At 52.3% G+C, this 57,671-nt stretch carries 54 protein-coding genes (2 of these 54 only partly in view); 7 read left to right on the top strand and 47 right to left on the bottom strand.

The genetic code is table 11. From position 1 onward, the window contains the following. The 5 genes from pucD to AC0YOB_RS26555 form a co-directional block, all read right to left on the bottom strand. On the bottom strand, positions 1–584 hold the 5' portion of the coding sequence (pucD, locus tag AC0YOB_RS26575; RefSeq protein WP_475795346.1) for a xanthine dehydrogenase subunit D. 1,792 nt of this gene lie to the left of the window's left edge; only the first 584 of its 2,376 coding nucleotides appear in the window; its start codon is at positions 582–584; the stop codon falls past the left edge of the window. A 56-nt stretch (positions 585–640) separates the two neighbouring features. Then, a complete protein-coding gene (locus AC0YOB_RS26570; RefSeq protein ID WP_475795316.1) occupies positions 641–1,594 on the bottom strand; it encodes an FAD binding domain-containing protein in 954 nt (317 codons plus the stop codon). Positions 1,595–1,774: 180 nt separating this feature from the next. Beyond that, entirely contained in the window at positions 1,775–2,371 is a 597-nt protein-coding gene (locus AC0YOB_RS26565) for a nucleotidyltransferase family protein (protein ID WP_475795315.1), read from the bottom strand. Then, on the bottom strand, positions 2,319–3,389 hold the full coding sequence (locus AC0YOB_RS26560) for an XdhC family protein (protein ID WP_475795314.1): 1,071 nt from the start codon (positions 3,387–3,389) through the stop codon (positions 2,319–2,321). The genes AC0YOB_RS26565 and AC0YOB_RS26560 overlap by 53 nt, the downstream gene beginning before the upstream one ends. Positions 3,390–3,673: 284 nt before the next feature. Then, a complete protein-coding gene (locus AC0YOB_RS26555; protein WP_475795313.1) occupies positions 3,674–5,629 on the bottom strand; it encodes an ATP-dependent DNA helicase in 1,956 nt (651 codons plus the stop codon). 192 nt (positions 5,630–5,821) lie between these two features. Here AC0YOB_RS26555 and AC0YOB_RS26550 point away from each other — a divergent pair, with 192 nt between their 5' ends. Beyond that, on the top strand, positions 5,822–6,466 hold the full coding sequence (locus AC0YOB_RS26550; RefSeq protein WP_210040660.1) for a metal-dependent hydrolase: 645 nt from the start codon (positions 5,822–5,824) through the stop codon (positions 6,464–6,466). A gap of 51 nt (positions 6,467–6,517) precedes the next feature. Here the strand turns inward: AC0YOB_RS26550 and AC0YOB_RS26545 are convergent, their stop codons facing one another. From AC0YOB_RS26545 to fabF, 11 genes are all read right to left on the bottom strand, one after another. Next, a complete protein-coding gene (locus tag AC0YOB_RS26545) occupies positions 6,518–7,435 on the bottom strand; it encodes an aminoglycoside phosphotransferase family protein (RefSeq protein WP_475795312.1) in 918 nt (305 codons plus the stop codon). Between the two features lie 68 nt (positions 7,436–7,503). Continuing rightward, a complete protein-coding gene (locus AC0YOB_RS26540; protein WP_475795311.1) occupies positions 7,504–8,157 on the bottom strand; it encodes an ABC-2 transporter permease in 654 nt (217 codons plus the stop codon). 2 nt (positions 8,158–8,159) lie between these two features. After that, the gene (locus AC0YOB_RS26535; protein WP_475795310.1) at positions 8,160–9,014 is read right to left on the bottom strand and encodes an ABC transporter ATP-binding protein; all 855 of its coding nucleotides are present in this window, start codon (positions 9,012–9,014) and stop codon (positions 8,160–8,162) included. Continuing rightward, positions 9,011–9,394: a GntR family transcriptional regulator gene (locus tag AC0YOB_RS26530; RefSeq protein ID WP_210040656.1), complete on the bottom strand. Its 384-nt coding sequence runs from the start codon at positions 9,392–9,394 to the stop codon at positions 9,011–9,013. Before AC0YOB_RS26530 ends, AC0YOB_RS26535 begins: the two co-directional genes overlap by 4 nt. Positions 9,395–9,574: 180 nt before the next feature. Beyond that, complete coding sequence (locus AC0YOB_RS26525) at positions 9,575–9,967, bottom strand: hypothetical protein (protein WP_475787128.1); 393 nt, start codon at positions 9,965–9,967, stop codon at positions 9,575–9,577. A gap of 78 nt (positions 9,968–10,045) precedes the next feature. Then, positions 10,046–11,329: a DUF4129 domain-containing protein gene (locus AC0YOB_RS26520; RefSeq protein ID WP_475795309.1), complete on the bottom strand. Its 1,284-nt coding sequence runs from the start codon at positions 11,327–11,329 to the stop codon at positions 10,046–10,048. After that, positions 11,326–12,420 carry a DUF58 domain-containing protein gene (locus tag AC0YOB_RS26515; protein ID WP_475795308.1) on the bottom strand — a complete coding sequence of 365 codons (1,095 nt, stop codon included), beginning with the start codon at positions 12,418–12,420 and terminating at the stop codon, positions 11,326–11,328. Before AC0YOB_RS26515 ends, AC0YOB_RS26520 begins: the two co-directional genes overlap by 4 nt. Positions 12,421–12,447: 27 nt before the next feature. Further along, on the bottom strand, positions 12,448–13,413 hold the full coding sequence (locus AC0YOB_RS26510) for an AAA family ATPase (RefSeq protein WP_475795307.1): 966 nt from the start codon (positions 13,411–13,413) through the stop codon (positions 12,448–12,450). 66 nt (positions 13,414–13,479) lie between these two features. Beyond that, positions 13,480–14,133, bottom strand: coding sequence for a TVP38/TMEM64 family protein (locus AC0YOB_RS26505; protein ID WP_475795306.1), 654 nt, complete (start codon positions 14,131–14,133; stop codon positions 13,480–13,482). Between the two features lie 312 nt (positions 14,134–14,445). Further along, positions 14,446–15,729, bottom strand: coding sequence for a serine--tRNA ligase (gene serS, locus AC0YOB_RS26500; RefSeq protein WP_475795305.1), 1,284 nt, complete (start codon positions 15,727–15,729; stop codon positions 14,446–14,448). A 340-nt stretch (positions 15,730–16,069) separates the two neighbouring features. Then, a complete protein-coding gene (gene fabF / locus AC0YOB_RS26495) occupies positions 16,070–17,305 on the bottom strand; it encodes a beta-ketoacyl-ACP synthase II (RefSeq protein WP_475795345.1) in 1,236 nt (411 codons plus the stop codon). A gap of 138 nt (positions 17,306–17,443) precedes the next feature. Between fabF and AC0YOB_RS26490 the strand changes: the two genes are divergently transcribed. Beyond that, complete coding sequence (locus AC0YOB_RS26490; protein ID WP_475795304.1) at positions 17,444–18,295, top strand: helix-turn-helix transcriptional regulator; 852 nt, start codon at positions 17,444–17,446, stop codon at positions 18,293–18,295. A 208-nt stretch (positions 18,296–18,503) separates the two neighbouring features. Here AC0YOB_RS26490 and AC0YOB_RS26485 read toward each other — a convergent pair whose 3' ends face one another. From AC0YOB_RS26485 to AC0YOB_RS26475, 3 genes are all read right to left on the bottom strand, one after another. After that, entirely contained in the window at positions 18,504–20,309 is a 1,806-nt protein-coding gene (locus AC0YOB_RS26485) for an ABC transporter ATP-binding protein (RefSeq protein WP_475795303.1), read from the bottom strand. 96 nt (positions 20,310–20,405) lie between these two features. Then, positions 20,406–22,157 (bottom strand): ABC transporter ATP-binding protein, encoded by a 1,752-nt coding sequence (locus AC0YOB_RS26480; RefSeq protein WP_475795302.1) that lies wholly within the window; start codon positions 22,155–22,157, stop codon positions 20,406–20,408. A 366-nt stretch (positions 22,158–22,523) separates the two neighbouring features. Then, a complete protein-coding gene (locus AC0YOB_RS26475) occupies positions 22,524–23,057 on the bottom strand; it encodes an ADP-heptose synthase (RefSeq protein WP_475770545.1) in 534 nt (177 codons plus the stop codon). A 235-nt stretch (positions 23,058–23,292) separates the two neighbouring features. Here AC0YOB_RS26475 and AC0YOB_RS26470 point away from each other — a divergent pair, with 235 nt between their 5' ends. Continuing rightward, complete coding sequence (locus tag AC0YOB_RS26470; protein ID WP_475795301.1) at positions 23,293–24,282, top strand: YpdA family putative bacillithiol disulfide reductase; 990 nt, start codon at positions 23,293–23,295, stop codon at positions 24,280–24,282. 130 nt (positions 24,283–24,412) lie between these two features. Here the strand turns inward: AC0YOB_RS26470 and AC0YOB_RS26465 are convergent, their stop codons facing one another. The 11 genes from AC0YOB_RS26465 to AC0YOB_RS26415 all read right to left on the bottom strand — a co-directional run bounded on the left by AC0YOB_RS26465 (position 24,413) and on the right by AC0YOB_RS26415 (position 35,478). Next, positions 24,413–24,928 carry a hypothetical protein gene (locus AC0YOB_RS26465; protein WP_475795300.1) on the bottom strand — a complete coding sequence of 172 codons (516 nt, stop codon included), beginning with the start codon at positions 24,926–24,928 and terminating at the stop codon, positions 24,413–24,415. 14 nt (positions 24,929–24,942) lie between these two features. Continuing rightward, complete coding sequence (locus AC0YOB_RS26460) at positions 24,943–25,236, bottom strand: hypothetical protein (RefSeq protein WP_475795299.1); 294 nt, start codon at positions 25,234–25,236, stop codon at positions 24,943–24,945. Between the two features lie 168 nt (positions 25,237–25,404). Continuing rightward, positions 25,405–27,711, bottom strand: a complete 2,307-nt coding sequence (locus tag AC0YOB_RS26455) for a thiamine pyrophosphate-dependent enzyme (protein ID WP_475795298.1) — start codon at positions 27,709–27,711, stop codon at positions 25,405–25,407. 36 nt (positions 27,712–27,747) lie between these two features. After that, positions 27,748–28,752, bottom strand: coding sequence for a 2-oxoacid:acceptor oxidoreductase family protein (locus AC0YOB_RS26450; RefSeq protein WP_475770657.1), 1,005 nt, complete (start codon positions 28,750–28,752; stop codon positions 27,748–27,750). A 283-nt stretch (positions 28,753–29,035) separates the two neighbouring features. Continuing rightward, positions 29,036–30,058 carry a phosphotransferase gene (locus AC0YOB_RS26445; RefSeq protein ID WP_475795297.1) on the bottom strand — a complete coding sequence of 341 codons (1,023 nt, stop codon included), beginning with the start codon at positions 30,056–30,058 and terminating at the stop codon, positions 29,036–29,038. 18 nt (positions 30,059–30,076) lie between these two features. Beyond that, positions 30,077–30,742: an MOSC domain-containing protein gene (locus AC0YOB_RS26440; protein ID WP_475795296.1), complete on the bottom strand. Its 666-nt coding sequence runs from the start codon at positions 30,740–30,742 to the stop codon at positions 30,077–30,079. Positions 30,743–30,963: 221 nt separating this feature from the next. Further along, positions 30,964–32,640 carry an amino acid permease gene (locus AC0YOB_RS26435; protein WP_475795344.1) on the bottom strand — a complete coding sequence of 559 codons (1,677 nt, stop codon included), beginning with the start codon at positions 32,638–32,640 and terminating at the stop codon, positions 30,964–30,966. 222 nt (positions 32,641–32,862) lie between these two features. Further along, entirely contained in the window at positions 32,863–33,471 is a 609-nt protein-coding gene (locus AC0YOB_RS26430) for a response regulator (RefSeq protein WP_475795295.1), read from the bottom strand. A gap of 72 nt (positions 33,472–33,543) precedes the next feature. Continuing rightward, positions 33,544–34,155, bottom strand: coding sequence for a DUF3298 and DUF4163 domain-containing protein (locus AC0YOB_RS26425; protein ID WP_210040625.1), 612 nt, complete (start codon positions 34,153–34,155; stop codon positions 33,544–33,546). 91 nt (positions 34,156–34,246) lie between these two features. Then, entirely contained in the window at positions 34,247–34,756 is a 510-nt protein-coding gene (locus tag AC0YOB_RS26420) for a GNAT family N-acetyltransferase (protein WP_475795294.1), read from the bottom strand. Further along, on the bottom strand, positions 34,753–35,478 hold the full coding sequence (locus AC0YOB_RS26415) for a phosphonate ABC transporter ATP-binding protein (protein WP_210040621.1): 726 nt from the start codon (positions 35,476–35,478) through the stop codon (positions 34,753–34,755). The genes AC0YOB_RS26420 and AC0YOB_RS26415 overlap by 4 nt, the downstream gene beginning before the upstream one ends. 151 nt (positions 35,479–35,629) lie before the next feature. On the opposite strand from AC0YOB_RS26415, the gene AC0YOB_RS26410 reads away from it, so the two are divergent. Beyond that, on the top strand, positions 35,630–35,851 hold the full coding sequence (locus AC0YOB_RS26410) for a hypothetical protein (RefSeq protein ID WP_210040619.1): 222 nt from the start codon (positions 35,630–35,632) through the stop codon (positions 35,849–35,851). A gap of 153 nt (positions 35,852–36,004) precedes the next feature. Continuing rightward, entirely contained in the window at positions 36,005–36,757 is a 753-nt protein-coding gene (locus AC0YOB_RS26405; RefSeq protein ID WP_210040617.1) for an HAD family hydrolase, read from the top strand. A gap of 115 nt (positions 36,758–36,872) precedes the next feature. Here the strand turns inward: AC0YOB_RS26405 and AC0YOB_RS26400 are convergent, their stop codons facing one another. From AC0YOB_RS26400 to pdhA, 11 genes are all read right to left on the bottom strand, one after another. Next, a complete protein-coding gene (locus tag AC0YOB_RS26400; protein ID WP_475795293.1) occupies positions 36,873–39,203 on the bottom strand; it encodes a DNA topoisomerase 3 in 2,331 nt (776 codons plus the stop codon). A 19-nt stretch (positions 39,204–39,222) separates the two neighbouring features. After that, positions 39,223–40,347 (bottom strand): hypothetical protein, encoded by a 1,125-nt coding sequence (locus tag AC0YOB_RS26395; RefSeq protein ID WP_475795292.1) that lies wholly within the window; start codon positions 40,345–40,347, stop codon positions 39,223–39,225. 54 nt (positions 40,348–40,401) lie between these two features. Next, positions 40,402–40,722 (bottom strand): hypothetical protein, encoded by a 321-nt coding sequence (locus AC0YOB_RS26390; RefSeq protein ID WP_475795291.1) that lies wholly within the window; start codon positions 40,720–40,722, stop codon positions 40,402–40,404. Positions 40,723–40,927: 205 nt separating this feature from the next. Beyond that, positions 40,928–42,415, bottom strand: coding sequence for a glutamate synthase subunit beta (locus AC0YOB_RS26385; RefSeq protein WP_475787153.1), 1,488 nt, complete (start codon positions 42,413–42,415; stop codon positions 40,928–40,930). A gap of 371 nt (positions 42,416–42,786) precedes the next feature. After that, positions 42,787–43,293 carry a dihydrofolate reductase gene (locus AC0YOB_RS26380; protein WP_475795290.1) on the bottom strand — a complete coding sequence of 169 codons (507 nt, stop codon included), beginning with the start codon at positions 43,291–43,293 and terminating at the stop codon, positions 42,787–42,789. Positions 43,294–43,314: 21 nt separating this feature from the next. Next, the gene (thyA, locus tag AC0YOB_RS26375) at positions 43,315–44,109 is read right to left on the bottom strand and encodes a thymidylate synthase (protein ID WP_475795289.1); all 795 of its coding nucleotides are present in this window, start codon (positions 44,107–44,109) and stop codon (positions 43,315–43,317) included. Between the two features lie 49 nt (positions 44,110–44,158). After that, on the bottom strand, positions 44,159–44,647 hold the full coding sequence (locus AC0YOB_RS26370; RefSeq protein ID WP_210040603.1) for an acyl-CoA thioesterase: 489 nt from the start codon (positions 44,645–44,647) through the stop codon (positions 44,159–44,161). A gap of 284 nt (positions 44,648–44,931) precedes the next feature. Beyond that, positions 44,932–46,353, bottom strand: coding sequence for a dihydrolipoyl dehydrogenase (gene lpdA / locus AC0YOB_RS26365; RefSeq protein ID WP_475770564.1), 1,422 nt, complete (start codon positions 46,351–46,353; stop codon positions 44,932–44,934). A 3-nt stretch (positions 46,354–46,356) separates the two neighbouring features. Beyond that, positions 46,357–47,709, bottom strand: coding sequence for a dihydrolipoamide acetyltransferase family protein (locus tag AC0YOB_RS26360; protein ID WP_475795288.1), 1,353 nt, complete (start codon positions 47,707–47,709; stop codon positions 46,357–46,359). 70 nt (positions 47,710–47,779) lie between these two features. Beyond that, positions 47,780–48,757, bottom strand: coding sequence for an alpha-ketoacid dehydrogenase subunit beta (locus tag AC0YOB_RS26355; protein WP_475770566.1), 978 nt, complete (start codon positions 48,755–48,757; stop codon positions 47,780–47,782). 209 nt (positions 48,758–48,966) lie between these two features. Next, on the bottom strand, positions 48,967–50,031 hold the full coding sequence (gene pdhA / locus AC0YOB_RS26350; protein ID WP_210040595.1) for a pyruvate dehydrogenase (acetyl-transferring) E1 component subunit alpha: 1,065 nt from the start codon (positions 50,029–50,031) through the stop codon (positions 48,967–48,969). Positions 50,032–50,350: 319 nt separating this feature from the next. On the opposite strand from pdhA, the gene AC0YOB_RS26345 reads away from it, so the two are divergent. Next, a complete protein-coding gene (locus AC0YOB_RS26345) occupies positions 50,351–51,088 on the top strand; it encodes an alpha/beta hydrolase (protein ID WP_475795287.1) in 738 nt (245 codons plus the stop codon). Between the two features lie 66 nt (positions 51,089–51,154). Here the strand turns inward: AC0YOB_RS26345 and AC0YOB_RS26340 are convergent, their stop codons facing one another. Further along, positions 51,155–51,637: a low molecular weight protein-tyrosine-phosphatase gene (locus AC0YOB_RS26340; RefSeq protein WP_210040591.1), complete on the bottom strand. Its 483-nt coding sequence runs from the start codon at positions 51,635–51,637 to the stop codon at positions 51,155–51,157. Continuing rightward, the gene (locus tag AC0YOB_RS26335; protein WP_210041007.1) at positions 51,634–52,323 is read right to left on the bottom strand and encodes a trimeric intracellular cation channel family protein; all 690 of its coding nucleotides are present in this window, start codon (positions 52,321–52,323) and stop codon (positions 51,634–51,636) included. Before AC0YOB_RS26335 ends, AC0YOB_RS26340 begins: the two co-directional genes overlap by 4 nt. Before the next feature lie 230 nt (positions 52,324–52,553). Between AC0YOB_RS26335 and AC0YOB_RS26330 the strand changes: the two genes are divergently transcribed. After that, positions 52,554–53,195 carry a thiamine diphosphokinase gene (locus AC0YOB_RS26330; protein ID WP_475795286.1) on the top strand — a complete coding sequence of 214 codons (642 nt, stop codon included), beginning with the start codon at positions 52,554–52,556 and terminating at the stop codon, positions 53,193–53,195. A 17-nt stretch (positions 53,196–53,212) separates the two neighbouring features. Here AC0YOB_RS26330 and AC0YOB_RS26325 read toward each other — a convergent pair whose 3' ends face one another. The 4 genes from AC0YOB_RS26325 to AC0YOB_RS26310 all read right to left on the bottom strand — a co-directional run. Further along, on the bottom strand, positions 53,213–55,180 hold the full coding sequence (locus tag AC0YOB_RS26325) for an endonuclease MutS2 (RefSeq protein ID WP_475795285.1): 1,968 nt from the start codon (positions 55,178–55,180) through the stop codon (positions 53,213–53,215). 586 nt (positions 55,181–55,766) lie between these two features. Further along, a complete protein-coding gene (locus AC0YOB_RS26320) occupies positions 55,767–56,555 on the bottom strand; it encodes an MBL fold metallo-hydrolase (RefSeq protein WP_475795284.1) in 789 nt (262 codons plus the stop codon). Between the two features lie 66 nt (positions 56,556–56,621). Next, positions 56,622–57,290 (bottom strand): GNAT family N-acetyltransferase, encoded by a 669-nt coding sequence (locus AC0YOB_RS26315; RefSeq protein WP_475795283.1) that lies wholly within the window; start codon positions 57,288–57,290, stop codon positions 56,622–56,624. An 18-nt stretch (positions 57,291–57,308) separates the two neighbouring features. Continuing rightward, positions 57,309–57,671 carry the 3' portion of a GNAT family N-acetyltransferase gene (locus tag AC0YOB_RS26310; protein ID WP_475795282.1) on the bottom strand. The gene runs 309 nt beyond the window's last position, so 363 of the gene's 672 nt are visible here — the last part of the coding sequence; its start codon lies off the right edge, out of view — the gene reads right to left on this strand; it ends in the stop codon at positions 57,309–57,311.

The following is a 57,671-nucleotide window of genomic DNA, read 5'->3' as shown; positions in this document are numbered from 1 at the left end:
ACAAACAGACCGCCTTCCGTTTCCATATAGGTGTGCATCTGTCTTGGCGTTGTATAAGTTTCCTCCACGATATGGCGGCATGCGGCAATTCCGGATGCAATATCGCCATGACTGTAACCGGTGCGATGAAGCACATTGCCATGGGCATGGAGCAGCGGCGTTTCCTCCTGGAGCGCCTGAACGGGATCCCCGATAACCGGCAGCACCTCGTAATCGACCTCAATCAATTGCAGCGCCAGCTCTGCCAGCTCTGCCGTTTCCGCTGCGACCGCTGCGACGGCATCCCCAATGTACCGGACCCGGTCCGTACAGAAGACGGGCTGGTCCTGAACAGCAATGCCGAAAGCGTTCAGCCCCGGGACATCCCCGCTTGCAAGCACGGCATGAACGCCGCGCAGCTGTTTGGCTTTATCCATGCATATTTCAATGATCCTTGCATGGGGATGGGGGCTCCGTAATATACGGCCAACCAGCATTCCCTCTGCGGTCATATCCGTCAGGTAGGCGAGCTTGCCTGTGACCTTGCCCGGACCATCCGGTCTTACCCGCCAGCGCTTGCCGCTGGCCTTGCGGTTTAACAGCATATTCTCCACCGCCTCTGTTTTGGAATCGGTTGTCAGGCAGATCACAACGGAGTACATCACCTATATCGGGTATCGCCGTTACTATTCCAGCTGCGCCAGATCCTTGCCGCAATGAGATTGGCAGCCGTTTGCTTGCAGTATGCTGCGGATGCAAAGGCATCGCCAATCGGCTGATATTCAATAAGAATCTGCTCATAAAGGCCGCCAAGAAGCTCCTCATCGACAGATCTGCCCTCCAGCAGCGTTTCAGCCGCATGCAGACGGACAGGGACCATCTGTCCCCCGCCCGCGGCAATGCGGACATCTGACAGCCGGCAGCTTCCATCCATGGCTCCGGTTAACGCCGTTGTTACCAAAGATGGCGTGAAGCTCTCCCTCCGCCCCACTTTCTCATAGGCATAAAAGTAATTTGGCAGCACACCGGAGCTTTCCGTTTCCATGACGGATGGAAATGCTATCTCCCGGATATAGGGCAGCTTGATTTGAAGCAGCAAACTGCCCATTCTGCCGCTTCCGGTTGTTAACCGCTGATTCAGCCACTCTGCAAGCGGCTCCGTAATCAGCCTGCAGCCGTCATGCCAGATCAGCTCGGCTCCATATACAAGCAGGGCAGGAAGAGTATCGCCAATCGCTGACACGATATTTCCGCCGATTGTGGCCAGGTTGCGGATCGAAGGCGCCGCAATGACGCAAGCCGCATCCTGCAGCAGGGGAAAGGTTTCAGCCAGAATCGGATTTCGACGAACAGCAGACAAGGTGGTGCATGCGCCAATTACAATGGAATCGGAGTGAATGGAGATACCTCTTATGCCGCTTACAGCGCCCAAATCAATCAAATGCTTCGGAGCCTTGGCCTGCCCCGATTCCCACTGGGTGCGAAGCAGCGTTGTGCCTGCCGCATAGACGGCCTCACCTCCGTATTTCAGCTTGAGCCTGCAGGCCTCGGCGGCATCCGCCGGCTGCCAGACCAAGGGCGGCTCCATCGCATATTGTTCATCTGCCGCCATCATCGCCTCTCCTCCTTCCTTATCTTTGCTGCAGCGTCCTTTGGCTTGAAACGGATCTGATCCAGTCTTTGCCTGCTCAAGCTGGCTTGCCGTTCATGCAGGGTAGAATAAACCGATAAATCCCTCATGCAAGGGATTTATCGGGAGCTTAATATGATTGCAGCAGCTTTATATAACATCAGATTATTTCACTTTTATTTGCAGCTCCGACCAGATATTTCTCGCTCTTGCCAGCTCCTCCGGCGTATCCACATCCATAAATGCCCATCCCGCCGTATGCGGGACGATGATCCCGCGGTATTCCGGCGATTGAAAAATATGCCTGGCTCCGGCATCGCCGGTCAGCTTCTCCAGAACCGGAAACAATGACCGCCCCAGCACCGCAGGCGGGGCTGCCGCCGATACTCCCATTCCCCCCGCCACATAATCGGCATCCGGATTTTTCGCAAATACGGAAATCAGTCTTTTCAATAATGCGGCGGTAATGAACGGCTGATCCGCCAGCGCGACAACAATAGCATCCGGCTCATCGGACAGCAGCGCAGCAAGCCCTTCGCGGATGGAATGCGACATGCCCAAATGAGCCTCCTTGCATGCGACAATCCGGTATTTGGCAAGCGGACTCCTGTAATCCTTCCGGTCATATAACCAAAGCAGCGGATCCTCCGGACGGACAACCACCGTCAATGAATCGAGCCCGCACTGACGCATTTCACGAAGCGCCCGGCTACCGAGTGTTATTCCGGGAGACAGCTCCAGCGACAGCTTCGTCTCTCCCATTCTTTTGCTGGAACCAGCTGCCAAATACAACCCTGCGACTCTGATTGCGAGCAGCCCCTTTCTTGACTGTTATGTCGTATCCTGCCTTGACCGCGATAATTTCGGCGGCAATGCTGACCGCGATTTCCTCCGGCCCTTCGGCGCCGATAGCCAAACCTACAGGCGAATGCACATTGGATGTGATGGCCAATCCTTCACTTAATTGATGTATCCTGGCCCGGGAACCGAGTATTCCCACATATCGCAGCCGGTGCGGCAGCAGCAGCTCCAGCATTTCCCGGTCGCGCTGAAGCTGGTGACTGCATATCACGGCATAATCTCCGCTGCCCGGATGCAGCTTTTCTATAATGGACTCCGGATTTCCCGAAGCAAATTGTACGTCCTGAAATCGTTCCTCCGTGCACAAGCCGGTCCGCCAATCCGCAACAACAACGCGGAAGCCGATTTTCCGGATCAAATGAACCATAGGAATGGAATCATCGCCAGCACCGAATATGATGACTCGCGGAGGCCGCTTGAACACGGCATCGAAGAATGGTTCAGCGCTCTCCGGAATATCGGACCTGAATGGAATTGCTGCGCCGTCTTCGGGTATTCCAGGCAAACGATACATCAGCGCGTCCCCGCTGAATCTCCGCCTCAGGCAGACATTGCCTCCGCTCTGCACTCTGGCATAGATCGCCGCCATTATGCCTCGCAGCTTGGCAAGAACCGGTTCGAGCAGAACCCGGACGGATCCCCCGCAGCCGACGCTCCCGCCCCATACCGCATCCTCACCGGCATTCAAGTTATAGTCGATGATTTCACAGCTGCCGGCTGCAAGCAGGTCATGAACCCTTTCTTTAAGATCGGATTCCAGACAGCCGGGACTGAGGCTGCCTGTCGTACGTCCATCCTGCCACAGAATCATGGACGCGCCTGACTTTCGGTAGGCATGACCCTTCACCCCAATCAACGTAGCCATCACGGCAGGTTCATCGCGATGAACAATTGTCTCAAGGACGGAATAGTTATCCATGCAGCAAACCTCCTCCAAAAATCTTTTCGGACTGCGGAAGTCTTACTGTAATTAACGAAAGCGGAAGGAAAAACGGTGTAATCCGGATGTTAGGACAAGGTAAACGGAGATTGGTTTGAAAAGGGAGGTGCAGCTTTTTTATTAATGTTATATTATTTAACATGATAATCCCATTTCGATAATTTTTCAATAGTTATGTTAACTTATATAACACAAAAACAGCCCTAAATCCCTGAATGATCAGGAACTGGGCTGTCAGAAGATCAAGCACGCAACGGCATGTTTTAAAGGGTCAGCTCTTCCAGGCGAATGCCTTCGGGCATGACGGACTCGATATAGGGTCTAAGCTGGTGAGAGCCGGATGCTTCTTCATACAAAATGGAGATGATGCCGGTATCCGAGCTGGTTCGGATCAAGCGTCCGATCCCCTGTCTCAGTCGAAGCAGCATATAGGGCAGATCCACCTCGTGAAAGGGGTCCTTCGCGCTGCCGCGCTTGGCCATGAAGACCGGATCCTGAGGAGGAAAAGGCAGCGCCCAAATAATCACATTGGACAAGGATGGGCCCGGCACATCAAGCCCCTCCCATAAGCTGACCGCGCACAAAATGCTTGCTTCATCATTCTGGAAGAGGTCAATCAGCCGGCTGATTTCGCCATCCCCTTCAAACAGAAAGGTCATGCCGAACACTTCCGGATAAGCGGCGATCTCCTCTTTGAACTGCTTCAGCTCTTCTCTGGACGGGAATAAAATCAAGGCTCTGCCTTCGGTCCGCTTCAACAGATGAACAGCCGCAGCCATCTTCTCTCCGAATCGGCCGCCAAAGGTCCATGAAGGCGCGAATGCCTTCATATGGGATGCATAATCATAGGGCGATGCCGCCGAGAAGGACAGATACTGCTGAATGCCCAGGCTGTCCGCCACGTAATCGAAGGAACCGTCAACCGACAAGGTAGCCGAGGAGAAGATGATCGGCATATGCGAGTCGAACACATGCTCCTTGAGCACTTCCTTTACCGTTCTGGGCATGATGGACAGCGTCGGGCCGTCTTTGCCCTCGGTGAGCCAGCAGATCAGGGAATCCGAGATGAAAAAGAGCGCCAACGCCTTCTGCATCATCTCCAGATGCTCCTCCACAATGCGCAGCTGATAATGGTTCAATACGAACAGCTCGCCTTCGAAAACCAGTTCATCCTCAATTGAGGCGAGCAGCCCCCTGAATTGATTCACTTCGTGCAGCAAAGCGTCATCCAGCAGAATCTGCTTGCGGTCCGAGCCGGGGATGACCAGACTTTTGCGCTGCAGCGCGGCGAACATTCTCTCGCTCTGAAGAATCGCATCGTCGATCAGCAGTGCAAGCGATTCCCGGATTTCATTCTGCAGCAGCCGGATAATCAATTCTTCGAATACATCATGCTTGATCTTGTAGCTGAGCGCCTTCTGGCTGGCTGACTCCAGCAGATGCCCCTCGTCAAAAACAACCGCGCAATGATCGGGCAGCAGCGGCAGCTGTCCTTCGCGTTTGCGGCCTTCGTAAGTCCACACATGCTCCATATAATAATCATGGGAGCAAATAATCAGATCCTGCGAACGGCGGTAATGATCGCGGGAAAGCGTCTGGCCGCAGCGGTGCCTTTTCTCGCAAATAAAGCAATCCTGGAAGGAATCCCAATTGATCTTGTTCCACTGCTCATCACTGAGTGTCGGATAATCCTTGCGGTCTCCATAGGAATGAAAGGTCTGCATGGCCGCAGGCGATTGGACAAATGTCGGGAGCTCCTTGGTGATGTCCTCGAACAAGCCCGCTTCGTCATCTCCTACTCTGGCATGCTCAAGCTTGATCAGGCACAGGTACTGATCCGGAGACTTGCCGAGTCTCGCATCGATCGCAAGCCCCAGATGCTCTACCAGCTTGGCAATATCGCCTTCCGGCTTCACCAGCTGCTCGATAAGCGACTCATCGGCGCAGGCGATCACGGCCGGCTTGCGCATGTAACGCGCGTAGCACACCGTATAAAGGAGATAAACAAGCGTCTTCCCCGTACCGACTCCCGCTTCCGCAAAAATCGTCTTCTTGTCGGCAAAGGCGCGCTCTAATTGAAAGGCCATATAAATCTGTTCATCTCTGACTTCAAAGCCGTGCTCCGGCAATATATCATAAAACACATCCGCGATCCATTCGCCTGCCTGCTGAGCGAAGGAAGAGCGGGACGGGTCATATTCAAAAGGGTATCGTTCCACAGTCTGTTATCCTCCATAAGCAAAATATCATAATGCCGCGCAATAGATAATTATCACATGGCTTGCCCATAAAAACAACCTTGAATGAAATGGCAGCGCGGGGTTTGACGTAATGGAAAAAGCATGTATAATAAACAGGCAAACATACGTTTGCCTTCTATCTTATCCTACACATTAGACACAGGAGGTATTATGAAAGGAACCACCCATCTTACCATCGGCGTCGCCATTGGCGCAGCCGCAGCCGCTTATTATCCTTTTACATTCAAGAATGCCGCGATTTATCTGGCTGTCGCCGCCTTCTCCGCCCTCAGTGCGGATCTCGACGGGACAAGCATGCTAAGCAGTAAGCTCGGGAAGGCGTCCAAGCTGCTTCGGAGCTTTGTATTATGGGGCAGCATCCTGCTGGCGGGAGGGCTCGCCTATATGTATTTCATGTATGACCAGATGCATCCGGAATTAGCCGTGGCATCCATAATTTTGTTCCTGCTTGGCTTCATGACCAAGGAAGGCGTGATCCGAAATGCCATGGTAAGCATAATCGGCGGCGGACTGCTCTATGCGGGCATCCGCTATGAGATGAACTGGCTCATGGGCTTCGGTTTGTTCGTGGCCTGGGTTCCATGGCTGAAGCATAGGGGGATGACCCACACGTTATGGGCGGTGTTGATCTGGGGAGCGATCAGCCGCGGGCTGGAAGCGCAGCTGCAGCTGGAAGGCATTACGATGGTCGCAACTGCCGGCTACCTCTCCCATCTGCTTGCGGACACCTTGACCCCGAGCGGGGTCAAATGGTTTTATCCGCTTTATAAGAAATCCGTCAAGCTACCGGGCTAATTGGGTGAATGCCGGTCGGGGATGCGGCTCGACCGGCGTTAGCTCCTGATTTCATCTCAATAAACCGTTGAACAGCTCTCCGCATGCCATGACTTCATGCCAATCGTCCTGGCCATCCTCTACAGACCACCAGGCAGAAAGCACACAATGGCATACTCCCCACGAGATCACCCGCTCACGGTCCAGTTTCAGATGACTGGCAAGCTGATCAATGCGCCTCTCCAGCACCTGCCCTGGATTGTCATGCTTCATCAGATGATTGCGCAAGTAAGCAATCACTTCGAATTCGGCCTCCCCGATCAATCCCTTTGGATCGATGGCGAGCCACGGCTCCCGCTCTGCGGAGAGAATGTTCCCATGATGCAAATCTCCGTGCAGCACTCTTGTTTCCTTCATGCTGGACAGCAGCTGCGGATAGAGCGCTTCCGCCCTTGCGACAGACCGGACCGGAAGCGGCCCGGTGCCCCCGTCATATTGGCTGCGCAGGCGCTCAAGTCCCTTGGCCCAATCTGCCAGAGCGGGAAACGGGAACGGATCGCTTGCCGGCTCCGCCGTCCACAGCTTCCGCATCACCTCAGCCGCAATCTCCGTCGCCTTCTCCTCTGACAATACACTGGTCAGAACGTGACCCGGCCGCAGATCCTCCAGCAGAAGCACACCTTCGGAAGCGCTGGAATCGATCAGGTTTACCATACCTCTTCCGTTATAATACCGAAGCGCCTCAATCTCGTATAAACCTTCAGCATGAGGCACACCCAGCTTGACAACCAGCTTCATTCCATCCTTCGCCGTAGCAGGAGCAACATAGTTATAAGATAAATCCGCAAAAGGCTGATGGATCGTAATCTCCCACCGCTTCTCACAGTCTCGTATAAGCGATTCAAGCTGCCCGAGCCAGTTAATCCCTGCATCCCGGTGCACGCCGATTATGGTTTGCCGCCATTTTTCCAGTTGATCCGGCTTTGTCATGAATTGAATCATCTCCATCCACAGATATTGTGATTAGCACTTTTACAGGAGCCTTCTTAAATTTACCGTCAAATATTTCTGCGGTCATAAATAAACAGGGATACCAGCCAGGAGAGCAGCAGCACGGCCATGCATCCGGCGGCAAGCCAGATCACGGATGCCAGTGTGTCACCGGTGAGCAGTCCGGATATCCGGGATCCCAGGTTGATTCCGGACCACTCCAGCACCCGCAGTGTAATGAGCACAAGCCCGCCTGCTGTGAATAGGACAATCAGATCAAGCGTCTGCACGATGCGTGAGCCAAAAGCAAAGAAAAGCGGAAAATAGATTGAATAAAAGATCAAAAGCGCGGCAATGGTCAAAATCGTGGACTGCAGGCTGAACCAGGGCAATTCCCCTTCCGGCAGCAGGAGCGAAGCGGTTATCCGCCAGAAGCAGGTCAGCAGGAAAGCAAAAGCCATAAACATGAATACGCCCGCATACTTGGAAGTCACAATGTCAAATCTCCGCAGAGGGAATGAAGCCAGCATTCTTCCGTTATGATTCCGCTCGTCCATTTTGCTGGACACCACGATCAGAAAATGGCTGAAGATAGCTGCAGGCACAGACAGCGGCAGCCCTTCAAAAGCCCCTAGAGCAAAAAAGAATATGCCGATAAAAATAAAACCAAGGAGCAAAAACGGCTTCTGGATTCTCAGATCCTTTACAAGAAGCTGCACCATGACTACCGCACCTCCCGCGTATAAACCATAATATCATCCAGAGAAGGCTGCTCTGCCATACAGTGATTTTGGAGCATGAAATCGGTAGAATAACGTCCCTTGGCCAATAAGCCTTCAAAACCTAGAGCGTTTTTCTGTAAACCGATAACGTCCAGCTTCTCAGACTGCAGCAGCTCAAGCGGCCCTTTGACCAGCACATAGGAATCGAGCAAATCCTCTTTCGCGCCGCTGAACTGCAGCTTCCCTCCCTGAACGTAAACAATATAGTCGGCAATCCGTTCCAGATCCGAGCTGATATGGGTCGAGAACAGTACCGAGCGTTTGCCGTCCCCGATATACTCACTCAACAGACCGAGCACCTCTCTGCGAAAAACCGGATCCAGGCCTGAAGTGGGCTCATCCATAATGAGCAGCTCCGGTTCATGGGACAAGGCAACCGCCAGGGCGAATTTGGTCCGCATTCCCTTGGACAGCTCGCGCACTTTTTTGCCCTCGGGAACGCCGAACTGCTGCATATAGCGGTGGAAAAGGGCATCGTTCCAGGTCGGGTAAAAGGCCGCCGCGATTTTCTTCATTTCATGTACCTTCAAGTGATTATAGAAAAAGTCCTCCTCATACACAAAACCGATTTTGCGTTTTATTTCCCTTTCATGCTCCTTGTACATTAAACCAAACATCCTTACCTCGCCTTGATCCGGACGGACAAGGTTCATCATCGAGCGGATCAGAGTGGTCTTCCCCGCCCCGTTAGGTCCAATAAGTCCCGTAATATAACCGGTCTCCACATGAAAGCTTAATTCGCTTATGCCAAAATCCCCGTTTCTTTTGGAGAACTGCCTGAATTCGACCGCCGTCATGCTTCACTCTCCTCCCCATAAAAAATTTCGAATAATTGCAGGATTTCCGCTTGTTTCAAGCCCAGGCTCCGGCCTTCCGCAATCACTGCTTTTACTTTCTCCTCCAGCTGCCGGTATTTCACTTCCCTGATGGACTGCTTATTCTTCTCCGATACAAAGGTGCCCTTGCCCGATACGGATGTGACCAGACCCTCCTGCTCAAGCTCGTCATAGGCGCGTTTTGTGGTGATGACGCTGATCTTCAGCGTTTGGGCAAGACTGCGGATGGACGGCAGCAGCTCTCCCTCCTTCAATAGTCCGGTTATTATTTGTTTCTTGATTTGCTCCTTGATTTGCAGGTATATGGGATCTCCGGACGTTAAGGATACGGAGAGGTTCATGTATTCACCTCGCATCTTCTGTATATATCGTATATAAACAGTATATATTAACTGCTGCTCTTGTCAATAATTCCGCAAAAAAAAACCCTCTATACAACATGCTGCGGAATGCTCTTTCGAGTCGCTCCGCAACATATGCATAAAGGGTTTTCTGTCCTTAAAGCTTCGTCTTAATATTTTCTATTGAAATTGCTGCGTTCCTGATTGTTGGGAAGAAGCATTTAGATTGGACATCGTGCGCTGCACCAGCTGCTCAGCCTGCTGCAGCTGCTGGTGAATATTTTGGATTTGGCGCTTTTGGGCGTCCATTTGCATTTGCAGCTGATTCTCGGCAAGCTGCAGCTCACGGCCAATGCTTTGCAGCTCGAGCACAACCTGATTGACCTGTTGCGAGCGCCCGTCCAATCCTACGTTGCGGAGTGCCTGCTGGGCCAGGATTCTCTCCTGCTCCTGCTGACGCTGAACCTGCTCCTGAAACTGCTGATAGCTAAGCTGCTGACTATTGTTCAGCTGCCCTGGTTGACCCTGCTGGTTGTACATTCCCTGTTGGCCTTGCTGACCTTGATTATCCATAGATGCGAACCCTCCTGTTGGTCTTAACGTCCACATTTAAGGTGTCCCGCCCTATGGATATTTATGTATGAGGTCAGCTTACCGGCCGCCTTTATCCTCACGCTCCAGGATACGCTGCAGCTCCTGATCCGTAATCTTTTTGCCGCCGTAACGGACTTCGCTGTATGGCTGCGCCAAAGGTTCGGAAGGTGTCTTGCCTGCCCGCTGCTCCTGCAGTTCATTGTCCGTTTCCAGCGGCGTCAGGAAGGGCTTGAAGGAATAGCCGGCCTTTACCTGCCTTCCAAGCCTTTGCCGGTACAAATAGCGCAGCCGGGACTCATTATCCTGAAGATCCCTGTAGCGAATGCGCGGTTCCTTCGATTTGCTGCGGAAAAGTCCGCCAAGGCGGCCTGTCTTGGGAATACTTGCCACCTCATCGACGTAGCCTTGCGCCATATTAATCTTTTCCCGGCCGAAGAGCTTCAGCATCTGCTCCCGAAGCTTCTTCAACCATTCCGGCAAATGACGGAGCTTACGCAGAAGCAGATACAAGACAAAGAGTCCGACCAGCGCAACAATGCCGTACATTATATAATCAACCCAGGGAGGCAGAGTTTTCGCGTCACCCTGCGGCAGTGCCGGCGGCGCGGCTGGAGGCTCCGCCTGTGGCGGAGGTGCATTCTCTGTCCCGCCTCCGGCAAACAGCTGCTGAAGCCAATTCCTGAAAGCATTCCACAACGCGGTAAGTGCCGCCTGGATCTGATACGTAAATACAATCAGCACTGCGATGGCCGCTATGATGCCAACAAGCATACGGTTTTGTTTGCGTACCGTCGGCTCAACGGATGGACGATCGCTTCCGGATAATGACTCGTCATTGACATAGCTGCTGTTGGAAGCAAACAGCGTCAGCATCAAGACAGCAAGACCGAAGACGATCAGCGGGATTTTATAAGGCTGGAACGCCTCCGCCCGGCCAAAAAACAACGAGACAAAAAAATAAACAAAGATCCCGATGATATAATGACGGGCCTGCAGCCTGAAGAGCCGCATGGAGACTGCCATCAGCCCGCCCCTTGAAAGACTGGCCGACAAGACGACCGCGCTGACCGCCCCTGTCTTTGTGACACCAAACAAGAGCGCGCTGCAGGCGCAGCCAATCACAATGCCGACCAACGTGATCATGAAAGGATGCTTGAAGGTAAAGAGACGATTAATGAGAAGTCCTGCCGGATAACCGAGCAAAGCCAGAATAAGCCATAGCCAGCCCGCTTCATTGCCCAGCAGGAAGGCCTGAATGAGAAAAGCCACCGGCAGGAAAAGCAGAAGCTCCACCGCGCCCTGCAGCAGCACTCTGGAGCTGTCGCGAATGTTCCCCGTCACGCTGCATCACCTGCCTGTAATGCGAGCGGCAGCCACTCGACACCATGCCCGCGGCTGCGAAGCCGCTCGACCGCAAGCTCGATCTTGTCGCTCATGAAAGACGACACGATCACCACATCGCACCGCTCGTCCATTTGCTCCTCAAGCTTGTCGATAAGCAGATAGAAGGGCGTAACACTGGCAATAGCAAGCTTCGCCATCCGCTCAAGCATATACAGCAGATGCTCGCTGCCGCTGCTCATCTCCGTTATCACGGGCAGCCCGGGTATGTCGATATCATGGCCGTTAGTGGCAAAACCCGTCTCAAGTCCCTGCTCGGTGGCGTATTGGACAAGCGCGGCTGCCAGCCTGATTCCCTGCTCGATAAGCGCCGTATTATTCACGATCTCCCACATATCCGCATGGTCTTCCACATTGAGCAGCACCATAAGCCTGTAATCGGCGGTGAAATCCCTTCTGTGGACCTGCATCTTGCTTGACCGTGCAGTTGCATTCCAGTTAATGGACTTCAGCGAATCGCCGGCCTGGTAATCGCGGACGCCTGTCACATAGAACGGATCCTCGACAATCCAGCGGCGTACCGAAATATCGCCCTGCCAGCTGCGCGAGGGCAGCTGGATCAGCGAGCGGTCCGCCGGCATGGGATAGACGATCAGCTCCTCCTGCAGCGTTACGGACTTCCACGACCTGAATAATCCGAACAGATCCCCGAAGGTGATGGATGCGCTTGTCAGCCGGTAGCAGCCTCTCTGCACGCACTGCACAGGATGGCGGCGGGTCAGCTGCTTATTCCCCATCAAGCTGAACAAGCTCTTGTGGTTCTGATAGAATTGTCCATTGCTTACATCAAAATTAAAAATATTTTCAAACTTCAACCCCGTATGTAGAATCGATTCCACCCGCATCCACGGGACGGGGAGCCATTTGCGGTTCTCCAGACGCTCAATCATCTCGATTTTGTCACCTTCAAAGCAGCTTTTTACACTAAATTCCCTCGCATAGCCCAGCCGTTTCATCCCAAACCGGCGGAAGATCCAGCCCTGTATCAGAATAACTGCAGCAGCGCTTAAAATAAACCAATGTATACCCATCGCTTGCACCTCCCACTGTGGACCGACCTATGCCCGTGTCATAAGCGGCGTATCCGACGGGACCGCAACCGTCTGCAGGAGCGATTCGACCAGCTTCTCCGCTGCTTCGGGACGAAGCCGCTGCGCGCTCCGAAGTGCGATCCGGTGAGCAAGCACCGGAATAGCCATTGCCTTCACATCATCGGGCATCACATAATCTCTGCCTTTCAATGCCGCATAAACCTGACTGGCCCTCAGCAGCGCCTGACTGCCCCGCGGACTGACGCCAAGCGCCGAATCCGCATGTGTTCTGGTTGCTTCGACAATGGCCATCATATAGCGGAGCATGTCCTCGCTTACCCGAACAGACGTATAGGCATTTTGTGCTTCCTGAATATCGGCCGTGCTTGCAATCGGTTTCAACAGCTCAAGCGGATTGCCCGACATGAACCGTTTCATGATATCGATCCCTTCCTCCGAGGACGGATATCCCATTTTGACCTTGAACAGAAAACGGTCCAGCTGAGCCTCGGGCAGCGGAAATGTCCCCTGCTGCTCGATTGGATTTTGTGTGGCGATGACGAGAAAAGGACGCTCCAGCACATGGGTCGTCCCGTCAATGCTCACCTGGCGCTCTTCCATACATTCCAGCAGGCTCGACTGCGTCCGCGGCGTTGCCCGGTTGATTTCATCAGCCAGCACGATATTGGTGAACAAGGGGCCTGGCCTGAATTCAAACTCGGAAAGCTTCTGATTATAGAAATGGATCCCGCTCAAATCGGAGGGCAGTAAATCCGGCGTGAACTGGATCCGTTTGAACGAGCAGTCAATGGATTTGGCAAGCGCTTTCGCGAGCAGCGTTTTACCGGTGCCGGGCACGTCCTCGAGAAGGACATGTCCGGATGCAATGATGGCGATCAGCATTTTGTCAATAATCTCTTCTTTGCCGATAATAACCTGGCTGACGTTGGCGCGGATACGGTCTGCTAGTTGGTGGATGGCTTCAATACTCATAGTCGAAGGTGCTCCTCTCTTCTTTTACAAAGGTGGTATGCTGCTATTATGCCACATTACAGATCCTTACAGAGGCAAATTTTTCTCTCCCTGGATGGGACTGCCTCCGGAATTGACCAATGTATGGCTCTCTTTCCGTTTGGTTCTGTATTGAACAAGCGCAAACAGGATCAACAGGACCAGGCAGAAAATGATATACGTAATGGTCAGCCATTTGATATCCGTGCCGGGCATCAATATCGTAGAGCTGATTATACCAAACAGCCATATATGGGATAAATTCCCTAATAGCGAAGACCAAATATAAGAAACAGAGCCTATTCTTGAAACAGAGGACATAAACGATATCAGGTTATTAGGCATGATCGGCAGCGTCCGCAAAAAAATAATCGCCCAGATTCCATAACGCTGAAAGGAATTCTGCCACTTCTCATAACGCTGTATCCGCTTCGACAGCTTGCGGTCCACCCATCCGGAAACGAAATAACGGAACAAATAAAAAATCACAACGGATGCAAATGTTCCTGTCAGCCAGCTCATGACCAGCCCCGCTTCCAATCCAAGCGCGGAAATATAAAGCAAAATAAGCGTTGTAAAAGGAAAAAAACCAAGCAGCCCCTGAATGACAGCCAGCGGTAACGTAACGAGCAGGATACCATAGCCATCCAGTGACGTGACCTCAAGCAACCAGTCAATTCCATCCGAAATATACTCTCCCATAAACCGATCGCCCCCTTTAAAAAAAACATGCTCAGAACCATGAAACCCATGTTCATAAATCTGACTGATTCCGCAGCTCCGTATCCGCAAGTACTTTCTTCACTATAACACATTCCCGCTCCTTCGTTCATGCCGATCGGACTAAAGTCCTTCCGGGAATAAGATGCAAAGAGTATCGTGAATAACGGCGGAGCCTAATTCTTCCCATAATCTAACTGAAAGAGGCATGCCAGAATTACTTGCACTCTCAATCAAATTAAAGAAGAGGGGCTTCGCCCAAATGGGTGTCTGCGCCCTCTTCATCCATAGGCTTTAACCGGTGATCAACAGCTTGTCAGTTCCCTTCATATAGGGTCGAAGCGCTTCAGGGATGACTATGGTACCGTCCTCCTGCTGATGATTTTCAAGGAGTGGAATCAATATTCTCGGGCTGGCCACCATCGTATTGTTGAGCGTGTAGGCAAACTGCGGATTGCCCTGTTCATCCCGGTACCGGATGCGCGAGCGTCTGGCCTGAAAATCAAGCAGCAGCGATGCAGAATGCGTCTCGCCATAGCCGTTCCGGCTGGGCATCCAGGTCTCGATGTCAAATTGCTTGTAGTTTTTCTGCGACAGGTCCCCGGTGCAGACGGCGACCACGCGGTAGGGAAGGGCAAGCAGCCGGAGCAGCTTCTCCGCATGCGACGTGATGAGACGCAGCATCTGCTCGGCGAGTTCAAGCTCGGCGCGGCAGATGACCACCTGCTCCACCTTGGCAAATTGATGCACGCGATATAGACCATGCACATCGCGCCCGGCCGATCCCACTTCCTTGCGGAAGCAGGGGCTGCAGGCCGCAAGCAGCCTTGGTACGGCAAGGTCAAGCACTTCCCCGCTGAACAGCGAAATAAGCGGCACCTCCCCCGTTCCCGCCAGCCATTTGTCCTCTCCATCGATGCTGTAGGTCTGATCCCGGTTTCCGGGGAAAAATCCCGACGAGACCAAGGTATCCTCTTTCACCATCACAGGGACGTCGAACAGCTCAAACCCCTCTTCCTGCAAGAGATCAAGCGCCAGTTGCTGAACGGCCCGATGAAGCAGCAGCCCGGCGTTTTTGAGCACCACCTGACGCGCGCCGCCGACCTTCACCCCACGCTCCGAATCGATCATTTGATGCAGATGGCCAAGCTCGACATGACTCAATGGCGTAAAAGGAAACACCGGTATCTCGCCTGTCCGGCGCACTTCCACATTATCTTGATCGCTAAGGCCGACAGGCGTTTCCGGTGATACAAAATTAGGCACATCCAGCATAAGCCGTTCGTATTCGGCATCGATGATCCGCAGCTGCGCCTCTCCTTCCTTCAGCCGCTGAAGCAGCGCTGCGACGGCAATCTTCTGAGCTTCAGCGTCCGCTATCCGGTTATCCTTCAGCAGCCTCGGCACCTCCTTGGAGCGGGCGTTCCGCTCTGCGCGGAGCCCCTCCATCTCCGTTATCAGCTTTCTTCTTGCTTCATCTGCTTCCAGCAATTTCCCAACATCCAGCTTGATCCCTTTCAGCTTCGCCGTCTCCTGCACCTTCCGGGCCTGTTCCCGGATCGTGCGAATGTCCAACATGGGCAGCACATCCTCTCGCAAAATATAAATAAACGCGCCCCTCCATCCCACATATGGGACGAGGAGCGCGCTCGCGGTGCCACCCAAATTAGCCGGCGCCTGATGCACACGACTCTCTTGATCCGCAGGTAACGGTGCGGTCTCCGGACTACTTTAGGACGCTTGCAGCAACAATGCCGCACAGATTCCGTTCGCAGCGCCTCCGAGTTGGATTCTCTTCATTGGCCTGATCTACGTATACGGTTATTGTTTGCCATTATAACAAAGCAGTCAATGCAATTGCAACAGCGCGCTTGTTTTTCCGCGTATTCCACAGCTGCACACCTTGTGGTTGCGAAGCTTACTCGTATTTTTTCAGAGCAATAACCGCATTATGTCCGCCGAATCCGAAGGAGTTGGACAATCCGATCGTCAGGTTTGCCTCGCGTGCCGTTTGTGAAACATAGTCCAGATCGCATTCCGGATCCTGCTGCTCGAGGTTAATCGTAGGCGGGATAATATTCTCCTGCAGGCTCTTGATCAAGGCTATCGCCTCGACTCCGCCTGCTGCCCCCAGCATATGGCCCACCATCGATTTATTCGCCGTAACCGGTATACGGTAAGCGTCCTCTCCGAATAACTTCTTAATGGCCTTCGTCTCCGAAAGGTCCCCAAGCTCTGTGCTCGTCGCATGAGCGCTGATTACATCCACCTCGCCCGGAGCGATGCCCGCATCCTGCAGCGCTATTCTCATGGCCCGGTAAGCACCCAGCCCCTCGGGATGCGTAGCTACCATGTGGTAAGCGTCGGAGCTTGCGCCATAACCGATGACCTCCGCATAGATACGCGCCTCTCTGCGGAGGGCATGGGAGAGCGATTCCATGATCACGATCCCTGCACCCTCCGCCATAACGAAGCCGTCACGGCCCGAGTCGAAGGGTCTGCTTGCCCGGACCGGCTCATCATTGCGCGTCGATACGGCTGTAGCATTGCCGAAGCTCGCGAGCGAAATATCGGTTATTGCCGCTTCCGCTCCACCGGCTATGACGATATCGGCTCCTCCTGTACGGATGAGACGCGCTGCCTCGCCTATTGCCGTATTTCCCACCGAGCATGCCGTAACGGGGCAAAGCGTCGGACCGACTGCGCCAAATTTGATGCTGATCATCGCCGCTGCCATATTGGCAATCATCATCGGCACCAAGGTTGGGCTGACCCGTTCGGGTCCGCGGCCCTGAAGGACATGATCCTGATCAAGCAGCGTCTGGATTCCGCCAATGCCTGAGCCGACATAGACGCCCATCCGCTCCAGATCGACCGCATCCAGCTTGATGCCGGCATCCTCAACAGCCTGCTCCGCCGCCGCTAACGCAAATTGGCAAAAGCGGTCCATACGGCGCGCCTCTTTGCGCCCGAACCTGCCATCCGCATCAAAATCACGGACCAGTCCGGCGATTTTGGATTTATGTCTGCTCACATCGAATGTATCGATAAGCGTAATGCCCGATTGCCCCTGCTTCATCCGTCCCCAAAAGGTGTTGACATCGTTTCCGAGCGGCGATATTAATCCCATTCCGGTTATGACTACTTGTTCCATTTCCATTTCGGACACCTCTTTCTGGCATTGACTTCCTGCTAGCTTGTATATTGTCACAAACTTTATCCTATTACAAGTTGCTCTTTATTATAGTATAATCACTACCAGTATAAACTGATATTTAAAATGGAGGCTGCCATGAACCGGCAAGCAAGACTTGAAGCCTTATCGGCTTTCCTAAAAACGCAGCGAGCCAAAATTCTTCCCCAGTCTGTCGGGCTTCCCGTCGGAACACGCCGGAGAACGCCAGGCCTCAGGCGGGAGGAGGTCGCCCAGCTCGCAGGCGTCAGCCCTACCTGGTATACCTGGCTGGAGCAGGGGCGTGACATTACCGTATCTGCTTCCGTTCTGGATTGTGTGGCAGCCGCTCTGCAGCTCACCGTCGATGAGCAAAAATATTTGTACGCTCTGGCCCTGGACGCAAGTCCAAGCTTCAGCGTGATGAAAGAAGAACGGCCGGAGATCAGCCCTTCCTTGACCCGGATTTTGCAGGAGCTGCGCAGCTGCCCCTCCATTATTTCCGACAGACGCTGCCAGATTGTTGGCTGGAATGAAGCGGCTTCGCATGTTTTTCTGGATTTTGAGAAAATTCCGTTCGATAAGCGGAATATGATTCAGCTTTTATTTGCGAGAAAGGAATTCCGGAGGCTTGCCGTCAACTGGGAGCATTTTGTCAGCGGCTTTCTGGCCATCTTTCGGGCCTATTACGGCCAGTATGTCGAGGATGAGTGGTACGAGCGGTTTCTTGCCGGGATGAAAGAGCTGCATCCTGACTTCGAACGTTTATGGGCGCAAAGCCAGGTGAGCTCAGCGCCTGAGGTACTGATTGAATTCAGGCATGCCAAGGCGGGAAAAATGCTGTTTCATCTGACCTCCCTGCAGGTGCACGGAAGCTCCGATTTGCGCTGCAGCATTTATACTCCTGTTCCCGAGTCGAATACGGAGCTGAAGCTGCAGCGGCTGATGGAAGCCAAGCCGTCAATGACCTGACCCGGAATAGGATAATTCATTGAATCTCCTTGGGTACATGGCTGCATCGCAAATAATGACAATGATCCGCACCAGCGGCAGGAAGCATGATCTCCATTCAAACGAACGTTGCAGCTGCTGTATACAAAAAGCCCCCGCCGCTCTTCCGATGAATGTCTCCATCAGAATATGCGCCGGGGGCGTTTATACCGTAACATGCCGGATGCTCCTACGCACCTGTCTGCACCGCCAGCGACTGCTGCATATCGAACTGGGTGGTATAGAGCTTGCGGTATAAACCGCCGGCCGCAATCAATTCCTCGTGCGTGCCCTGCTCCGATATGGTTCCATTCTGCACGACCAGAATGAGATCGGCATCCCGGATCGTCGACAGCCGGTGAGCGATAATGAAGGCGGTTCTTCCTTCCAGCACGGTCTGCAGGGCAGCCTGAATGTGCTGCTCGGTTTCTGTATCGACGCTGGAGGTCGCTTCATCCAGGATGAGAATACGCGGGTCGGACAGCAGGACGCGGCCGAATGCCAGCAGCTGGCGCTGGCCGACCGACAGCTTGGAGCCCCGCTCCTCGACCTGCGTTTGATAGCCATCCGCGAACTGCGAGACGAAACGGTCAATGCGCACATTTTCCGCGGCTCTGCGCAGCGCTTCATCGGAAGCGTCCTCATTGCCGTAGCGCAAATTTTCCTCAATCGTACCGGAGAAAATAAATGAATCCTGCAGCACAATGCCCATCTGTCTGCGCAATGAATCCAGCGTAACGCCCTTCACATCCTCGCCATCGATGAGAATCCGGCCCTCTGTCGTATCGTAAAACCGCATCAGCAGATTCACAATTGTACTTTTCCCAGCGCCTGTAGGACCAACCAGCGCAACCCGCTGGCCCGGTTTAATCCGCAAATTGACATCGCGAAGCACCTGAGGCTTGTCGTCCCCATAGCGGAACCCCACATTCTCGAAAACGACCTCGCCGCGGATCGGTTTCATCGGCTTCGCGTTCGTCCGATCCGCTACCTCGGGGTCCGTATCCAATATCTCGAAGATCCGCTCAGCCGATGCCATCGCGGAGAGCACCTGGCTGTATACCTTGGACAATGCGCTGAGAGGCCCCCAGAAGCGCCACAAGTAATTGATGAAAGCCATCAGAAACCCGAGCGTCAGCGCATCGTTCATCACCTCTCTGGCGCCAAACCAGATGACGATGCAGGTACCGATCATGCCGATCATCTCAACAGACGGCCATACGGTGGATTCCAGCGTTATCGCACGCATGAAGGCCTGCTTGTTGTTGCTGTTGAGCTTGTCGAAACGGCGGTTGTTCTCCTTCTGCCTGGAGAAAGCCTGGATGACGCGGATCCCTTGAATGGTCTCGTTGAGATTGCCGTTTATGGCCGACATCGTCTTGCGCGAGCGCGACCAGGAGCCTTCGATTTTCGGCTGCAGAACGACGATAATCAGATACAATAGCGGCATTGTGATAAAAGAAAGCAAAGCCAGCTTCCAGTCCATCCACAGCAGGATGGCGACGATGCCGATCAAATGCGTAAACTCCATTACCATCGTGATTAGACCGCCGTTAATCAGCTCGCCAATGGCATTCGTGTCATTGGTAATCCGGGACATGATCTTGCCTGCCGGCCGGCCGTCGAAGAAACGGAAGGAGAGCGTCTGCAGATGATTAAACAGCTGCTGGCGCAAATCGAACAGTATGCGCTGCCCCGTAAAGTTAATCATGCGCGTATCCAAATACCCGAACAGCCAGCCCAGCAACCGGATTCCCAGCAGGACCCCTCCGATCCAATAAATAATCGTGAAGTCCTTCTTCAGAATTCCTTCATCGATCAGATATCCAAGCAGAAGCGGCTCTGCCAAGCTGAGTGCCATATTAACCAGCACGATCAGGACAACAACGCTCAAAATTCTTTTGTAGGGCAGCAAATATTTGATTAACCGCTTCATGTACTGACGATTAAAGGGCTTTTCCTCCAGCTCGTCCGAATCCCATTCCACCTGACTCATGCGCTCACCCCAAACAATAAATAATGGCATTAATTATTAATATCATAAAATATAAATAGCCGTGTAAATGCTGCAGCGTTAAGCCCGCCTTCAGAATTATGAGCTAACGGAAGCCACTTCCTGCATTTCGAACAACCCGCGGAAAAACCCGCCCCGTTCATACAATTCCTTATGGGTGCCCTGCTCCACAATCCGCCCCTTATCCAGCACGATGATGCGGTCGGCCCGCTTCACCGAAGACAGCCGCTGGGCAATAATAAAGGTGGTGCGTCCCTTCATCACTTCGAGCAGCGCCTCATGGATTGCCGACTCCGTTGCGGTATCGACACTGGCTGTCGCTTCATCCAGCACCAGGATCGGAGGGTCCATGAGGATTGCCCGGGCGAGTGCGACCCGCTGGCGCTGACCGCCGGAGAGTCCTACGCCGCGTTCCCCGATCAGAGTGTCATACCCGAACGGCATCGATTCGATAAACTCATGAATCTGCGCTTTGCGCGCCGCCCATTCAATCTGTTCGCCGGTTGCTTCGGGCAGACCGTAAGCGATATTGTCTCGGATCGAGGCCGAGAACAGGAAGGTCTCCTGCGGCACAATGCCGATTTTGCGGCGCAGCCCGTCAAGCTCATAATCCCGGACATCGATACCGTCGATCAGAAGTCTTCCTCCGCTCACATCGTAGAAGCGCGACATAAGCGCGATCAGGCTGCTTTTACCGGAGCCCGTGGCTCCAAGCACCGCAACCACCTCTCCCTGATTGACGCTGAGCGATATATCGTTTAGCACGCCAGCTTCCTTCTGTGCGTCCTGATCGGCAAAATGGAAGGATACCGCTTCGAATGTCACATTACCCGTTATCCCTTGCGTATCCGCTCCGCCGCCCTTGTTCGTGTCGATTTCGGCAGGGGTATCCAGCACTTCAAAAACACGCGGCGCCGCTTTTATCGCCTGCTGCATCACGTTGATCTGCCAGCCCAGCATATTAAGCGGCCAGATGATCCCCCAGGTGTACCATTGAAAAGCCATAAAGGTGCCAAGGGTCATTTTATCGTTGGCCATATAGAGCGCGCCGACGACAATCATAAGCAGGAATGTCACCCCGCCGTAAAAGCCCATGAGCGGAAACGCTTTGGCCTCCAGCTTTGCACGTTCCATATTCGTCTCGAAATTCTGATCGTTCCGCGATTCGAATTTGTTTTTCTCCGTATTCTCGCGGGCGAAGGCCTTCACTACCCGGATTCCGGAGATATTTTCCTGCAGAGTCGTGGTAAGCCGTCCCATCTGCTCGCGGATTTGTCCCCAGGCCGGACCGACTTTCTTGTTGAACCGCAGCAGGGAGAGCACCAGCAGCGGAATGGCCGCCATACTGATCAGCGTAACCTGCCACTGCATCGCCATCATGAAAATAATCGTTCCGATGAACGTGAGCAGTCCGCCGAACATCATCATGGAGCCGAAGCCAATGAAATTCTTGACCGCTTCGATGTCTCCGGTCATTCGCGACATAATCTGTCCCGTCTGGGCTTTGTCGTAATAGCTGAACGATAATTTTTGCAGATGCGTGTACAGCTCCTTCCTGAGCATAAACACCACGTTTTGCCCGACAAGCTCCTGAGAGCGGCCCTGTACAAAGCTGCCCACGCTCTTGACCACCTGGATTCCGGCAAGGGCCAGAGTCAGCATCAGGATCAGATTCACATTTCGTTTGTCGATGCCCTTATCGAAAATTTCCCTGAGCAGCCAAGGCGCCACAAGATCGATAAAGGTAGCTAAAATCATGAGCGAAATTGACAATACAATCCATTTGGTACTGGGCCGCAAATACTTCGTCAATCTAAGCCATATTTTCATTTGTCCCTCTCCCCGGGCGCTAGCAGTTACCCGCCCCAGACCATAATAAATTCATCAATCCAATGACGATCTCACATCCCCTGTCATGTTCCGGGCGATAAAAAAGAGACTTCAAGCCATAGTGGCTCAAAGTCTCTTTGTAAGCGCCAGTCAATTGTTACGCAGGAGCTGCAAGCTCAGGCTGCGTGTGACAGGGCATGCAAAAAGGAGGGCCGATGGATCGAGTTTCCTATCCAGTTAAGCTGCTGGTTAAACATTAGGAATTTCATAGCCATCACCCTCCTTTCGTCGTTTACCTATTAATGGAACAACCAAATCTTATCATCTCTTCCAGCTGCTGCGCAAGAGGCTATTGCAAAATAAATTTTATATATCCCGGTGCGTTTCCCAGTCTTCCGCTGAGATTCCCTCTTCCACCGCAAACTCGTAATCCTCGATATCATACATTTGAACAGGCACCTCGGCTTCGATCAGCCGGTCCTGGAATTCGAACTGATCGGATAACAGCGGCACATTGAGCTTGAGTGAAGTAAGCAGCAGCTCCGTCTCGATAGGGTCAAACATCTCTCCGTAGTGCGCATTATCCACTGCATATACGACCGTAAACTGAATCATATCATTTAGAAGAAGCGGAGAGCTCTCACGCCAGGGCATCTGCAGGGAACGCTCGATTTTTTTGCGGTTGAAGGGGTCCTCGAAAAACTGGATCAGCTCGCCTATTTTCTCTTTGACATGAGCGTCGTCCTGGGGATCGTCCATCACCGGGTCGGTCCCTTCTTTCATTTCGTAGAGCTCCATGATGGTCGAATAAGGCAGGACAAAATCGACCGGCTTGCTGGGTACAAGCAGCTGCCCGTATGTGGCAACCATTACGGCTTCTATTACAAAGCGCCGTCGCATTCTATCACCTCTTCTGCACTTGTCTTCGGTAACTAATTCAGCTTATTATACAACATTCGGCCGCCTGTACACAGAGCTAATTGCCTGTTCGTACCCCGGAATACGAAGTAATCGTGAACATCCCCCTCCCGGAGGCTGTATCCAGCCTCAACCTGTGCTAAAATGATGCTATCATTCGCAAAAAGGCACCGATTGTTCGTGTTTTGCGATTCACAGGGAGGCTCAACCGACTTTTATGAATGAAGAACAAGTGATTATTATCGGCGCAGGCCCATGCGGTCTCGCCGCTGCCATAGAGCTGCAGTCGATCGGGCTTGCGCCGCTTATTATCGAGAAAAGAAATGTCGTCCACTCCATTACGCAATATCCGATAAACATGCATTTCTTCAGCTCGCCGGAGCTGCTGGAAATCGCCGATATCCCCTTTACGACAGCCAATGAGAAGCCTTCACGTCTGGAGGCGCTCAATTATTACCGCAATGTCTCTTTGCGCCGGCAGGTGCGGATCCATGCTTATGAAACGGTGAAAGCCGTTGCTGCGCTGGAGAGTGGAGGCTTCGAGCTTCATACGATGGACCGCTATGGTGAAACGATTGTTTACCGGGCCGGCACCGTTATTGTAGCCACCGGCTACTTTGATCATCCCAATCGTCTGGGCATTCCCGGTGAGGAAATGGATAAGGTCAGTCATTTCTTCCACGAGTCCCATCCCTATACCGGCATGCGGGTCGCCATTATCGGGGGCAGCAACTCTGCCATAGACGCTGCGCTGGAGCTAGAAAGAGTCGGAGCACAGGTGACCGTCGTATACCGCGGAGCTTCATATTCGCCCAGCATCAAGCCATGGGTCAGACCCTCCTTTGAGAGCCTTGTCAACAAGGAACGGATTGGCATGCGCTTCTCCTCCCGCATCATTGAGGTCGGACAGCGTACGGTCACCATAGAAGGGCCTCCAGAAACTCCGCTGGAGTATCTGCCCAATGACTTCGTGCTGGCGATGACCGGCTTTCATCCCGACAGGGCCTTTCTGAGCTCCATTGGCGTCACCATTGAGCCTGAAGGTTATCCCACCTTTAACGACAGCACCATGGAGACCAATATCCCCGGAGTTTACCTGGCCGGAGTTGTCGCATCGCGCCGGGAGGCCAATGAAATATTCATCGAAACCGGCCGCTTCCACGGCCGCAAAATCGCCGCTCATCTGATGGAGCTTGGACAAAGCTGAAGTTCCTCCGCACTGCCGCTTGATCGATAAAAAAGCTCACGTTGCAAGGAGAGTGTCTCCAAGTAACGGTGAGCTTTTTCAGCTTCAAATAAACCCATGTACGATCCCGATGGTCCCGGCTCGACTTCACTTACATTTCCTCGCGATCCGATCCGGCAAAGGTGATGAGGGTATCGATTTTTTGCAGGCGCAAATATTCATTGTTCAACAGGTCGGTCCGGAAATAGGCAAACATATAGACGGCTTCCATAAAGGTCAAGGCGGGGTATACGGCTATATTCTGGTTGGAATACGGATTATCCAGCAGCACCTGCCATTCCCCTTCGCGTCTGGCTTTGCCGATTGAAGCCAGCACCTGCCTTTTGGTCCGGATGATGCCCTCGAACTCTTTCCAGATGTACACCCAGGAAGGGCTCATGCGGCCCGGCTCCGGAAGGGCGGCCTTGGCATATTGAAGCAGCTCCGCGGCGCGTTCGCCATCTTCATCTCGAAATTCCCGCAAATAGGCACGGAAATCATCCAGAAAACGTCTGACCGCAGTGAATCCTCCGCCAGCCAAATGCTCGCCCAGCCGGGCCGCGTCCCTAAAGCTGTTTAGCCCTATCAACTGCTGAAAATGGACATGGTCCGCCGCATTCAAGGCCATGCGCATCCTCCTTTCTAATCTTTATCCTTGAGAACAAATATCAACCCGTCACGATCCAATATCAGCCTGCGCTGACCGTCATTGTTCAGCTTGACGTTGAAAATCTTCAACCGCTCCTCCTTGATTTCAAGCCGGTCCCAGTCCCGCACATCCTCATACCCGGCATCCTGGAGGCCCTGCTGCATCTGCTCCTCCGCAGTCTCTTCATTCTCCCACCACAGCGCGCCGTAGTAATCAAAGTGGTACACGTTGCGCAGCTTGCCGCAGGCGATCTCCCCCGTATGCCGGTGCCGAAGCACGATTGGCATTGCTTGCTCCCCCTCTCCCCTGACCTGTCAGAACCTGTGCGGCATAGCCGGACACTGCTGTTTTCTTCTACGCTGGAAACACAACAAACAGGACGCAAGCAGCTTCTTCTGGCTGCGCCCTGCTTGCCGAACCGCAAATCCCCGCAAATTAATTCATGGGATTAATCCTTATAGATACGCATTTTCGTGTTTGGCTTTCAGCCGCATCCAGCGCCGCTCGACCTCGTCCTCGAACGATTTGAGGGCATCGGCATACTCCGGTCTCGTCAAATGCTTCGTCTTGCCCATGTTTTTGAGCCAGTCGCCAAGCGGAATCCGTTTCCCCTTGTCCTCGGGATTATAGGTGATTGTCGTAATGCCTTCCTCGATATCGTACAGCGGGAAGAAGCAGGAATTCACCGCTTCATCGATCAGCGTCTGCCCGATTTTCTCCTCCGACAGCCAGTTGAGCGGACAAGTAATAAGAATCTTGCCGTAGACAAGGCCGACATTCTGGGCATAATACTGCGCTTTGGCCGCTTTTCTCAGCAGATCCTGAGGAACGGATTCCGAGCCGGTGAACACATAAGGGATGTTCGTTGCAGCCATAATTTGCGCCGTATCCTTATGGTGGAACAGCTTGCCGCCCTGATGCTTGCCTACGTTGGACGTGGACGTGCGGTGACCCAGCGGCGTTGAATACGACAGCTGAGCGCCCGTATTCATGTAGCCCTCATTGTCGTATTCCAGAATAATCATCTTGTGATTGCGCAGCGCGCTGCCGATTGCCGGCCCCATTCCAATGTCCATGCCACCATCGCCGGTAATCATAACGAAAGTAAAATCATCCTGCAGTCCGTAGCTGTCCAGCTCGCCTCTGCGTTTGCGCTCCCAGAACATCTCGACCACGCCGGAAAGCGTAGCCGCTCCGTTCTGGAACAGATTGTGGATATACGTGGCTTTATGCGATGAATACGGGAAGCCTGTCGTTACTACCATCGCACAGCCGGTTTGGTAAAGCGCTACGATATCGCCCTCTATCCCTTTGAAGAACAGCTCAAGCCCGGAGAAGATTCCGCAGCCCGGACATGCGCCGTGGCCGGGAGCAAGCCGCTTCGGCTTCTTCGTCAGCTGGCGGACCGGCGGAACCTTGACCTTCAGCTTGCCTGTCGCTTCATCGCGGTCAACGGTTATCAGTCCGGTCTTGAGATCCTCATATTTCAGTGGCTCCAGCACCCGTTTCGGCGCATTGTTCGGATCCCCGGGCGTATGCCCGTAATAATCGAAAGGAACAGCCACTTCCTTGGCTGCCGCCGCATCGATAGCAAGCTTGAACATATGGTGGCCGTCTTCCGCATAAAAATCCTTCCCGCCAAGACCGTATATACGGCTGATGACGAGCGTATCGGTCACATGATGCGTGAATAACGCCGCTTTGATTTCGTTCGTCATATTACCGCCATGAGCACCGTAGGAATCGGCCCGGTCGCCGATGGTTACGGCTTTTACGCCGCGCAGCGCTTCGGCGATTTGCTTCGCCGGAAACGGGCGGATCATATTGGGGGCAACCGATCCCGCTTTGATCCCCTGGGCACGCAGCTGATCGACCACATCCTTGATAATTTCCGATGCGGAATTCATCAGGAATACCGCTACCTCCGCGTCCTCCATCCGGTACTGGTCGAGAATCGGGTAGTCGCGTCCGGTAAGTACCGCATATTCCTGCCTGATTCTGTCGAATACATCAGCCGCGTTGTACATCGCCACAGACTGCTGATAGCAGTTATTGATATAATCCGGTTCATTCATGTATGGACCGACTGTAATGGGATTGTTGCGGTCGAGCACCTGATTGTAGCCCTCAGGCGGCTTCTCACCTACGAAAGCATGAACATCGGCGCGGTGGGTGAAGGTTTGGACGCGGCGCTTCTGATGCGACGTGAAATAACCGTCGGACGCGACGAGCACGGGCAGGCGCACCTGCGAGTCCTCGGCGAGCTTCAGCGCCATGATATTCATATCGTAGACCGCCTGCGGGTCGCGGCACATCAGGATCGGCCAGCCCGTATTGAGGGCAAAATACAAATCCGAATGGTCGCCATGGATATCAAGCGGACCGGAAACCGACCGGCAGACGAGATTCATGACCATCGGGAACCGGGTTCCGGATTGAACCGGCATCTGCTCGAGCATATACAGATAACCGTTGGAGCTTGTCGCGTTGAACACGCGGCCTCCGGCAGCCGACGCGCCGTAACAGATGCCGGCGGAGCCGTGCTCGCCGTCCGCGGGAATAAGCTTGATATCATGCTGTCCGTTCGCTTTCATCAAGTCGAGAAATTGCGCAACCTCCGTCGAAGGCGAAATCGGGAAATAGCCCATCACATGATAATTGATCTGATGTGCGGCATATGCCGCCATTTCGTTGCCGGACTCGTAAACCATACGCTGCTCGACAGTTCCCTGGCTGACCTCTTTATTGATTTCAATAGCCATTGTTTCTCTCCTTTCTTGCGCTTAAGCGTGAACCATTCAATTCGCCCAATTGAAGCGGTGCGGCACCCGGTTCTGCTCCCCGTAACCATCCGTCTCCCTTGCGGAAGCAAGCGCTTCCGTTGGACAAGCCACAACACATTTCAGACAGCCCTTGCAGTATTGATAGTCAATGCCCTGCAGGAACATTTGCGGACGCCCTTTCTTGTCCGGCAGCTCATCCCAGACGAAGCAAAAGTCCGGACAAGCCGTGTCGCAGGCAGCGCAATGAATGCATTTTTCTTCATCAAAATGCGGCATCATGCCCTCACGGGAGATGCTTAAGTCCTTCAGCACGCTGTTGCCGGGATTGGTGATCATTCCCCCGAGCGGCTGCGTCAAATAACCAAGCGCCGGAATGTCCCAGCGGGTCGGCTCCGGCATGGCTGTTCCTTCCGGCAGCGCGAAGGTATGGAATTGCACCTCGTCGTACCCTCTCTGGAAGGTGCGGAGCGCAGGTTCCACTGCCTGCGGGTATTTCTTCTCCAGCGACTTGCGGATGATGCCCTTCATATGTTCGAAATCAAGAAAGTCGCAGAGACGGAACAATCCGCCAAGCATTCCCATATTTACCCGATTATTCTCTTCGAGCGAAATCCCCGTCGCATCGACAACTGCAATCGTTCCCCCGAGCAGCTTCAATTTTTCCTTGAGCTCCTCCGGTGTCTTGTTTGAGTTGACAAGTACTACACTGTCTTCATAGACGCCGCTGACAACATTGACAGTTTTGGACAAATTCTCATGAAAAATGCCCACAATATGAGGTCGTTCTACGGGTGTTGTGTCCCTGATGTTCGTGCTCAGATCGCAAAATCGAATATGCGCCTTGACCGGAGAACCTTTTTTCTCAGAGCCGTAAGAAGAAAAACTGACCCCATTGAAACCGCTTCCAACAACACCCGCTTCCGCCAGCATCTTTCCTGCCAGGTTTGCGCCCAATCCACCAATTGATTCAAGCCGAATTTCGAAGAAACCGAGATCGTTTTGCTTAGGCAGAATTGTCAATTCTCTCACTTCCCTCCTAATTATCTGAAAATATTATAAATTCCCAATAATCAGTATATCACTAGAGGTTATGGACGAATAGTGTCTTTTCACAAAATAGTCACATTAAATGGATTCGGTCTTCCAAGCTTTGTGTACGCATTCTCCAGGGTGCGTGGACTTACGGCGCAGCAGAACGGCAGGGCAGAATATGGGCCATATCTATCTATATGGCAGCAGCCAGGTTGTTCATTCGCAAAAGATGCCCTTCGCGAATAAGAAACCAGGCTGCTTGGTGAAAATTTTATCGAACCTGCTGCTGAAGACACTCCGCGAACAAGCGGTCAAGCTTGTCTTGGCGGCGGTCGATCCACTCGCAAACAAAAGCGGCACGGGCTATTTGCCGCTCCCAAATCTCGGGAGAATCAAGACCTTCGGCATAACGCCCGGCAAAATGAAGATACACATCCATCATTCTCAGCTTGATCAGCTCTGGCAGAGCTTCAAGCTCCAGCTCGGATAACCGCACGGCCGAGCCGAAGCCGCGGCAAAACAGCCGCATTCTCTCCATTGCCAGGTCTTCCGAGTCATCCGGAAAATCAGCCAGCACAACGGCCAGCTCCATTGCGGCAGCATCTTTTGTGCAAAATTCAAAGTCAAGCAGTCCCGTAATCGATTCATTACGGGCCAATGCATTTGTAAAGCCGATATCGCCGTGAATCCACTGCTGCGGCAGCCCGGAGAACAAAGGCCTCATCTCCCTCAAGCGCCGTCTGAGCCCGGCCAGCGTTTCCAGTTCTCCGGCAAAGCCTCTCAGAACAGGCGAGCGCTCCGCCAGGACAATTATATTTTCATCCGTCAGCGCACCGTGGGTTTCTTCAAATTCGTAATACGGTTTATACAGCGGCCTCTCCGCGATTGCCGATTGCCTGAGAGCCAGAATGAGCAATCCGGCTGCACGCCCAAGCTCTTCCACATGGTGGTTGTTATGAACAGTGGGACGCTCGCCCTCAATATAATGATAAAGGGCTCCCAGCTTGCCGTCCTCTGTCATGGTCACGGTCTCAAGACGCTCATTCGGCACCGGCCGCGGCACAAGATACGGCAGCTCTGCCGATTGCAGCTCATGAAGCACATGATGCTCCAGCCGCACAATATCGGGATCGCGGTGATTATCATAGATCCGCATGACATATTTGTGCGCTCCCGCATATACCATGCGGGTTGTGTTATTCATTCCGCTTTCTTCCAGAACGGCACGCCAGGGCGCCGGAAATTTATATTGATCAAGAAGTTCCGCAATTGCAGCTTCGTGCTCCTTACCCATTTACCGTGAATCCTCCGTTCAATCCTGAGCAGCTTCGAGTACTGCCAGCCTGCTGCCAATCGTTTCCCGCCAGCTGCCTGACAATTCCTCCAGCGCCAGCAGCCTTCTCATTCCGGCTGCATCCTTCTTGTCTAAATACATGATCCGGTTCGCTTCCGCAACGGTGACCCCGGCGGGATGGCGGCTTGTCAAGACCAGCTCGTCGCCTGCGGCAACAATACCCTCCTGCAGCACGCGAAAGTAAAAGCCGGAATAGCCTGTCTGCTGCACCTGAAGCGGCAGCTTCGGCAGCCCATGCTTGATCCCAAGCTTGAAGCAGGGCTGGCGCGGCTGGCTGACCTGAACGGCCGCCTCCCCTACGCGGACAACATCGCCAATGCATATCGACTGCTCCGTTATCCGGGACACCGTGAAGTTTTCGCCAAATGCCCCTGCCTCGGCATCTTTGCCCCATTCCGAAGCCCAATAGGGATAATGCACGCTGGAATAGACGCAGACCGCCTTATCCTCACCCCCATGATTGATGAGGTCCGCCTGGCCGTCTCCGTCCAGTCCGGTTTTGGCGAGATAAAGAGGACTGCCTGAAGGCTTCTTGAAAATCCCGGTCTCGACTTCCCTCGATCCGTGCAGCACAGCAACCGGCAGTGCAATGTTAAGCGACAAAAGCTGGCCTATCACAGACATGGTATCCCTCCATCTATCTAACTTTGTATACAAAATTATAAGATGAAGGAGAACCGGAAGGCAATCCCGTTTGATTCATGGCATTAATAATTAACTATGCTAATAACAACAATTTCCTTTCAATTAACAGCAACCTAGGACAATATGACCAGGTGTCGAATGCGATCTCATTGTGTTGTTTTGTGCGCTTCCCCGGGAAATGAAGATTCATTTCCGGGAAATTATTGCTGCGGGAATTTTCTTTCTATTCGGATTATTTCCTCTATTGTTCTCCGGTTAAACCGGTAATGTCCTTTTGCATGGACAGCCGCCAAGCTATGGGATCTCCGGTGGGCAGCCTCCACGCCTGCGATCAGAAGCGCCGCACCGGCGAGCAGCAGGATCAGAACAAAGCCATGCATATAATATAAAGCAATGCCCGCTGACGAGATCAGCCATATTACGGAGACCCTGTCGAGGAAGAGGCCGAGCCGGCCGGGCTGCCATGATTGATGAAGGGCTTGCGATTTGCTCCAGCGCTTGGCGTGTAATTTGAGAGCGATTGGGATGGCATAAGACAGGTGCAGGGCAATGAGGCTCGAGCCGACAAGCTGAATAAGCGTTTCATTTCCCAATGAAGCACCCTCTGTCAGGCCAATCCCAAGAGAGAGTCCGAGTACCGCTGCTGCGACGGCAATAACAGCTGCCACAGGGGAGCGGAAACGCTCGGAGATTTCAGCCAGCTTCCTGCCCCATGGAAGCGGAGCGCCGTCACGGGACATTGCGAACAAGCTGCGCACGGAAGCCGTCATCGAGCCCAGCCCACTCCCCCATCCGGCAAGTGCGATGGCAAGGACCACGATCGTATTTAGAGCCCATCCCCAGTTTCCGGCCAGCATAGTCACCACCCAGTGCCCCAACCCGTTATAGTCCGGGAAATCGGAGGTCCCGCCGGGGTACTGGAGCAGCATCATCGAAAATAATACAAAACCGAATATAAACGTATAGACGACCGACAAAAATATCGCCCAAGGCACGCTGGCCCGCGGATCATGGGTCTCTTCGGCAGTCTGGGCCGCAGAGTCGGCACCCAGAAACAACCGCTGCAGCAGCAGCATGCCCAGTACAAGAACAGGCTCATGACCGGATACAGCCGCTGCCTCGGAAGGCGCGACAGGCAGGAATCCATAGAGCATCTCAAGCGGATAAACGCTCGGCCAGGCAAGGGCAACCAGTCCCGCCAGAACAGCCAGCACACAAAGCACCTGCAGCCAGGCAGCCGCTCTGAATATACCGCTGAGCGCTCGGACTCCCCCCAGCCCCGCAATGGCTTGCGAGAGGATCAGGAGAATCAATATCCCGCAAATCAACGCTGTGGAAGCCTCATAACCGAATCTCGCCTCAACCATCCGGCTTATCCATTGGGCGCATATCACATTCATGGTGACCGTCATAAGCAAGTTGCCCGCCAAATGCAGCCAGCCCGCAGCAAGACCAAGCCGTTTGCCGCCCGCCGCTTTCGCCCAGTGATAACAGCCTCCGGCTGTGGGGACTTTCGATGCGAAGAAAGCCATCGAGCATGCCGTTGCGATACCAAACAGAGCGAGGATCGGATAGCCGAAACCGACCACTGCCGGTCCGCCGGCCGCAACAGCAGGACCAAGCAGAAAAATAGCCCCCCCGATAACGGAAAGCGTGGAGAAGGAAATCCCAAATACCGCAAATCCGCTCAAGCGCCGCGTTAATTGCTGGGCATAGCCGATTTGGTTAAGCTCATGCTTATCCTGCATAAAACGGACATAACCGGTTTGGCGGTTAAAGGCCTGATGCAGCGGATCGGACAAGCCTCGCTGCGCCAATATGCCGATAACTAAGGCTGCTCCGCACACAGCGACGAACAACAAAAGCCCGAGAATCATAGGTAACAAAGCTTCACCCCCATACTTGACTGTATGAGGACAGCAATCAAATCAGCACCGCAAAGACCGTTCCTCTCCCTTTGACCCGGCATCCGTGTTCTATAAAACGGTCAACTCAAACAAAAAGAAACCGCTCATGCCGCCTCAGGCGGCAGAGTCAGTTTCTTCGCTCGGAGCTTATAGAAAAAACGCCGCCAGGCGCAAGCGGCGTCTCAAGGTTTCTTAGCTTCCTATCCCTTCGAGTCCGGAATCGGAAGATACCTGCATCTCTGACATGACAAAACGCTTCACAAGCTCAATATCAAAGGGCTTTGTGAAGAAAGCAAGAACGCCGAGCTGCTTGGCCATATCGATTTTATCAGGATCGCCGTAAGCCGTTATCATGGCCACTTTGATTGTCGGCCTGAATTTGCGGATTTCCAGCAAAGCCTCGATTCCGTCCATGTCGGGCATTTTCAGATCGAGCAATATAAAATCAATGGGATTCTGCTCCACCTGCTCAATGGCAGTCCTGCCATGAGGCGCTTCGTATACCGTCAATCCTTCAAGCTCAAACAACTCCCTCAGCAGCCGTCTAATTGCCGATTGATCATCAACAATGAGAATGCTGTAGGGAAGTGTGCCCGGCTTTGGCGGCGGCATATCAAGCTCGGCCGCGGTGTCCCCGGAATCGAACAGCGATCCGAACGCGGGTGGATTGTCCGTTCCGATCCGGACCGGCTCAAAGATGGGGCGAATCTTTTTCTTATTCCATCTCCGAATGCAAAAAGCAATAATGGCTGCAGCTACGGGCAGCAATAATATCAAATAAATCATCGTAGAACTCCTCATGTAAGCGTTTCTCCTGATTTATTTTCGACATTTATTGCACCAAATCCTGCAAACCTGAGAAAATGATTGGAATCAATCATTTACGTCCATAGAAGCAAGCGGCCCGGTGGGACTAATAATGTCCGTCAAATCGAAAACGGATATCGGAAAGTAAGGAAATCCAAAGGCATAAGGCGTCAGCTCAAAAAGTGAAAAATAAATTACAAGCGCACGGTCGGCAATATAGAATGGCTGATCGGGGCGGATGGACTGGAACGGCTCCAGGGTTTCGATCTGCCGCTCGGCGATTTGAACCTTGATCAGGTCTGATAAGCGCTTGATATAGGAACTCCCCGGCTTGAACAAGTCGGCGAGCGAATAGGATCTTCCCGATACCGTGTCAAAGGTAAGCGATTGCTGCAGCGTCAAGCCGTGCGCGCCGCCTGTAAACGCATAATTGAACAGAGAGAGGCTGAGCACGTTTTTTTCATTCGTTTTGATTTCAAAATAACCCATCATTTCCGCACGGGGATCCTCCAGCGAACCCTGCTCCGCCACCAGCGCCCTTACAGCGTGCCGTATGGATTCGTTCATGGTGTTGCGCGCGGCCGCATGCTGAACGCCGCTGACGACGGGGACCCACAATTCCGCTTTGGGAAAAGTAACGCGGGACGCATGGATGACTGCCGGAAACTGAAATGCCATATGGACACCTGCCTATTCGGGTTGATGTTCCATTATATGCGCTTTATCCGGTTCCCTTGCTAGTTCCACTTTCCTTCAGCAGAAATGAGCTTTAGTTCCGCAAATTCCGCTTCATCTCATGCCACTCGATGCCGCCGTGCCGAGAGGAAGAAATCTTCGCATATTCAAACCCCAAACGCTCATAAAATCCAATCAAACCGGCTTCGCACATCAAAATGACGCTTTCCAGCCTGTCCGCTTCCGCCTGCCGGATAAGCGCATTCATCAAAGCGCTGCCAATTCCTCCGCGCCGGCTTCCGGGATCGACGGCAACGGATAAGATGCACAAGTGCATCCCGCTCTCCTCCGCGCCGTGCTCCCCTTTCACATGGTCTCCTCCGCAATCATCAGAAGAGGTGCGGACGCCGCAGGCCAAGCCGATCAGCACAGCTCCATCCCATGCCGACAGGAAATAATGGGGAAAATGAAGCTGCCGGTAAGCAAACGCCTCGCTGGTGGCAGCAGCCTCCACCGGATAACAGGAAAGCTCCAGCCGATGGGCGGCTTCAAGCTCGGGAACCCGGATCGGCCGAATCGGAATATCATTCACCGCTTTGCTCATATGAGCATTTTTTCCCGTTCGGTCAATCTTCTTCCTTTAACGTCCAGCACCAGTTCTCCGCCGCTGAGACCCAGAATCCGGTCTGCGAACCGCTCCGCCCAGTCACCTTGATGCATGACCGCAATAACAGAGATTCCCTGAATCTTGCACATTCTCTTCAAGTCCGACAGAACCTGCTCCGCCGCATGGGGATCAAGGCCGGATACCGGCTCATCGGCAAGCAGCGTTTGGGCACCGTGAACCAAGGCCCTTGCGATGGCAATACGCTGCTTCTCTCCTCCGCTCAGCTTCTCCCCCTTCTGCTGCGCTTTCTCAAGCAGTCCCACCTTCTCGATCATATCCATGGCTCCCATATAATCGTCATTGCGGACCATTCCGGTAACTCTGCGCCAGACAGGCGTTTGATAAGCGGATCCGATCAGCACATTCTTCAGCGCCGAACGATTCGGATGCAGCGTGGGCTTCTCCTCCATATATGCCATTTCCCGGCGCACCTTCATCGTTCCCGTAAAACCCTTTTCAAAAATATTGACGCCGTCAACGAAATACGATCCGCTTGTCCACTTCTCGCGCAGAGCCAAACACTTCAGCAGCATGGATTTACCGCTGCCGCTCGCCCCCTTGACCGCTACGAATTCGCCGGGCTGAATTTCAAAGCTGATACCCGACAGAACCTGCGGGCCGCCTGGTATTTGCTTCGTCAATTGAGATACTCTTATCATGAATGGCGCTCCTTTTCCAAGTTAGCGATTACAAGTCTATCAATCTAGTTTACGGGAAACAAAAAATAGTTTCCATCCGAACAAATGTTTGGTATAATCAAAACAAGAACACATGTTCTAATATCCTATTTTCCCAAGGAGGCTGATCATCATGAACAACTGTGAAAATTATCGATTTATTGAGAGGTACCGTCCTTATCGCGATTTGACCTTCAAATTTTACTCTAATGGCTCTCTCACCATTATTGATAATACCGCAGAGGAGGTGATCACGCCCCGGGAACTCAAGGGTGAGAGCTATGACTTTTATGTCCGCAAGCGGCTTGCTTACATCAGACAGGATCTGAGCGCCAAACTGCAGAAATTCGCCTGATGCCATTTAACCCCACTAATTCATGTCATTTACAGCCCGCGCTAGGATAAGTATCTGTAACGGTTTACAATAATATTCAATTTGACGGCGAATCCATATATGCGGTAGATTGGTTTTACAGCCGAATCATATGGAGAAGGAGCCGTGCCTTTGATGAAGCAACAACTCTTATTTGATCTTGATGACACGCTGATCCATTGCAACCGGTATTTCTATCTTGTCATCGACCAGTTTGCCGATTTTATGTCAACCTGGTTTCGCGGCTATGGTATCCCGAGTGAAACCATTCGGAGCAAGCAAACCGAAATCGATATTGCCGGCGTCCATGCCGTTGGCTTCATGAGCGAGCATTTTCCCCAATCTTTTATTGATACCTACCGTTATTTCACGGAACAGACGGGAAGGGCTCGTTCCGTTATAGAAGAAGATCAGCTGTGGAAGCTGGGCCGAAGCGTCTATGAGCTCGAGGTGGAGCCCTATCCATTTATGGAAGAAACACTGGATACTCTCGCTTCCAATGGTCATGAGCTGCATCTGTACACTGGCGGCGAGATGCTGATTCAGCAGCGCAAAATTCAACAAATGCAGCTGCAGCGTTATTTTGACACTCGCATCTATGTCCGTTCGCATAAGAACATTGACGCGATGGAAGGCATCTTAAGCGAAGGCGGCTTTGAACGCAGCTCCACATGGATGATCGGAAATTCGCTGCGGACCGATGTTATTCCAGCCCTTACGTCCGGTATTCATGCCATTCATATGAAAAGTGAATCGGAGTGGATCTATAATGTCGTCGGGATTGATGTTGAACCGAAGGGCGCATTCTTCACCCTTCATCAGCTATGTGATGTGCCGGATAAGATCCATGGCTATATACGGCAGCAGGAAAGCGCCGTTAATCTCTGAAGGGTGCGGGACACGGCTGATCCGCTACCTTGACCTGAATAGGCTTGCCTCCACATGAGCGGAATTGTTCATGCCGGGAGGCAAGCCTATTTTTAATGAAACTCTGCTTTCACGATCAGGAAAGCACAAACTCAATCGTGCCTTTACTTTGATCTGTTAATATCCATTTCCCTGAATTCGTCGTGCCATCCTTGGCTTTGCTTGTTATCTTGCGCGTTTCCCCTTTGGCTGCCAGCGCCTTGGCCATCGCTGCCGTGACCGTTCTGCCCTGCTGCTGCTTCCAGATAACGAAGGTGCAGCCTTCCCGGAACCGCAGGCAGCCATAGCCTCGTTTACCCTCCACAAGCTGTCCGCCGCAGCCAGGGCGCGGACAATCGGCTATCACTGCAGGCGGTGCCGACGAGCCAGCAGCCGGTTTCTCTTTGGCCTTGGATGCGGTCTTGACTACGGATTGCCTGGTACGTGATGCACCAGCTCTTGCGCTTCCTTCTGCGGCAGCGGATGTTGGCTTTCCGCTGGAAGCATAACGTTTGGTTGTCCGCCCTTTCCCCTTGGCGCCGCCCGGGCTGCCTTCAGCATCTCCAAACAGACTGGACGCTGCTTGCGGCTGATGCCTCACCTTGCCGACGATCATCTCGGCAAACTCCTTCACCTTCTGCATGAACTGCTCATCCGAGGCTTCACCCTTGGAAATCTGGTGCAGACGCTGCTCCCAGCGTCCCGTCATTTCCGGCGAAGCCAGCAGCTCTACGCCCGCTCCGCGTATGAGCTCAATTGCGGCGCAGCCCTTGGTGGTAATATCCAGCCTCTTTCCCGCCGTTACGATGTAGCCGACATATTTCAGCCGTTCAATCGTTGCTGCGCGGGTAGCTGGCGTGCCCAGACCGATTTGCTTCATCGCATCGCGAAGCTCTTCATCCTCAATCGATTTGCCTGCGCTTTCCATGGCTTTGAGCAGCGTACCTTCCGTATATGGCTTTGGAGGCTTGGTCGCCTTCTCGAGCGCAGCAGCCTCGTCACAATGGACCAGAGCCTCCGCTTTCACCCCGAAAGGACGGTCCGTGAGAATGAGCTCGTCCTCCTGCTCCTCTGCCGGCTCATCCGACTTTTTCTTGCGGCTTTTTTCTTTGGGAGCGCCGCTATCATCTTGGCCCATTACGACTCGCCATCCCGGGTCCAGCTGTTGCTTCGCTCGGGTGCGAAACAGCTCCTCTTCGACTTCCGTCATCACCTCATGATTGTTGTAGACAGCCGGCGGATAATAGTGCGACAGGAAACGGCGTACGATGAGATCGTAAATATTCTGCTCTTCCGTACTGAGCGTCCCCGGGCGCTTGGGTGTTGGCAGTATGGCATGGTGATCCTCTACCTTAGCAGGGTTGCACACGGCTTTGTTTCCTTTGTGGACACGGTTGCGGTCCGCTCCCTGCGCAAGCCGCCCGTAAGCGGTTTGTTTGAGCATCTGAAGGACATTGCCCATGACCGGGATATTCTCTTCCGTAACATAATTGGAGCTGGTCCGGGGATACGTAATCACCTTATGTTTCTCGTACAGCGCCTGGGCGATATCCAGCGTTTTCTTCGCCGGGTATCCGTATCTCCCGTTCGCTTCGCGCTGCAGCAGCGTCAAATCATACAAGCGGTAGGGATACTCCTTGGTTTCATTCGTCTCATAGCTGACAATCCGCGCCGGTTTACCGCTCACCTTGGCTGCCAGCAGCTCGGCTTTTTCCTTGTTTGTAATCCGATCGCCCTGCCAGAGTCCTTTGTAGCTGAAGTCCGTCTGGCTGAAGCTCGCCTGAACCACAAAATAGGTTTCACTATTAAACGCGGTTATTTCCTTGTGGCGATCGTAGAGAAGTGCCAACACAGGCGTTTGGACGCGCCCAACCGACAGAAGGGTTTTGTGGCGGATTGTAAAAGCCCGCGAGGCATTCATGCCCACCAGCCAGTCAGCCTCGCTGCGCGCCCGTGCTGCCCGCGTGAGCGGATCGTAATCCTGATCATTCCGAAGCGAGTCAAAGCCGCGCCGGATCGTCTCCGGCGTCAAGTCCGAAATCCACAGACGCTCCGTGGGCTGCGACATTTTCAAATACTGCCGGATCAAATGGAAAATGAGCTGCCCTTCGCGCCCGGCGTCGCAGGCATTAACCAGCCGGTCGCTGCGCTTGGCGAGCTCGCCGATCGTTTTCAGCTGATCCCTGGTTTTGGGATTGGGCCACAGCTTGAAGCGGTCTGGAATAATCGGCAGATCCGCATCGTTCCATTTTTTATATTTGGGATCGTATTGATCCGGCTCCGCAAGACTGACCAGATGTCCGATCGCCCACGTTATGATATAACGCTCGCCTTCCAGATACGATCGTTTATTTTGCGCTTTGGGCTCGATAACAGCCGCAATCGTGCGTCCCATATCAGGCTTCTCCGCAATGATTAATGTCTTCAACTAATCCCCTCTTTGCTCCTTAATGGTCGATCTCTACATAGCGTATCATGGCCTGCATGATACTGCGAACCCCTTTGGACCAATTGGGGTCTTCGGCATATTCACGGTTAATCCAGGTTATCGCATCCTCTTTCTCCGGCCTGTCCTTGCTGATGCGCAGTATGGTCCGCACAGCAATCGCGGTGGATTGCTCGATGGTCGTATTATAATCCTGCCAGCTGTAAAAAACATTAAACGGATTGTTCGCTATTTTTTTCGCCTGCTTATGGGTAGTCGGCACAAAAGCCTGCTCCTGTCCGGTAATCGCAAAAAGCAGCAGCGGATGAATGTTATTCTCCCTGGCTGCCGACATAATGGCATCATAATAGGGCTGCTCCGCAAGCAGAGAAGATTTGTTGTGCAGATATTGTTTCAATCGGCTCTCATTCACTTCCGTATAGCGCAGTTCAGCGGGCAAACTATTGCTTGCCGGAACTTCCACAGATCTTGCCGGCTGTATTTCTGCTTTCTGCAGCGGCTTGTCCGGCGCAGCAGCCGGCTGCAGCAGGATTCCCCCATAAATCAGGCTGGACATGACCAGAAGCGCCGACAGAAGAGCGTAGAGCATCGCTTTGACCCTGGGCGGCTTCACAGCCGCAGGCAGATGGACAATATCTCCTGCACGCTCTTGCTCCAGCCCGGTCGAGGGACTCCGCTCCTGAAGGAGCAGAGCTTGATTGGCAAAAAACGACCAAGCCGAAGCTTCCTCTCCTGCAGCGGCTTCTGTCGCCTGTGCAGTCGTGATCAGCAGCTTGTTGAACGGCTCAAGCGGCAGTGAGCTTGCCATCCTCTGCTGGGTCCACATATGCAGCGGTTCATACACCGCCCTGTCCGCAAGATTCAAGGCCAGACAGCTTTGAAAAACATGCTCCGGCCCTACAGGCTTCTGCTGCCTGGCTACTACTTGAAGAAGCAGCTCCGCTGTCAGCTTCAGCTTGATTTCTTCGGCAAAATCCGGAAGCTGGCGCATGACAATACGCTGCATTGCATCTGCTACGATTTCCGCCCGGCGCTCAGTCGGCAAATCCGCGTATTTATGCTGTACATAATGGCGAATACTCGATATCTCTGACTTCGTAAGCACACTTGCCGCATTGGATGACATCATCATTCCCCCATGCTTGGCTTATTGGTCTCTCGATTTTACCACAACTTTCCTTTACTTGGGGACGGCGGATTCCAATATCGCTTTCTGTACGTCCTCTTGTTCGATGTAGGCCTGTATTTGCTCCTTCTCATCGATTGTAAACTGGAATTCACAATCACAGCCCTCATCCAGAGGCACGATTTGTACAATTGTGCCATTCGTTGTGCAGATGACCAGCGCAGTCAGCTGCGTGATTTCCTCCGGACACGGTGTTGCCGGGGATAACACAAGTCCAAGCTCGATATCGACCCACTGCTCGTCACGCCGTTCAATACGCGGCTCAAACGCCAGAATTTGCAGCTGCGTCACCTGTTCCGACCCATATTGAATCATCGTTTCTCACACTCCATTCCAAGAGAATTGAATTCTTTCCGATATCGTAAGAAGAAACGGCTTCGCCGTCCTTTGGCGGCATAACAAGTTTCTTCCCTCAGAAATATAAGCAAAGTAGAGGATAAATTTTATACTTTCTTATATTTAAATAAAAAGCGCCCGAAGGCGCTCTTATCGGTAAAACGTTATTAATAGCCGCAGCTGCTTATGGCAGCATTGTCGTCCCCATCAGGTAACGGTCAACCTCGCGGGCAGCCTCGCGGCCTTCATTGATCGCCCAGACGACCAGACTTTGTCCGCGACGCATATCGCCGGCAGCGAATACTTTGTCAACACTTGTGCTGTAATCCCCATAAGCTGCTTTGACATTGGAGCGGCGGTCCTGTGCAAGACCCAATTGTTCAATAATCGTTGTTTCCGGTCCTTCGAAACCGACTGCGATCATAACCAGATCAGCCGGCCATACTTGCTCGGTGCCGGGAATTTCCTTGTAAATCCGGCGTCCGGACTCATCGACAGTACGTTCGATCTGGACGGTGTGCAGCTCCTTCACATTTCCGTACTCGTCGCCTACGAATTTCGTGGTCAGGACGGAGAATGCACGCGGATCCTTGCCAAACAATGCACGCGCTTCTTCCTGTGCATAATCGAGCGTATACACATTCGGAAATTGCGGCCAAGGATTTTTCACAGGATCACGCTCAAGCGGCGCTTTGGATACGGTGCCGAATTGAGTGATGGACTTGCAGCCATGGCGAAGCGCCGTTGCCACGCAGTCTGTTCCTGTATCACCGCCGCCGATCACAATAACATTCTTGCCTTTGGCGGAAACGTAATTGCCATCCTCCAGATTGGAGTCCAGATAGCTTTTGATCGTACCGTTCAAATAATCCATGGCTTTATGAATGCCTTTCAAGTGACGGCCTTCAATGTCAACCTCACGGGCTTTTGTAGCGCCGCCGCATAATACAACGGCATCAAATTCGTCCATGAGCTGCTGGGAGGAAATATCGGTGCCGATTTCAGTATTCGTAACGAACTGGACACCTTCGGCTTCGAGCAGATCCACCCGGCGTTGAACGACTCCTTTGTCCAGCTTCATGGTCGGAATGCCATATACAAGCAATCCGCCAATACGATCGGCACGCTCATACACGGTTACCGTGTGACCCGCTTTATTCAATTGGGCTGCGCATGCCATTCCGGCCGGACCCGAACCAACCACAGCAATTTTCTTCGAGGTGCGCACTTTGGGAGGTTGAGGAACAACCCAGCCTTCCTCGAAACCTTTATCGATGATGGCTTGCTCAATGGACTTGATGGTTACTGCATCGCCAATCAGGCCTACTGTACAGGAACCTTCGCAAGGGGCAGGACATACACGCCCCGTGAACTCCGGAAAATTATTTGTTTTATGCAAACGGTCGAGCGCTTCACGCCACAAACCGCGGTAGATCAGATTATTCCACTCGGGGATGAGATTATTTACAGGACAGCCTGAAGCGCCGCCCGGGAGCTCAATGCCCGTATGACAGTACGGAGTGCCGCAATCCATGCAGCGCGCACCCTGCGTACGAAGCTGATCTTCATTGAAGTGCTTATGAAATTCTTCCCAATCCTTGATGCGCTCCAGCGGATCGCGATCTGCAGGCAGCTCGCGCTTGTAATCCATAAATCCAGTAGGTGTAGACATATCGCTTATCCTCCATCTCTTTATCCCCTTGCAGTAAGAAGAACCGGCAGGCTTCTTCAAGGCATGCCCGGATCTCTTCCCCCCTGAAAATATAATCCAGGCATACAGGAACGTATCCGGATATCCTCTCTTATACCGTCTTGAATATCAGAATGAAAGCAGATGCCTTAAGTAACGCAGCTGCGGATATTTATTCACTCTTATCCTAAAAATATATCGGGATTTCAGTCAACATTCAATATCAAACTTTCCCATTCAGATGGGACTTATTTATCATATCGTAGCAATTGGCACCCATACGTTAAATGGATTTTCCGTACAATCATTTGCACTAAATGACAGAATGTTCGTCATATAACGAAAGCAGCATATCAGGAACGCGGCGTTTTTCGGATATAGGTGCGGATGCAGAAATCATAGGCATTCTTCTCATCCCTCTTAAACGGCTCACTGCCCGTCAATTCCCATTCACCCTCATTAATGGCCGGAAAATAAGCATCTCCCTCAACCTCAGCGTCCACTTCAGTGAGAAGCAGCTTGTCCGCATAGGGCAGAAACAAGTTGTACACTTCTGCGCCGCCCATGATCACAAGCTCCTCGCCGGTATTTGCATTGTAGCGTGTCATAGCTTCCTGAGCGGTATGAACAACCTCACAGCCGTCATGCGAAAAACCGCTGCTTCGTGTGAGTATAACATTAAGCCGGTCCTTGAGGGGCCTGCTGCCCAGCGATTCAAAGGTCTTGCGCCCCATCAATACGGTTCTTCCGGTCGTGGAACGCCTAAAATGAGCGCTCTCGGCAGGCAGGCGCCAAGGCATGGCATTGCCGATGCCAATTACCCGGTTATGCGCCATGGCGGCGATCATCGTAATAGACATACTGATTCAAGCCGCTCCTTCCTATATGGCAACTTCCGCTTTAATTGTCGGATGGTGCTGATAATTCGCAATTTCAAAATCCTCATACGTGTAATCGAATATTGAATCCGGCTTGCGTTTGATAATCAACTGCGGCAGGGGCAGCGGCTCCCGGGTCAACTGCAGCTTAACCTGCTCGATGTGATTGCTGTATATATGAACATCGCCGCCGGAATATATAAAATCCCCTACGCCCAAATCACATTGCTGTGCGATCATGTGCGTTAACAGCGCGTATTGTGCAATATTAAAAGGCAGCCCAAGGAACGTATCCGAGGAGCGCATGGTCAGCATGCAGGAGAGCTTGCCGCCGGCCACATAAAACTGAAAGACAAAATGGCAGGGCGGCAGCTTCATATGCTCGATCTCCGCTACATTCCATGCACTGACGATATGCCGGCGTGAATCGGGATTACGCTTGATGGATTCCACCACCTGGGCAATTTGATCAATTTTCCGGCCGTCCGGCGCTTCCCAGGCACGCCACTGCGAGCCATACACGGGACCAAGATCACCATTCTCATCCGCCCATTCATTCCAGATACGGACGCCATTCTCCTGCAAATAGCGGACATTCGTCTCGCCCTTCAGAAACCACAGCAGCTCGTGAATAATGGATTTCACATGCATGCGCTTCGTTGTCACGAGCGGAAACCCTTTATTTAAATCGAACCGGATCTGCCGGCCGAACACCGATGTCGTTCCCGTTCCGGTCCGGTCTTCCTTCACCGTTCCGTGATCCAATACGTCCTGCAATAAATCCAAATAAGCTCTCAAAGCAGATTTATCCCCCTTCTGCATTTGTGTCATCCTTCTATTTTAACATTTATTGAGGGTTCTGTCTTTCCCGTTTTCTCTGCATCCTAAGATCATAACGCCCGGGAGCAGAAGCATGCAGAGCCTTTTCTTCATCCGTCTCCGGTATGACCACCGGCACTCCGGTTGGTTTTCCGGTCTCATCCAGAGCAACAAAAGAGAAAAATGCGGTGACTGCCGTTTTCCGCTCGCCCGTGTACACATTCTCCGTCTGGACCTTCACGAAAACCTCCATCGAGCTTTTATGCGTCCAGGTTATGAATGCCTCGACTTCAATCACTTCTCCGACCCGGATCGGCGCTACAAAATCAAGGCTGTCCGTTGAAGCGGTGACGACCGGCTTGCGGGCATGGCGCATACTTGTAATAGCTGCGATTTTGTCCATATACTCCATGACTTTGCCGCCGAACATGGTGCCGTGATAATTCGTATCCGATGGAAAAATCAACTGCATCATTGTCGACCTAGATTCACTTGACAGCTTGCTTGCTTCACTCATAAGGCCGCCTCCGGAATAAGATTATTCCATTATTTTCGATCAGAAAAGATTCAAGCCGTACGATACGGCCGAGTACGATACTTCCATTTGAAATATATGCAGCATATCATGAAGAAACGACAGCATCCATATTTTGTAATATAACTAAATTTATCTCCAAGAAAATCATAGAAATTTAACGATGTAAAACATTATTAATTTCTATAAGTTGAACAAAAGAGGCCACGCGCTCGTGCAGCGGCTCGTGACCTCTTCTTTATATGCTATAAACCTGCTCAAAAATATTATTTCTTGCTCGCGATGGCATGAATCGGATGTCCCAGTGCCACTTCGACAGCGTCAAGAACAATTTCACCCAGTGTCGGATGCGCATGAATCGTGAGGGCGATATCTTCAAGCGTTGCACCCATTTCAATGGCAAGACCAAGCTCAGCAATCATATTGGAAGCTTCCACACCAGCGATTTGCGCACCAAGCACAAGCTCGTTGTCCGCATCGGCAATAATTTTGACAAAGCCTTCTTTCACACCGAGCGACAATGCGCGTCCATTGATGTTGAACGGGAATTTGCCGACTTTCACGTTGTGGCCTTTTTCTTTGGCTTCCTTCTCGGTGTATCCTACGCTGGAAAGCTCAGGATCGGAGAAGACAACAAGCGGAATGCATTTGTAATCAACGGCGCTTGCTTGTCCCGCGATCGCTTCAGCCGCAACACGGCCTTCATACATGGCTTTGTGGGCAAGTGCCGGTCCTGCAGTGATATCGCCGATCGCATAGATGTGCGGAATGCTGGTGCGGCACTGCTCATCAATCTCAATCAGACCGCGGTCAGTCATTTTAAGGTTGATCAGATCAAGGCCAAGCTCTCCATCCGTGTTTGGACGGCGTCCTACCGTAACGAGCAGATAATCAGCCGTTACTTGCTTTTCTTCTCCGCCGACGGTGTACGTAACCGTTACGTCCTTGTCGGTTTGTTCCGCGCCTTTGGCCTGAGCGCCCGTTACGATTTCAGCATTGGCACCCTTCAATTTCTTCGCCACAAGCGAAGACATGTCAGTATCAAAGCCAGGCAGGATGGTTTCGGTACCCTCGATAATCGTTACCTTCGTTCCGAAACGCGCATACATTTGGCTGAGCTCGATTCCGATGTAGCCGCCGCCGATTACAACGAGGCTTTTCGGAATTTCCGGCAAAGACAAGGCGCCGGTCGAGGATACGATACGTCCGCCGTACGGAAATGCTTTGAGCTCGATAGGACGGGAGCCTGTCGCGATAATGCAGTTCTTGAAACGGTAGCGCGGAGCTTCGTTATCATTAAACACGCGGGCTTCTGTTTCGTTGATGAACATAACCTCGCCGTTGAAATATTCGATCTTGTTGGCTTTAAGCAAGGAAGCAACGCCGCCGGTTAATTTCTTGACGACACTGTTTTTGAATTCCTGTACTTTGCTCCACTCCACTTTGACGTCCGAAGCGGTAATTCCGAACTCCGAAGCATGACCGATGGAATCGTATTGATGGGAGGCGGAGATCAGTGCCTTGGAAGGAATACATCCGACGTTCAGACATACGCCGCCCACATATTCTTTATCCACAACGAGCACATTTTGTCCAAGCTGAGCGGCACGTATAGCCGCGACGTAACCGCCGGGACCTGCACCGACGACTAACAAATCAATATCTAGTGAAGCGTCACCTACTACCATGGGTTATACCTCCATTACAAGCAATTGGGGATCGGCGAGCAGCTGCTTGATGTAATTCAAGAAATTCTGAGCTGTCGCGCCGTCAATGAGCCGATGATCAAAACTGAGTGATAGAGCCATAACCGATGCCGCGACGATTTCGCCGTTTTTGACAACCGGTTTTTCAGAAATGCGGCCTGTGCCAAGAATAGCCACTTCCGGGAAGTTAATCACCGGCGTGAAGAACATGCCGCCTGCAGAGCCAATGTTGGTGATGGAGATTGTGCCGCCTTTCATCTCTTGAGCGGCAAGCTTGCCGTCGCGGGCGCGACCGGCGAGTTCCTTGATCTCATCGGCGATCATCCACACGTTCTTGCGGTCAGCATCATGGATGACAGGTACGACAAGCCCGTTGTCCGTATCCGTCGCGATGCCGATATTATAATATTTCTTAAAGACAATTTCCTGCGCTTCTTCGTCCAGCATGGAGTTCAGCTGCGGGAACTGACGGCAAGCAGCGACAAGCGCCTTGACGATGAAAGGAAGATAGGTCAGCTTGACGCCCTTCTTCTCTGCAACCGGCTTAGCTTTCGTACGCAGTGCGACAAGCTCTGTAACATCAACCTCATCCATCAACGTTACATGCGGAGCTGTATAGACGGATTTGGCCATGGCTCCGGCAATGATTTTGCGGATGCCTCTAAACGGAATGCGCTCTTCGATGCGATCGCCAGTCGAAACGGCTGCCGCTTGCGGCTTGGATGCCGCTGCGCCTTGAGCTGCTGTTTCCTGCGCGCCAGCTTGCATGCCTGCAGCCGGCTTGCCGCCGCCTGCCGCGAAAGCTTCAACATCTTCACGGGTGATACGGCCATTCTTGCCGGAGCCGGAAATATCAGCGATGGCAGCGCCCTTCTCACGGGCGAACCTGCGTACGCTTGGCGTAGCCAGAACGAGACTGTTTGCAGCTTTTGCCGGCTTGGCAGGCTCGCCTGATTTGGCAGCTTCTGCTGCTTCCGGGGCCGCGTCCTTGGAAGTCTCGGAAGCGCTCGTGTCCGGAAGCTCGGTTTTCGCAGGCTCTTTGGCAGCTGCTGTATCCTGACTTTCCGTTTCCCGCTCTTCCTGATGAGGCAGCTCGCCTTCCGCATCAATGATTGCAACGACATCGCCGACATGGCACACTTGCCCGTCCTTCACGAGAACTTCAAGCACTTTGCCGTTAACGGGGCAAGGAACCTCCACGATTGCTTTATCGTTCTGCACTTCCATTATGATATCTTCGTCTGTTACCGTGTCGCCGGCTTTAATATGCATCTTGACGATTTCGCCTTCATGCAGCCCTTCGCCCAGCTCCGGGAACCGATACTCAAATTTCGCCACGTCCCGTGACCTCCTTCCAGGTCTTCACGACCTGCTTGTCTGTTTAATCTGGATTATGGGATAAAGACAATTAAAAGTTTCTCACGTCGTTAACCGCCTTGATGATGCGTTCAGGCGTAGGAAGCCAGGTCTTCTCAATTTGTGCGAAAGGATAAACCGTATCCGGCCCGGCGACACGAAGGACCGGGGCTTCCAAATGAAGAATCGCTTTTTCATTGATTTGGGCAATGATTTCCGCAGCGGCTCCGGAAGTTTTTTGCGCTTCCTGAACAACGATAGCCCGGTTGGTTTTTTGAATAGAAGCGACAATGGTATCAATATCAAGCGGCATTAAGGTTCTCAAATCGATAACCTCCGCCTGAACGCCATCCTTCTCCAGCTGCTCGGCTGCTTTAACCGCCGTATGAACCATTGCTCCATAAGCGATAATGGTCACGTCGCTGCCTTCGCGCACGATGTTGGCCTTGCCAATCGGAACGGTATACGCGTCTTCAGGCACATCTTGGCGGAAAGCATGATAAAGGTTCAAATGCTCCATGAAGAAAACAGGATCATTGTCGCGAATGGCCGAGACCAGCAGTCCTTTAGCGTCATAAGGGTTGGAAGGTACAATAACCTTAATGCCCGGCGTTTGAATCGCAATGCCTTCAAGTGAATCGGTATGCAGCTCAGCAGCGCTGACGCCACCGCCAAAAGGGGTACGGAATACGATTGGCGCGTTGTAGCGGCCGCCAGAGCGGTAACGCATCCGTGCCGCCTGGACAAGCATTTGGTCAAGCGCTTCATAGATAAAACCGACGAACTGGATTTCCGCTACCGGACGAAAGCCTTGAATGCCCATCCCGACAGCCATGCCGGCAATTGCGGATTCAGCAAGAGGGGTATCGAATACACGGTCTTCGCCGAATTCGCCTTGCAGGCCTTCCGTCGCACGGAAAACGCCGCCGACCTTCCCGACATCCTCTCCGAATACAAGCACATTCGGATCATTTTTCAATTCGACGCGCATCGCGTCGCGAATTGCTTCTTTCATATTCATTTGCGCCATCGCTGAAGTTTCCTCCTAAGAGTTTTTCTGTGATACATCTTGCATATTCATCCTTGTGGGAGCAGAAAGACTCACTTCGGAAGCATACGCTGAGTTTTTCTGTGATACATCTTGCATATTCTTCTTCGTCAAACAGGAAAACTCACTTCGGAAGCATACGCTGAGTTTTTCTGTGATGCTCCATGCAAATCTATATTTACAATTCCTTATTAAAAATCCACTTTTTGCTCTTCCAGATGCTGCGGAGTGTTTTCGAACATCGAATCGATCAAGCCGTTGACAGTCATTTTCTCCGTAGCTTCGGCTTTTTTGATATTCTCGTTGACTGCAGCTTTGGCTTCTTCCTTGACGCGGGCCGTTTCTTCTTCCGACCACAGACCTTTTTGCTCCAGGTATTTACCGAAGCGTACGAGCGGATCCTTCAGACTCCATTCGCCCTCTTCTTCCTTGGTGCGGTATTTGGAGGTGTCATCAGCCATGGAATGCGGGCGGTAACGGTAAGTCAGCAGCTCGATCAATGTCGCGCCTTCGCCATTGCGGCCGCGTTCAGCCGCTTCTGATACGGCTTTGTAAACAGCCAGAACATCCATCCCGTCTACTTGAACGCCTTTGATACCGGCAGCCAATGCTTTGTGGGCAATGGAGTGCGCTGCAGTTTGTTTCTCAAATGGTGTCGTGATCGCATAGCCGTTGTTCTGAACGACATAAATGACCGGAAGCTTGAATACGCCGGCAAAGTTCATGCCTTCATAGAAATCGCCTTCCGAAGAACCGCCATCGCCTGTATACGTAATGGCAACGCGCTTCTCATTGCGTTTCTTGAATGCCATTGCTACTCCGGTGGCATGCAGAATTTGAGCGCCGATAATGATTTGGGGCATCAGTACATTGACGCCTTCCGGAATCTGACCTCCGTGCTGATGACCGCGGGAATACAGGAATGCCTGATAAAGCGGCAAACCATGCCATACGATCTGCGGCATGTCACGATAGCCGGGGCAAACAAAATCCTCTTTGTTCAAGGCGTATTCGCTGCCGATCATGGATGCCTCTTGTCCGGATACCGGTGCGTAGAAGCCCAAACGGCCTTGTCTGCCGAGATTAACCGCACGCTCATCCCAAGTGCGGGTGAATACCATACGGTACATAATTTCTTTCAGCTGATCGTCGGACAGCTCAGGCAGGTAATCTTTGTTAACGATTTCACCATCTGGCGATAATACGGATAGCGGTTGAACCGGTTCTGTCTGAACTTCATAAGGAACCTTACTCATATCGTTCACCTCAGTTAAATATTTGATAAACCGTGAGTCTCTGTTATAGAATGATTATAACCCTGTTTAAGCTGGATGGTCAAAGTATTAAATAGATAAAACCTTCTATTTTTCTAAGTTTCGGACTATTTACTCATGTCATTGTATATGTAACAGATTGAATTTTCTACTGATACAGAATAGTACACTATCATCAAAAACAGAGCCCGAATGATCATTCCGGCACTAAGGGAGCTTGAACGTTATTCCGTGTATCTCACTTCCTTTTGTTTACCCACAACGATGACAATCCATGCAATTCGAGAGGAGTTATTTATTTATGACGGATCAACGCTATTTAAAAAGAACGATTGTGAAAGAGGTTGTCAGCAGCCAGCACCTGCCGGAGGGTTCACGGGATCTGCGCGTTTATCTGCCGCCGGGTTATAACGAGCTGTTGTCCTATCCGGTCGTCTACTGCCAGGACGGCGAGGACTTTTTCAATTTCGGCAGAATCGCCACACTTGCCAACCAGCTCATTCTCGATGAGGGAGTAGAGCCATTCCTCATTGTCGGCGTGGATGTGGACAAGCAGAAGCGCACGGCGGAATATTCACCCGATGGTGAGCTTTATGACGGATATGTCGCTTTCTTCGCTGAAGAGCTGATTCCTTTTATCGAGGACAAGTACCCTGCCCACATGGAGCCCTCGCACCGGATTCTGGCAGGAGACTCGCTCGGAGGTACGGTGTCTCTTCATATTGCGCTTGCTTATCCGGAGCTTTTCCATCAGGTTATTTCGTTCTCGGGGGCTTATTACCCCGAGTCCCGGTCCATAGCTGCCCAAGAAATCGATTTGAAGCGGCTGACCCTCTATATGATTGTAGGTTTGCAGGAGACCGATTACCAGACCGACAGAGGCATCTATAACTTCGTGGAAATCAACCGGGAGATGAAGCAGATCCTGGAGGAAAGAGGGGCCCGTATTCACTATGGTGAACATGAAGGGCGGCATGTGTGGGGCTTCTGGCAGAAATATATTCCAGAAGCGCTGCACACCTTCCTGCGCAGCGAATGATTTTTTATAAAATAAAGACCGCAGCTGTTTGGCCGATTGTATATCGGACAACAGCTGCGGTCTTTTTTACACCTGCGTTAACTTTTCTTCCTTTATCCGCTCCAGCAGGCGGGCGCAGCCCAGCGCAACCAGTTCATAAACCTCATCAAAATTACCTGTATAGTACGGATCCGGAACATCGCATGTTTTGCGGTCCGGCAGCAGATCCATAAATTTGAACACCTTGGAGTGGCCATCCGATCTGCTTCCGAATAATTGTCTCACATCGCGCTCATTATTATTGTCCATGCATACGATATAATCATTATTGCTGTAATCATCCAGTCTTACCTGCCTTGCGCGAATGCCTTCGTATGAGATCCCATACCGGTCCAATAGCCCCCTTGTTCCCTCGTGAGGGGGTTTTCCCAAATGCCAGTCTCCGGTACCTGCGGAATCAACGGCGATAACACCTTCCAGCCCAGCCTGAACCAATTGATGGCGAAAAACGGCTTCTGCCATGGGCGACCGGCATATATTGCCTAAGCATACGAATAATACGGAAATCATAGATGACCTTCTTTCTCCTTGTTGTCCTTTGCTTCCGCTGCCCGTTCTTCCTGAAGCTCCTCGGCGTAAACAGATTGAGCCAGTACAAATTTCAGTGACCGGCGCGGAAGTCTCCATCTGTAGTGTACCGATAACATTCTGAAAACAATCACGATCACGAAAAGAAACAGCAGATCCAGAGTGGTAGTAAACCAGCCCAGTCCAATTGCCGCCCCTGCCGCCATAGCCCATACCGCATAAATTTCATCTCTGAGCACAAGCGGCTTCCGCCCGGCAAGCACATCGCGGATCATCCCCCCGCCAATTCCCGTAAGCATGGCGGCGACGATTACCGCACTGAGCGGATGCTTCCCGGTTGCGTACAGCGCCCCTTGAATGGCGAAGGCCGAAAGCCCGATCGCATCGAAAAATGCTTCGCTGCGTTTCCAGTGCTTGATCCATTTGACGGGCAGAATAAAAGCGATTGTCATGGCTATGACAGCCGTTTTCAGCAGCATTCCCTGTGTCCACAGCATCGTTACCGGCACATCAATGAGCAAATTCCGGATGACGCCTCCGCCAAATGCGGTGACCAAGCCAAGCACATAGACGCCCAGGATATCGTATTCCTCTTCCATGGCCACAATGGCTCCACTGACTGCAAAGGCGATCGTACCGATAATGCTGAACACTGTGAAAATGTCCATGTTGAGTTGATAATTCACGTCATACTGCCTCCGATTGCCAACACGGCAGCCAAAGCATTCACCAAAGCGAATGCCTCTTCGCCAGGAGTGACTCGTTTTAATCCTCTCTCATTTTATCCGCGGTCAGCTCAATCGGCAATAGCCATTTGATATTTTTAATACTGGTCAATCTTGGTTCAGCCCGGGTATACTGACAAAAGAATTATTTTGGAGAGGAACGATCCATTGCCGTGCAAATTAATCGCATTCTTATTTTCACCGGAGGCACCCTTGACTTATGGGCGCTTGACCATATCCAGCATAATGATTATATCATTGGCGCCGATGCCGGTGCGCTTTTTCTCATTACACATGGGATAAAACCCAATATTTCACTGGGCGATTTTGACTCCGTCACCGCAGAGCAGCTGGAGAGGATTCAGGCTGAGAGCGGCGAAACCCTGCCATACGACCCCATCGACAAAAATTATACGGATACCGAGCTCGCCTGGAATCTTGCGGTAAGCAAGCGTCCCCGACAGATTATTTTGCTTGGCGCGCTCGGGACCCGTTTCGACCATACCCTTGCCAATGTCCATCTTCTGCGCTTGGCGCACAGTGCGAATATAGACGCTGTCATTATTGATAAACACAATCGTATTTCTTTAACCTCAGATGAGAAGATAATACTGGCCAAGGAATATCCGTATGTGTCCCTGCTCCCGCTCACCGCTGCGGTAACAGGCATCACGCTGACCGGCTTCCAATATCCGCTTCATGAAGCAACCCTGGAAATAGGACAGTCGCTTGGAATCAGCAATGCCATGACCGGCGAGCAGGCCATCGTACGGATCAGAGAAGGGCTGCTGCTCGTTATCGAAAGCCGTGACTGAGAACAGCGGGCACATGCTTACGACGTTGGTTCATCTGGAGGAGTCACGATCTTCAGTCCGGGGACATATTTGCGGCTCATGGTTTTTCTCGTTTTACGGTTTTCCTTGGAATCAAACACAATATCCATATCATATTCACTGCCCGGATAGAGCTGATTCCCGGATATATATAAAGATAATCGTTTGTGGTTAAAGGTCAATTTATTCTTCTGCACCTGAACCACTACGTCTCCGCGCTCATCAGCCGGCTTGTAGACAATCCCTGTTCGCTTCAAAGGGCTGATCCAAACGCAGTCGCCTACCGCAAATGGCTGTTGCTTGGCGTCCTCGCCGGCATTTATTTCGTTTGAGGCGCTCTTCTTGGGCTTCATGACAGGGAAATAGTCTGGCACCTCCGTTTTTGCTTCTTCTTTGATTTCCATATCTGCTGATTCCGAATGCTGAACCATTCCCGTCCGATAGGCGGCGGCTCTCTCTTCAGCCCTGCTCACCACCCGCTCCGGCAGGCCGTATCGTCTGGCTATGGCAAACGCATAGCTGTCGCCCGCCTCTCCAATCTCGAGCTTATACAGCGGCTTCAGTGTATTCGCATCGAATGCCATCCGTGCATTGGTACAGCCTTGCGTGCGTGAGGCAAAACGCTTGATTTCATTAAAATGCGTCGTTGCGGCAACCAGTGAATGCTTGGCCAGAAATTCCTCCAATACGGCAATGGATAACGCGATCCCTTCATCCGGGTTAGTGCCTGCAGCCAGCTCATCGAGGAGGATCAGTGTACGCCCGTTTGCGGTCATGAGCATTTCGCGCAGGCTTTCCATATGGGCGGAGAAGGTGCTGAGAGACTGCTCTATACTTTGTCCATCGCCCACATCGGCCATAATATGCGCAAAGACGCCAAATTCGCAGCCCTTCCCGGCCGGAATCATTAAGCCTGCCTGGACCATCAGTGTGAGCAGCCCGATCGTCTTAAGCGTAACCGTCTTGCCTCCTGTATTCGGCCCAGTGATGATGAGTTGTCTGAAATCCCTGCCAATCTCCACGTTCAGCGGAATGCAATCCGTTCCAAGCAGAGGATGTCTGGCATCTGTCAGCTTGACGGAAGGCCGATCCGTGAGCGCTGGCGCAACGCCTTCATATGACCGCGACAGCTTTGCCCTGGCGAAAATAAAATCAAGCGACGCCATGGCCTCGACATTCCACCGCAAGCGGTCCGTCTCCTGTTCGGCCAGCTCCGATAGTCCGGATAGTATCACCGTCCGTTCGCGCTCCTCCGCACTCTTCCACATTTGCCACTCTGCCTGCAGATCCGCCACGTCAACCGGTTCGACAAAAAGTGTCTGACCGCTTGCGGATTCATCCCACACCGTTCCAGGCACCTGCTTGCGCAAATCCCGCTTAACTGCAATTACATAATGGCCGTTGCGCTTGCTCACGATCTGCTCCTGCAGAGCGTTCTTATATTTGCCCAGGGAATGATCCAGCTTGCGGCGGGTCCGCTCTTCCGCAGCCTCCAGATGCCGGCGGATATCGGCAAGTCCCGGACTTGCCTGATCTGTCAGCAATCCATGCCTGATGCATCGCTCCAGCTCCTTGCGAAGCTCAGGACAGTCATGCATGGAATCGGCATAACCGCTAATTGTCGGTGCGGCATCACGCTTGGCATCCATGTACCTTTTCATCTGGGAGACTGCCGTCAGCCACAGCGCCAGCTGCCCCAGCTCAAGCTCGGAGTAGATCTTGCCTTTGCCCAGCAAAGCCATGAACATCACCATTCCCTCCATGGCTGAGAGTGGAACGCTCGCTCCTGCAGCAAGCAGTCCTGCTGCTTCCTCCGTCTCGCGGAGCCACGACCGGACCTGAGCAGGATTTGAGCTAGGGATATGACGCTGTGCAAGCTCCCTCCCCGAATCGGATACTGTGTAGTGGATCAATTTGTCTTTCATTTTATTGAATTCCAGTTTGTTCATACTTGTCTCGTTCATCATTTCAGGATACCTCCTATTGGATAGTGTGAAAAAGTGAACAAAAAAAACAGGAACAGAACGCATCCGCGTTCCATTCCTGTTTGTGTTGAACGGCTGTACGAATAAAGCAAGCCCTCCTGGCTTCCTGCTGCATCACTGGAAACAGGAGCATCGGCTTAAGCTTATCGTGACAATGAAAAAGCGTGCTCATAAAGAGCACGCTGATTCGCCGTTTAAGCAGGCGGAAATCGTCATGTTCTTAACTCATGGCGATACCCCACTAAACAAGCATTCAAGAATGAACAAACCTGCCTTTTGATCCGGCACGCCAATTCATGCTGAAAGCTTACTAACTGATAACTGAGCAATTTCATCTGTCATTGCTAACAGTTACAGTCACTGCTAACCGGGCAATCGAATAAATGATTGCTAACGGCTACAGCTACTGCTAACCGAGTCATCGAATACTCGATTCCTGACGGTTGCAGTGTGAGGTATCAATATCCAATTACGAGTTAAGAATCCCGACCGTCATTAAAATTTCCCCCTGCTATTTGAGATTAGCTTTATCATAACTTCCAGAAATGTGTCCGTCAAGCGCATAAGCCTATCCCCGCAGCGTCAATTTGAGCCCGGTAGTGGCATAGGAAATATGATCAGGCAGGCCGTAGTCATGCCTTAAATCGATATCATGTGACATATGGGTGAAAATCGCCTGCTTCGCTTTCCAATCCCTTACAAGCTCAAGCGCTTCCGTCACATCATAGACCGACCTCGAATCAAACGGAAAAGGCTCATGATAAAAGCTTGTTCCCAAGACCAGCAGATCCAGATTTTGCAGCGGTATGACCTGTTCATCTGTAAGAGCGATGGCATCTGAGCAGTACGCCCAGGACGTTCCGCTTCTTCCATGCGTGAACCGGAAGGCATAGGCGTAGCCATTTTTGCCATGATTGATTTTCCAGCAGTCCACATCCCAGGAGCCGAATTGGAGCCGTGCCGTAATCGGCCGGAAATCTATATTACGATGAATCCAGGGGAAACGCTGGTTGATCTCGGCAATCACATCCGGCATTGCATAAGCTTCTCCGCGATAGTTTAACCATCGGCACATGTCCGCCCATTCCGCTAAACCGCCGATATGGTCGAAATGAGCATGCGTAATCAGAATGCGGTCTATGCGCTTCAAGCCGGCCGATTCCATCTGGGCCCGCCAATCCGGTCCGCAGTCAATCAGCATCGTGCCGTATTCAGAGTCATCCAGATGGACAAGAGAACGATATCTGCGATTGAGTCCGCCCTCCCGGCGGGCTTCTTCACACACCTCACAGCTGCAATACACGCGAGGGACACCCATGGAATCCCCCGTCCCCCAGAAAGTAATGGTTGTAGACAACGATCGTTTCCTCCTTAGTCACTGCTGGAGCGTTAACTTACTTAAGACCCGATGGTTCGTTTGGAATCAGAATGCTTTGAGGGCAATGGTTTCATGCTTCTTAAGGCCTTCGATCATTTCATGCCAAGAGTCCGGTTTATCCGGGAGCGCGGAATAATAAGTGGTGAGAAAATCAGCGACCAACGAAGAAGGAAGAACACTCAAATCCTCGTCTTTTGGCAAAAAACAAAGATCCAATCCGCCAACCGCTTCCCCGTTCTCCTGCCAGGAAGGATGGAGATAAGAAAAATCAAGCCTCTTGTAACCGATATGTGAGAGTACTTCGCGGCGAATATGCGGATTCATCGGCGCGACGCCGCCAAAATGATAGTCAACAGTCTGCGGATTGTAAATTTCGGCGAACATCCCGATCGGCTCTGTGCCGCTCTCCCTGGCAAGCTGGGCAATATGCTTCTCCCGGCTGCGCAGCAGAAAGCGACCAATCCCCAGATTCGCCCGACCAATGATCGTAAAGTCCGTCATTGCAACACGCATATCAGGATAATAACGGTACTCTGTAGCTCCTACCACATCTTCACCGTCTACGGCGACATACACGTGAATGCCGCCATCCTGAAGCGGACCCTCCCATTTTTCAAAAGCGTAAACCTCTTCCGGCGGGAACACCACCTGCATGAGCTGATGCATCTTAACAAATAATGGATCTTTGATTGTTTGCACGCGAACATAGTCCATCTACGATCACTCCATTCTTCAAAATTTATGGGATATAAACGGATTACGCCACTCCATAAGCGCTGCATAATGGCAGGATTCCTCATCCTCGAGGTAATTCTCCATGATGCCCACAGGAAGACGCCCGCAGCGCAGCAGGAAGGAAATCACAGGATCACTGCGAATGCCCGCTGCCACGTCTGTCAAATATTGTTCAGCGGACTTCTCAGCGGACACCACATGATAGCCAGGCATGCGGCCGCCGCCCAGCAGCCTTTTCAACTTCAAATGAACGACAACCTCATAAAGAGACTGCATCAGCCATTTTCCTATCCCTGTTTTTCTAAAAATAGGGATAACTCCCAGATCGACCACATACAGGGTATCGCCAGAAGGGTCATG

This window comes from Paenibacillus sp. JT31N17, assembly GCF_056269255.1.
This window is presented reverse-complemented; position numbering and strand designations above follow the sequence as displayed.

What these genes read in the sequence shown, in the direction of transcription:
- AC0YOB_RS26570 (WP_475795316.1), bottom strand. Translation starts at nt 1,594, where the DNA reads ATGATGGCGGCAGATGAACAATATGCGATGGAGCCGCCCTTGGTCTGG.
- AC0YOB_RS26565 (WP_475795315.1), bottom strand. Translation starts at nt 2,371, where the DNA reads ATGGGAGAGACGAAGCTGTCGCTGGAGCTGTCTCCCGGAATAACACTC.
- AC0YOB_RS26560 (WP_475795314.1), bottom strand. Translation starts at nt 3,389, where the DNA reads ATGGATAACTATTCCGTCCTTGAGACAATTGTTCATCGCGATGAACCT.
- AC0YOB_RS26550 (WP_210040660.1), top strand. Translation starts at nt 5,822, where the DNA reads ATGAAAGGAACCACCCATCTTACCATCGGCGTCGCCATTGGCGCAGCC.
- AC0YOB_RS26545 (WP_475795312.1), bottom strand. Translation starts at nt 7,435, where the DNA reads ATGACAAAGCCGGATCAACTGGAAAAATGGCGGCAAACCATAATCGGC.
- AC0YOB_RS26540 (WP_475795311.1), bottom strand. Translation starts at nt 8,157, where the DNA reads ATGGTGCAGCTTCTTGTAAAGGATCTGAGAATCCAGAAGCCGTTTTTG.
- AC0YOB_RS26535 (WP_475795310.1), bottom strand. Translation starts at nt 9,014, where the DNA reads ATGACGGCGGTCGAATTCAGGCAGTTCTCCAAAAGAAACGGGGATTTT.
- AC0YOB_RS26530 (WP_210040656.1), bottom strand. Translation starts at nt 9,394, where the DNA reads ATGAACCTCTCCGTATCCTTAACGTCCGGAGATCCCATATACCTGCAA.
- AC0YOB_RS26525 (WP_475787128.1), bottom strand. Translation starts at nt 9,967, where the DNA reads ATGGATAATCAAGGTCAGCAAGGCCAACAGGGAATGTACAACCAGCAG.
- AC0YOB_RS26515 (WP_475795308.1), bottom strand. Translation starts at nt 12,420, where the DNA reads ATGGGTATACATTGGTTTATTTTAAGCGCTGCTGCAGTTATTCTGATA.
- AC0YOB_RS26510 (WP_475795307.1), bottom strand. Translation starts at nt 13,413, where the DNA reads ATGAGTATTGAAGCCATCCACCAACTAGCAGACCGTATCCGCGCCAAC.
- AC0YOB_RS26505 (WP_475795306.1), bottom strand. Translation starts at nt 14,133, where the DNA reads ATGGGAGAGTATATTTCGGATGGAATTGACTGGTTGCTTGAGGTCACG.
- serS (WP_475795305.1), bottom strand. Translation starts at nt 15,729, where the DNA reads ATGTTGGACATTCGCACGATCCGGGAACAGGCCCGGAAGGTGCAGGAG.
- fabF (WP_475795345.1), bottom strand. Translation starts at nt 17,305, where the DNA reads ATGGAACAAGTAGTCATAACCGGAATGGGATTAATATCGCCGCTCGGA.
- AC0YOB_RS26490 (WP_475795304.1), top strand. Translation starts at nt 17,444, where the DNA reads ATGAACCGGCAAGCAAGACTTGAAGCCTTATCGGCTTTCCTAAAAACG.
- AC0YOB_RS26485 (WP_475795303.1), bottom strand. Translation starts at nt 20,309, where the DNA reads ATGAGTCAGGTGGAATGGGATTCGGACGAGCTGGAGGAAAAGCCCTTT.
- AC0YOB_RS26480 (WP_475795302.1), bottom strand. Translation starts at nt 22,157, where the DNA reads ATGAAAATATGGCTTAGATTGACGAAGTATTTGCGGCCCAGTACCAAA.
- AC0YOB_RS26475 (WP_475770545.1), bottom strand. Translation starts at nt 23,057, where the DNA reads ATGCGACGGCGCTTTGTAATAGAAGCCGTAATGGTTGCCACATACGGG.
- AC0YOB_RS26470 (WP_475795301.1), top strand. Translation starts at nt 23,293, where the DNA reads ATGAATGAAGAACAAGTGATTATTATCGGCGCAGGCCCATGCGGTCTC.
- AC0YOB_RS26465 (WP_475795300.1), bottom strand. Translation starts at nt 24,928, where the DNA reads ATGGCCTTGAATGCGGCGGACCATGTCCATTTTCAGCAGTTGATAGGG.
- AC0YOB_RS26460 (WP_475795299.1), bottom strand. Translation starts at nt 25,236, where the DNA reads ATGCCAATCGTGCTTCGGCACCGGCATACGGGGGAGATCGCCTGCGGC.
- AC0YOB_RS26455 (WP_475795298.1), bottom strand. Translation starts at nt 27,711, where the DNA reads ATGGCTATTGAAATCAATAAAGAGGTCAGCCAGGGAACTGTCGAGCAG.
- AC0YOB_RS26445 (WP_475795297.1), bottom strand. Translation starts at nt 30,058, where the DNA reads ATGGGTAAGGAGCACGAAGCTGCAATTGCGGAACTTCTTGATCAATAT.
- AC0YOB_RS26440 (WP_475795296.1), bottom strand. Translation starts at nt 30,742, where the DNA reads ATGTCTGTGATAGGCCAGCTTTTGTCGCTTAACATTGCACTGCCGGTT.
- AC0YOB_RS26435 (WP_475795344.1), bottom strand. Translation starts at nt 32,640, where the DNA reads ATGATTCTCGGGCTTTTGTTGTTCGTCGCTGTGTGCGGAGCAGCCTTA.
- AC0YOB_RS26430 (WP_475795295.1), bottom strand. Translation starts at nt 33,471, where the DNA reads ATGAGGAGTTCTACGATGATTTATTTGATATTATTGCTGCCCGTAGCT.
- AC0YOB_RS26425 (WP_210040625.1), bottom strand. Translation starts at nt 34,155, where the DNA reads ATGGCATTTCAGTTTCCGGCAGTCATCCATGCGTCCCGCGTTACTTTT.
- AC0YOB_RS26420 (WP_475795294.1), bottom strand. Translation starts at nt 34,756, where the DNA reads ATGAGCAAAGCGGTGAATGATATTCCGATTCGGCCGATCCGGGTTCCC.
- AC0YOB_RS26415 (WP_210040621.1), bottom strand. Translation starts at nt 35,478, where the DNA reads ATGATAAGAGTATCTCAATTGACGAAGCAAATACCAGGCGGCCCGCAG.
- AC0YOB_RS26410 (WP_210040619.1), top strand. Translation starts at nt 35,630, where the DNA reads ATGAACAACTGTGAAAATTATCGATTTATTGAGAGGTACCGTCCTTAT.
- AC0YOB_RS26405 (WP_210040617.1), top strand. Translation starts at nt 36,005, where the DNA reads ATGAAGCAACAACTCTTATTTGATCTTGATGACACGCTGATCCATTGC.
- AC0YOB_RS26395 (WP_475795292.1), bottom strand. Translation starts at nt 40,347, where the DNA reads ATGTCATCCAATGCGGCAAGTGTGCTTACGAAGTCAGAGATATCGAGT.
- AC0YOB_RS26390 (WP_475795291.1), bottom strand. Translation starts at nt 40,722, where the DNA reads ATGATTCAATATGGGTCGGAACAGGTGACGCAGCTGCAAATTCTGGCG.
- AC0YOB_RS26385 (WP_475787153.1), bottom strand. Translation starts at nt 42,415, where the DNA reads ATGTCTACACCTACTGGATTTATGGATTACAAGCGCGAGCTGCCTGCA.
- AC0YOB_RS26380 (WP_475795290.1), bottom strand. Translation starts at nt 43,293, where the DNA reads ATGTCTATTACGATGATCGCCGCCATGGCGCATAACCGGGTAATTGGC.
- AC0YOB_RS26370 (WP_210040603.1), bottom strand. Translation starts at nt 44,647, where the DNA reads ATGAGTGAAGCAAGCAAGCTGTCAAGTGAATCTAGGTCGACAATGATG.
- lpdA (WP_475770564.1), bottom strand. Translation starts at nt 46,353, where the DNA reads ATGGTAGTAGGTGACGCTTCACTAGATATTGATTTGTTAGTCGTCGGT.
- AC0YOB_RS26355 (WP_475770566.1), bottom strand. Translation starts at nt 48,757, where the DNA reads ATGGCGCAAATGAATATGAAAGAAGCAATTCGCGACGCGATGCGCGTC.
- pdhA (WP_210040595.1), bottom strand. Translation starts at nt 50,031, where the DNA reads ATGAGTAAGGTTCCTTATGAAGTTCAGACAGAACCGGTTCAACCGCTA.
- AC0YOB_RS26345 (WP_475795287.1), top strand. Translation starts at nt 50,351, where the DNA reads ATGACGGATCAACGCTATTTAAAAAGAACGATTGTGAAAGAGGTTGTC.
- AC0YOB_RS26340 (WP_210040591.1), bottom strand. Translation starts at nt 51,637, where the DNA reads ATGATTTCCGTATTATTCGTATGCTTAGGCAATATATGCCGGTCGCCC.
- AC0YOB_RS26335 (WP_210041007.1), bottom strand. Translation starts at nt 52,323, where the DNA reads ATGGACATTTTCACAGTGTTCAGCATTATCGGTACGATCGCCTTTGCA.
- AC0YOB_RS26325 (WP_475795285.1), bottom strand. Translation starts at nt 55,180, where the DNA reads ATGATGAACGAGACAAGTATGAACAAACTGGAATTCAATAAAATGAAA.
- AC0YOB_RS26315 (WP_475795283.1), bottom strand. Translation starts at nt 57,290, where the DNA reads ATGGACTATGTTCGCGTGCAAACAATCAAAGATCCATTATTTGTTAAG.